Source organism: Neorhizobium fuzhouense (assembly GCF_042611105.1).
GTDB lineage: Bacteria > Pseudomonadota > Alphaproteobacteria > Rhizobiales > Rhizobiaceae > Neorhizobium > Neorhizobium galegae_A.
In genome coordinates, this window is record NZ_JBHFFP010000016.1 from 1 (window position 1) to 56,416 (window position 56,416).

53 protein-coding genes, 1 pseudogene and 1 other annotated feature (1 of these 55 cut by a window edge) are annotated in these 56,416 nt (G+C 60.2%); of the genes and pseudogenes, 10 read left to right on the forward strand and 44 right to left on the reverse strand.

Annotation, left to right across the window (positions count from 1 at the left end; genetic code table 11):
• Positions 1–29: 29 nt before the first annotated feature.
• From ACEXP3_RS22365 to ACEXP3_RS22385, 5 genes are all read right to left on the reverse strand, one after another.
• Complete coding sequence (locus ACEXP3_RS22365; RefSeq protein ID WP_377299420.1) at positions 30–233, reverse strand: hypothetical protein; 204 nt, start codon at positions 231–233, stop codon at positions 30–32.
• Between the two features lie 146 nt (positions 234–379).
• Complete coding sequence (locus ACEXP3_RS22370) at positions 380–742, reverse strand: sensor histidine kinase (protein WP_377299421.1); 363 nt, start codon at positions 740–742, stop codon at positions 380–382.
• 42 nt (positions 743–784) lie between these two features.
• Positions 785–1,201, reverse strand: coding sequence for a hypothetical protein (locus ACEXP3_RS22375; protein WP_377299422.1), 417 nt, complete (start codon positions 1,199–1,201; stop codon positions 785–787).
• Between the two features lie 220 nt (positions 1,202–1,421).
• Positions 1,422–2,482 (reverse strand): IS630 family transposase gene (locus ACEXP3_RS22380; RefSeq protein ID WP_377299423.1). Its coding sequence is split into 2 segments (ribosomal slippage): positions 1,422–1,990 and positions 1,990–2,482, totalling 1,062 coding nucleotides; the frame shifts between segments, so codons are not numbered across the junction.
• Between the two features lie 66 nt (positions 2,483–2,548).
• Positions 2,549–3,490: an IS481 family transposase gene (locus tag ACEXP3_RS22385; protein ID WP_377299424.1), complete on the reverse strand. Its 942-nt coding sequence runs from the start codon at positions 3,488–3,490 to the stop codon at positions 2,549–2,551.
• A gap of 284 nt (positions 3,491–3,774) precedes the next feature.
• Positions 3,775–3,830, forward strand: a sequence feature (sul1 is cis-regulatory element that is thought to sense ions involved in sulfur or methionine metabolism; They are found in Alphaproteobacteria).
• Positions 3,831–3,903: 73 nt separating this feature from the next.
• On the opposite strand from ACEXP3_RS22385, the gene ACEXP3_RS22390 reads away from it, so the two are divergent.
• Complete coding sequence (locus tag ACEXP3_RS22390; RefSeq protein ID WP_377299425.1) at positions 3,904–5,391, forward strand: SulP family inorganic anion transporter; 1,488 nt, start codon at positions 3,904–3,906, stop codon at positions 5,389–5,391.
• Positions 5,392–5,885: 494 nt separating this feature from the next.
• On the opposite strand, the gene ACEXP3_RS22395 is transcribed toward ACEXP3_RS22390, so the two are convergent.
• Entirely contained in the window at positions 5,886–6,092 is a 207-nt protein-coding gene (locus tag ACEXP3_RS22395; RefSeq protein ID WP_377299426.1) for a hypothetical protein, read from the reverse strand.
• Between the two features lie 122 nt (positions 6,093–6,214).
• Between ACEXP3_RS22395 and ACEXP3_RS22400 the strand changes: the two genes are divergently transcribed.
• Positions 6,215–6,844: a hypothetical protein gene (locus ACEXP3_RS22400; protein WP_377299427.1), complete on the forward strand. Its 630-nt coding sequence runs from the start codon at positions 6,215–6,217 to the stop codon at positions 6,842–6,844.
• 315 nt (positions 6,845–7,159) lie between these two features.
• Here the strand turns inward: ACEXP3_RS22400 and ACEXP3_RS22405 are convergent.
• Together ACEXP3_RS22405 and ACEXP3_RS22410 are read right to left on the reverse strand one after the other, a co-directional pair.
• Positions 7,160–7,414: pseudogene (locus ACEXP3_RS22405) on the reverse strand (hypothetical protein); the annotation flags it as partial.
• Between the two features lie 45 nt (positions 7,415–7,459).
• On the reverse strand, positions 7,460–7,960 hold the full coding sequence (locus ACEXP3_RS22410; RefSeq protein ID WP_377299428.1) for an amino acid ABC transporter permease: 501 nt from the start codon (positions 7,958–7,960) through the stop codon (positions 7,460–7,462).
• Positions 7,961–7,980: 20 nt separating this feature from the next.
• Here ACEXP3_RS22410 and ACEXP3_RS22415 point away from each other — a divergent pair, with 20 nt between their 5' ends.
• Positions 7,981–8,133 (forward strand): hypothetical protein, encoded by a 153-nt coding sequence (locus tag ACEXP3_RS22415; protein WP_377299429.1) that lies wholly within the window; start codon positions 7,981–7,983, stop codon positions 8,131–8,133.
• 369 nt (positions 8,134–8,502) lie between these two features.
• Here ACEXP3_RS22415 and ACEXP3_RS22420 read toward each other — a convergent pair whose 3' ends face one another.
• The 7 genes from ACEXP3_RS22420 to ACEXP3_RS22450 are packed head-to-tail and all read right to left on the reverse strand — an operon-like array spanning position 8,503 to position 16,161.
• Positions 8,503–10,005, reverse strand: a complete 1,503-nt coding sequence (locus ACEXP3_RS22420; protein ID WP_377299430.1) for a tripartite tricarboxylate transporter permease — start codon at positions 10,003–10,005, stop codon at positions 8,503–8,505.
• Positions 10,006–10,019: 14 nt separating this feature from the next.
• Positions 10,020–10,658 carry a tripartite tricarboxylate transporter TctB family protein gene (locus tag ACEXP3_RS22425; protein ID WP_377299431.1) on the reverse strand — a complete coding sequence of 213 codons (639 nt, stop codon included), beginning with the start codon at positions 10,656–10,658 and terminating at the stop codon, positions 10,020–10,022.
• 57 nt (positions 10,659–10,715) lie between these two features.
• Positions 10,716–11,666, reverse strand: a complete 951-nt coding sequence (locus ACEXP3_RS22430; protein WP_377299432.1) for a Bug family tripartite tricarboxylate transporter substrate binding protein — start codon at positions 11,664–11,666, stop codon at positions 10,716–10,718.
• Positions 11,667–11,708: 42 nt separating this feature from the next.
• Entirely contained in the window at positions 11,709–12,557 is an 849-nt protein-coding gene (locus tag ACEXP3_RS22435) for a fumarylacetoacetate hydrolase family protein (protein WP_377299433.1), read from the reverse strand.
• A 41-nt stretch (positions 12,558–12,598) separates the two neighbouring features.
• Positions 12,599–14,176: a bifunctional 3-(3-hydroxy-phenyl)propionate/3-hydroxycinnamic acid hydroxylase gene (locus tag ACEXP3_RS22440; protein ID WP_377299434.1), complete on the reverse strand. Its 1,578-nt coding sequence runs from the start codon at positions 14,174–14,176 to the stop codon at positions 12,599–12,601.
• Between the two features lie 33 nt (positions 14,177–14,209).
• Positions 14,210–15,103 (reverse strand): VOC family protein, encoded by an 894-nt coding sequence (locus tag ACEXP3_RS22445; protein ID WP_377299435.1) that lies wholly within the window; start codon positions 15,101–15,103, stop codon positions 14,210–14,212.
• Positions 15,100–16,161, reverse strand: a complete 1,062-nt coding sequence (locus ACEXP3_RS22450; RefSeq protein ID WP_377299436.1) for an amidohydrolase family protein — start codon at positions 16,159–16,161, stop codon at positions 15,100–15,102. The genes ACEXP3_RS22445 and ACEXP3_RS22450 overlap by 4 nt, the downstream gene beginning before the upstream one ends.
• A gap of 121 nt (positions 16,162–16,282) precedes the next feature.
• On the opposite strand from ACEXP3_RS22450, the gene ACEXP3_RS22455 reads away from it, so the two are divergent.
• Positions 16,283–17,008 carry a GntR family transcriptional regulator gene (locus tag ACEXP3_RS22455; RefSeq protein ID WP_377299476.1) on the forward strand — a complete coding sequence of 242 codons (726 nt, stop codon included), beginning with the start codon at positions 16,283–16,285 and terminating at the stop codon, positions 17,006–17,008.
• 10 nt (positions 17,009–17,018) lie between these two features.
• Here the strand turns inward: ACEXP3_RS22455 and ACEXP3_RS22460 are convergent, their stop codons facing one another.
• The 7 genes from ACEXP3_RS22460 to ACEXP3_RS22490 all read right to left on the reverse strand — a co-directional run bounded on the left by ACEXP3_RS22460 (position 17,019) and on the right by ACEXP3_RS22490 (position 23,630).
• Positions 17,019–17,963 carry an alpha/beta hydrolase gene (locus ACEXP3_RS22460; protein WP_377299437.1) on the reverse strand — a complete coding sequence of 315 codons (945 nt, stop codon included), beginning with the start codon at positions 17,961–17,963 and terminating at the stop codon, positions 17,019–17,021.
• Positions 17,964–18,053: 90 nt separating this feature from the next.
• A complete protein-coding gene (locus tag ACEXP3_RS22465) occupies positions 18,054–18,488 on the reverse strand; it encodes a GlcG/HbpS family heme-binding protein (RefSeq protein ID WP_377299438.1) in 435 nt (144 codons plus the stop codon).
• A gap of 31 nt (positions 18,489–18,519) precedes the next feature.
• The gene (locus tag ACEXP3_RS22470; protein WP_210107346.1) at positions 18,520–19,287 is read right to left on the reverse strand and encodes an ABC transporter permease; all 768 of its coding nucleotides are present in this window, start codon (positions 19,285–19,287) and stop codon (positions 18,520–18,522) included.
• Positions 19,284–20,054, reverse strand: a complete 771-nt coding sequence (locus ACEXP3_RS22475; RefSeq protein ID WP_377299439.1) for an ABC transporter permease — start codon at positions 20,052–20,054, stop codon at positions 19,284–19,286. Before ACEXP3_RS22475 ends, ACEXP3_RS22470 begins: the two co-directional genes overlap by 4 nt.
• On the reverse strand, positions 20,051–20,836 hold the full coding sequence (locus ACEXP3_RS22480; protein WP_377299477.1) for an ABC transporter ATP-binding protein: 786 nt from the start codon (positions 20,834–20,836) through the stop codon (positions 20,051–20,053). The genes ACEXP3_RS22475 and ACEXP3_RS22480 overlap by 4 nt, the downstream gene beginning before the upstream one ends.
• Before the next feature lie 43 nt (positions 20,837–20,879).
• A complete protein-coding gene (locus ACEXP3_RS22485; RefSeq protein WP_377299440.1) occupies positions 20,880–22,625 on the reverse strand; it encodes a thiamine pyrophosphate-binding protein in 1,746 nt (581 codons plus the stop codon).
• 78 nt (positions 22,626–22,703) lie between these two features.
• The gene (locus ACEXP3_RS22490) at positions 22,704–23,630 is read right to left on the reverse strand and encodes an ABC transporter substrate-binding protein (RefSeq protein ID WP_377299441.1); all 927 of its coding nucleotides are present in this window, start codon (positions 23,628–23,630) and stop codon (positions 22,704–22,706) included.
• A 132-nt stretch (positions 23,631–23,762) separates the two neighbouring features.
• On the opposite strand from ACEXP3_RS22490, the gene ACEXP3_RS22495 reads away from it, so the two are divergent.
• The gene (locus tag ACEXP3_RS22495) at positions 23,763–24,698 is read left to right on the forward strand and encodes a LysR family transcriptional regulator (RefSeq protein WP_377299442.1); all 936 of its coding nucleotides are present in this window, start codon (positions 23,763–23,765) and stop codon (positions 24,696–24,698) included.
• A 207-nt stretch (positions 24,699–24,905) separates the two neighbouring features.
• Here ACEXP3_RS22495 and ACEXP3_RS22500 read toward each other — a convergent pair whose 3' ends face one another.
• The 9 genes from ACEXP3_RS22500 to ACEXP3_RS22540 form a co-directional block, all read right to left on the reverse strand.
• Positions 24,906–25,982, reverse strand: a complete 1,077-nt coding sequence (locus ACEXP3_RS22500) for an ABC transporter ATP-binding protein (RefSeq protein WP_377299443.1) — start codon at positions 25,980–25,982, stop codon at positions 24,906–24,908.
• Between the two features lie 12 nt (positions 25,983–25,994).
• Positions 25,995–26,828 carry a carbohydrate ABC transporter permease gene (locus ACEXP3_RS22505; protein WP_377299444.1) on the reverse strand — a complete coding sequence of 278 codons (834 nt, stop codon included), beginning with the start codon at positions 26,826–26,828 and terminating at the stop codon, positions 25,995–25,997.
• Positions 26,829–26,832: 4 nt separating this feature from the next.
• Positions 26,833–27,771 carry a carbohydrate ABC transporter permease gene (locus ACEXP3_RS22510; protein ID WP_377299445.1) on the reverse strand — a complete coding sequence of 313 codons (939 nt, stop codon included), beginning with the start codon at positions 27,769–27,771 and terminating at the stop codon, positions 26,833–26,835.
• 107 nt (positions 27,772–27,878) lie between these two features.
• The gene (locus ACEXP3_RS22515; protein WP_377299446.1) at positions 27,879–29,138 is read right to left on the reverse strand and encodes an ABC transporter substrate-binding protein; all 1,260 of its coding nucleotides are present in this window, start codon (positions 29,136–29,138) and stop codon (positions 27,879–27,881) included.
• Between the two features lie 45 nt (positions 29,139–29,183).
• The gene (locus tag ACEXP3_RS22520) at positions 29,184–30,353 is read right to left on the reverse strand and encodes a PLP-dependent transferase (protein WP_377299447.1); all 1,170 of its coding nucleotides are present in this window, start codon (positions 30,351–30,353) and stop codon (positions 29,184–29,186) included.
• Positions 30,350–31,069 (reverse strand): FadR/GntR family transcriptional regulator, encoded by a 720-nt coding sequence (locus ACEXP3_RS22525; RefSeq protein ID WP_377299448.1) that lies wholly within the window; start codon positions 31,067–31,069, stop codon positions 30,350–30,352. The genes ACEXP3_RS22520 and ACEXP3_RS22525 overlap by 4 nt, the downstream gene beginning before the upstream one ends.
• Before the next feature lie 705 nt (positions 31,070–31,774).
• A complete protein-coding gene (locus ACEXP3_RS22530; RefSeq protein ID WP_377299449.1) occupies positions 31,775–33,271 on the reverse strand; it encodes a dihydroorotase in 1,497 nt (498 codons plus the stop codon).
• Positions 33,225–33,902, reverse strand: coding sequence for an isochorismatase family protein (locus ACEXP3_RS22535; RefSeq protein WP_377299450.1), 678 nt, complete (start codon positions 33,900–33,902; stop codon positions 33,225–33,227). Before ACEXP3_RS22535 ends, ACEXP3_RS22530 begins: the two co-directional genes overlap by 47 nt.
• Positions 33,899–34,891 (reverse strand): isocitrate lyase/PEP mutase family protein, encoded by a 993-nt coding sequence (locus ACEXP3_RS22540; RefSeq protein WP_377299451.1) that lies wholly within the window; start codon positions 34,889–34,891, stop codon positions 33,899–33,901. Before ACEXP3_RS22540 ends, ACEXP3_RS22535 begins: the two co-directional genes overlap by 4 nt.
• 145 nt (positions 34,892–35,036) lie before the next feature.
• On the opposite strand from ACEXP3_RS22540, the gene ACEXP3_RS22545 reads away from it, so the two are divergent.
• Positions 35,037–35,939: an amidohydrolase family protein gene (locus ACEXP3_RS22545; protein WP_377299452.1), complete on the forward strand. Its 903-nt coding sequence runs from the start codon at positions 35,037–35,039 to the stop codon at positions 35,937–35,939.
• 67 nt (positions 35,940–36,006) lie between these two features.
• Here the strand turns inward: ACEXP3_RS22545 and ACEXP3_RS22550 are convergent, their stop codons facing one another.
• The 4 genes from ACEXP3_RS22550 to ACEXP3_RS22565 all read right to left on the reverse strand — a co-directional run bounded on the left by ACEXP3_RS22550 (position 36,007) and on the right by ACEXP3_RS22565 (position 40,583).
• The gene (locus ACEXP3_RS22550) at positions 36,007–36,702 is read right to left on the reverse strand and encodes a GntR family transcriptional regulator (protein WP_377299453.1); all 696 of its coding nucleotides are present in this window, start codon (positions 36,700–36,702) and stop codon (positions 36,007–36,009) included.
• 189 nt (positions 36,703–36,891) lie between these two features.
• Positions 36,892–37,614, reverse strand: coding sequence for an enoyl-CoA hydratase/isomerase family protein (locus tag ACEXP3_RS22555; protein ID WP_377299454.1), 723 nt, complete (start codon positions 37,612–37,614; stop codon positions 36,892–36,894).
• Positions 37,614–38,996 (reverse strand): phenylacetate--CoA ligase family protein, encoded by a 1,383-nt coding sequence (locus tag ACEXP3_RS22560; protein WP_377299455.1) that lies wholly within the window; start codon positions 38,994–38,996, stop codon positions 37,614–37,616. Before ACEXP3_RS22560 ends, ACEXP3_RS22555 begins: the two co-directional genes overlap by 1 nt.
• 84 nt (positions 38,997–39,080) lie before the next feature.
• Complete coding sequence (locus ACEXP3_RS22565) at positions 39,081–40,583, reverse strand: ABC transporter substrate-binding protein (protein WP_377299456.1); 1,503 nt, start codon at positions 40,581–40,583, stop codon at positions 39,081–39,083.
• Positions 40,584–40,886: 303 nt separating this feature from the next.
• On the opposite strand from ACEXP3_RS22565, the gene ACEXP3_RS22570 reads away from it, so the two are divergent.
• Entirely contained in the window at positions 40,887–41,714 is an 828-nt protein-coding gene (locus ACEXP3_RS22570) for a cupin domain-containing protein (protein ID WP_377299457.1), read from the forward strand.
• 6 nt (positions 41,715–41,720) lie between these two features.
• Here the strand turns inward: ACEXP3_RS22570 and ACEXP3_RS22575 are convergent, their stop codons facing one another.
• Entirely contained in the window at positions 41,721–43,319 is a 1,599-nt protein-coding gene (locus ACEXP3_RS22575) for an alpha/beta fold hydrolase (protein WP_377299458.1), read from the reverse strand.
• 101 nt (positions 43,320–43,420) lie between these two features.
• On the opposite strand from ACEXP3_RS22575, the gene ACEXP3_RS22580 reads away from it, so the two are divergent.
• Positions 43,421–45,061 carry an FAD-binding oxidoreductase gene (locus ACEXP3_RS22580; protein WP_377299459.1) on the forward strand — a complete coding sequence of 547 codons (1,641 nt, stop codon included), beginning with the start codon at positions 43,421–43,423 and terminating at the stop codon, positions 45,059–45,061.
• 82 nt (positions 45,062–45,143) lie between these two features.
• Here ACEXP3_RS22580 and ACEXP3_RS22585 read toward each other — a convergent pair whose 3' ends face one another.
• Genes ACEXP3_RS22585 through ACEXP3_RS22595 form a run of 3 tightly spaced genes read right to left on the reverse strand, consistent with a single transcriptional unit; the run spans position 45,144 to position 49,008 of the window.
• Positions 45,144–47,252 carry an ABC transporter ATP-binding protein gene (locus tag ACEXP3_RS22585; protein ID WP_377299460.1) on the reverse strand — a complete coding sequence of 703 codons (2,109 nt, stop codon included), beginning with the start codon at positions 47,250–47,252 and terminating at the stop codon, positions 45,144–45,146.
• Complete coding sequence (locus tag ACEXP3_RS22590) at positions 47,252–48,091, reverse strand: ABC transporter permease (RefSeq protein ID WP_377299461.1); 840 nt, start codon at positions 48,089–48,091, stop codon at positions 47,252–47,254. The genes ACEXP3_RS22585 and ACEXP3_RS22590 overlap by 1 nt, the downstream gene beginning before the upstream one ends.
• Positions 48,091–49,008, reverse strand: a complete 918-nt coding sequence (locus ACEXP3_RS22595; protein WP_377299462.1) for an ABC transporter permease — start codon at positions 49,006–49,008, stop codon at positions 48,091–48,093. Before ACEXP3_RS22595 ends, ACEXP3_RS22590 begins: the two co-directional genes overlap by 1 nt.
• A gap of 335 nt (positions 49,009–49,343) precedes the next feature.
• Between ACEXP3_RS22595 and ACEXP3_RS22600 the strand changes: the two genes are divergently transcribed.
• Together ACEXP3_RS22600 and ACEXP3_RS22605 are read left to right on the forward strand one after the other, a co-directional pair.
• On the forward strand, positions 49,344–50,429 hold the full coding sequence (locus ACEXP3_RS22600) for a Zn-dependent alcohol dehydrogenase (protein WP_377299463.1): 1,086 nt from the start codon (positions 49,344–49,346) through the stop codon (positions 50,427–50,429).
• Between the two features lie 78 nt (positions 50,430–50,507).
• Positions 50,508–51,938: an aldehyde dehydrogenase family protein gene (locus tag ACEXP3_RS22605; protein ID WP_377299464.1), complete on the forward strand. Its 1,431-nt coding sequence runs from the start codon at positions 50,508–50,510 to the stop codon at positions 51,936–51,938.
• A 95-nt stretch (positions 51,939–52,033) separates the two neighbouring features.
• Here ACEXP3_RS22605 and ACEXP3_RS22610 read toward each other — a convergent pair whose 3' ends face one another.
• The 5 genes from ACEXP3_RS22610 to ACEXP3_RS22630 form a co-directional block, all read right to left on the reverse strand.
• Positions 52,034–52,852 (reverse strand): sugar phosphate isomerase/epimerase family protein, encoded by an 819-nt coding sequence (locus ACEXP3_RS22610; protein WP_377299465.1) that lies wholly within the window; start codon positions 52,850–52,852, stop codon positions 52,034–52,036.
• A 48-nt stretch (positions 52,853–52,900) separates the two neighbouring features.
• Positions 52,901–53,716 carry an ABC transporter permease gene (locus ACEXP3_RS22615; protein WP_377299478.1) on the reverse strand — a complete coding sequence of 272 codons (816 nt, stop codon included), beginning with the start codon at positions 53,714–53,716 and terminating at the stop codon, positions 52,901–52,903.
• A 131-nt stretch (positions 53,717–53,847) separates the two neighbouring features.
• Positions 53,848–54,783 carry an ABC transporter permease gene (locus tag ACEXP3_RS22620; protein ID WP_377299466.1) on the reverse strand — a complete coding sequence of 312 codons (936 nt, stop codon included), beginning with the start codon at positions 54,781–54,783 and terminating at the stop codon, positions 53,848–53,850.
• Position 54,784: 1 nt separating this feature from the next.
• On the reverse strand, positions 54,785–55,801 hold the full coding sequence (locus tag ACEXP3_RS22625; RefSeq protein WP_377299467.1) for an ABC transporter ATP-binding protein: 1,017 nt from the start codon (positions 55,799–55,801) through the stop codon (positions 54,785–54,787).
• Positions 55,798–56,416: the 3' portion of an ABC transporter ATP-binding protein gene (locus tag ACEXP3_RS22630; protein ID WP_377299468.1), read on the reverse strand. The gene runs 392 nt beyond the window's last position; the window shows 619 of its 1,011 coding nt (coding positions 393–1,011); its start codon lies off the right edge, out of view; its stop codon occupies positions 55,798–55,800. The genes ACEXP3_RS22625 and ACEXP3_RS22630 overlap by 4 nt, the downstream gene beginning before the upstream one ends.

Sequence of the window (56,416 nt, forward strand, 5' to 3'; positions counted from 1 at the left end):
CTCCTTCCATGGGCACAGTCAAGCACAGATCAAGCAAAACCGGAATCCTGAATCCCGTTTGCCGCGACACGCTTTAGCAGGACAGGTGCGGTCGCTGCAGACCAAATCCATCCAGCCTCCACTGGCTGGGCAAACCAGGAGAGCAAACCACCGACCAACAACCCCGTTGCGGCAATTCCGATCAATATCCGGGACTGCTGGCGATGGAAGATTTCTCCCATATGCAGCGCCATTGCTTCTCCTTGCCCGCCACGGGCGGCGTGACTCGCTCTGGACCTGCCAAGGCACCCTACCGCTCTTTACCACTGGTAGATTTGATCTTGATCCGAACGAGGTCTTCGCGAGCAAAACTTGCCCCACTGTCGCAAGGGCTGGGCGTTCAAGAAAGCGGCAGCTTTACTTGGACCTCGACCCCTTCATGCCTGATTGGCCTGGGGGAAATCACCTTCAAGGTCATGCCGGTGCGCTCGGCGATGACCTTGATGATGGAAAGTCCGAGACCGCAGGCACCGATCTTGGCATCACCGCGCTCGAAACGCTGCATCAGTCGCTCCATGGTTTCAACCGGCAGGACCGGGCCATCATTGTCGACGCACAGGGACCCATCCTCCTTCAGAACCGCGCCGACCAAACCGTCCTGTGCGCCGTGCTTGAGCGCATTCTCGATCAGATTGCGAAACAGGATGCCAACAGCATCGGGGTCCAGCTTGGACAGTACTGGACCTCCCGGAAGGGTCAGCACGATCGCTGGATCTGATGGCATCGCAAGGCAAATGGATCGTTACTAAGGGTGTTGTGAAGGCTGAGGCACCAACGTCTGCCGGCATGCGCCCGTATCTGGTAGACGGTCCGCTGAAGAAAGTTGACCCTGCACGCGTAGAACTGCCTTGAACCGACGATCTTCGCTGAAAACTCGGCTCATGCTACCGCCGACCAACTCGCCAGTCGGAGCAAGAAAATCAGAATGGACGTGCTCTGTGAGCGATACAGCAGTCCGGCGCTCTGCAATTAATTGCCGGGCGCCATGATGGCTGACCAGAGACCGGGCCATGGAGCAGAATGCCTGCGGGTTCTGTCCATAGGCGATCGTGCTGGCAGCGACGCGCGCCTTTGCCTGCTGGTGGCTGCGCGTGGCCGACCATTTCATTGCGCCACCTAGATTGAGCAGTTCCACCTGCAGATTGTCGACGTTGAAATTCAAGCCAAGGCAATTGCCGCTTACGACGAGAAAAACCGATTATGTTTCAAATACTTCTAGCGGCTCTCTGGTAGGCTGATCTGCGGCGGCCGCGGTCGAGAAAGCCAGGGAGGCACCCCTGACCTGGTCTGGTCGGCGACATTCCGCCACTGGGCGTTTGCAGCCTAGTTGTTTAGTCCCGGCATTTGATGGTGCGGGTTGAGTTTATATGCGTCCTCACTGATCAGAACCCATTTGCCCATTCTCTTCGCCCGATGGACATGATGCGCCATGGCTGGCTTTCGAGCTTTCGCCAGGCGTCACAGCAGTGGGCGACGATATCGTCATAGGACTTGAAGATGCGGTTCGACAGCCAGTTCTCGCGCATGAAGAGCCAGAGGTTTTCCACCGGGTTCAGTTCCGGCGACTTCGGCGGCAGGGACAGGATCGAGATGTTGCTTGGGATGACGAGATTATTGGACATGTGCCATCCCGCCTGATCCATAATGAGGATGGCATGCGCATCATTGGCCACGTGTCGGGAGATTTCAGCCAGGTGCTGCGTCATCGCGTAGGTGTCGCACCAAGGGATGACCAGTGCCGCCGCCTGTCCGAGCTTGGGGCAGATGGCACCCAAGATATAGGCCGAGCGGGTTCGCTGGCCATGCGGGGCTGACGGCCGCGTTCCTCGCTTTGCCCAGCGGCGGGTGATCTTGTTCTTCTGACCGATCCGGGCCTCGTCCTGGTACCAGATTTCTATTCGTTTCCCTTGAGCGAGCCCGCCTGCGATCTCTGCCACTGCGGCGGGGAAGTTTTTTTAAACTCCTCAATGGCTTGAGGGTCCTGCGCATGATGCTTCGGGCGGGCAGCCAGCTTGCGATAACCCATGGCGCGCACCTCCCGGCTGAGCGTCTGCTCGCTCACCGAGACGCGAAACTCCTCCCATAGCCACTGGGCCAGATCGCACAGACGCCAGCGCACGACACCGTCGAGATAGGGTGTCGGTCCCCGTTCGATGGCCTTTGCCAGGGCCGCCCGCTGAACATCGTTCAGCAGTGACTTGGGGCCAGGAGCCTTCCCGTCGATCAGCCCATCAGGCCCAGTCGTATTGAAGCGCATGACCCAGTCCCGCACGATCTGACGAGTGACACTGCCCAGCCGCGCAGCATCCGAGCGCGAGCCGCCGTCATAGATCAGGGCAAGCGCCAGCAATCGACGCGACTGGGCCGCATGCTTGCTTTGTCGAGCAAGACGCCGAAGACCTTCGGCGTCAAAATCTGTCCGCAGTGAAATTCCTGTTCGCATCCCAAACCTCCGGTTTGCACCAGAGATTCAGATTCACCGCCTTTTGAAAAGAAAAAAGAGTCACGGTCAGTGGGGAGACGTATTAAACCGTTCTGGCTCTGTTGCCCGGATTTTGCAGATGTATTCATAGAGCGTCAGGCCGCGCAGTGTCTTTAACCGCCGGCCGTAATTGTAGGCGTCAACGAAATCATGAAGGTGGGCTTTTAGCTGTGCATGGCTGTCGTAGTGGTAACGTTTGACGGTAGCTTCCTTGATCGTGCGGTTCATTCGCTCGACCTGGCCGTTGGTCCAGGGATGCTCGATTTTGGTGAGCCTGTGCTCGATCCCGTTCTCACGGCAACGCATGTCGAACATGTGCGTGATGTACGTGGCCGTAGGCCCATCGGCGTAGCGCGGTGGGAACGTGAACTGGATGCCATTATCGGTTAGGACGGTGTGGATTTTGTAGGGTACGGCCGCGATCAGCGCGACGAGAAAGGCGGACGCCGATGTCCTGCCTGTTCTCGTGACCAACTGCACGAAGGCGAACTTGCTGGTTCGGTCTATCGCCACGTAAAGATAGAGCTTTCCTTCGGCTGTACGCACTTCGGCGATGTCAATGTGGAAGTACCCAATAGGGTAGGTCTTGAACTTCTTCTTCGGCTCCTTGCCCCCTGTCACTTCTGGCAATCGGCTGATCTCATGCCGTTGTAAGCAGCGATGCAGGGACGAGCGGGTCAAATGCGGGATCGTAGCCTGCAGGGCGTAGAGGCAGTCATCCAACGGCAGCAGCGTGTGTCGGCGGAAGGCAACGATGATCGCCTCTTCTTCGATTGAAAGTGTCGTCGAGTGCGCGTCTTTCGGACCAGTTGGCAGGTCCTTCACCGCTGTGCGCCGCTTCCACTTCGCTACGGTCTTCTGGTTGATCCCATAGCGTTTCGCCAGAACCCTCAGGCTCTCTTGACTATGTTGTATCGCTCGACGGACTGCCTCCGTCGTGCGGGCGCTCCCGTGTAGAATCTGACCCATAGTGCATCCCTCCATTCCTGGTTGAATAATGCACCATCAAAGGCACGGACCAAACACCTAGGGTGTATACTAGAGATCCAACGGCCGTTGTGAGAGGGCGGACACGACGTGCCGCCCGCTCTTTCCGGCATGAGCCAGCGCATTGCGCATGAAGTGAATACGGCAACATACATCGTAACCGGTGTGACATTCGCACCTTGACCGCCGTGCCCTATGTTAGGTGTCTGGTTCAGACCGAGACATTATTGCAAAAGTGGGCCGCGTGAGCTATTTAGCGTCATCCACAAGGACCCGGTGAAACTCCGGGTGGCTCTTCTGGCCGCCGATCCGCCAGACAACACAGCAACGCAACCTATTTTCTTGTCAAGGACCGAGTTCGCTCGGCCCGTTGCATCAACTGTGAAAAATCTCCCATGCGAACGCTTTCAAACTACCGTCAGGAGTGGTTCTCCAACATCCGTGGTGACGTACTTTCAGGTATCGTCGTCGCTCTCGCACTTATCCCGGAAGCGATAGGTTTCTCGGTGATTGCGGGTGTCGATCCCAAGGTCGGCCTGTACGCCTCCTTCGCAATCGCCTGCGTGGCTGCCTTTGTGGGCGGTCGGCCGGGTATGATCTCTGCTGCGACGGCCGCGACCGCTGTCGTCATGATCTCATTGGTCAAGGAGCACGGTCTTCAGTATCTGTTCGCCGCCACCATCTTGATGGGCGTCATCCAGATCGTCGCGGGATGGCTGAGGCTCGGCCGCGTGATGCGCTTCGTATCGCGGTCGGTCATCACGGGTTTCGTCAATGCACTTGCGATCCTGATCTTCATGGCCCAGTTGCCTGAACTTATTGGGGTTCCGACGCTCACCTACGTGATGATCGCAGGCGGCCTCGCCATCATCTACCTCTTTCCATACGTGACCAAGGCTATCCCATCGCCACTCGTGGCCATCGCGGTCCTCACGGCCATGGCGTGGTGGTTTGGCATGGACCTACGCACCGTCGGCGACCTCGGCGAACTTCCGTCTTCTATCCCATTCCTGATGCTTCCGCAGGTTCCGCTGACCTGGGAGACGCTGCAGATCATCTTCCCATACTCGGTGACGCTCGCTGCTGTCGGTTTGCTGGAATCGCTGCTTACCGCGCAAATCGTCGACGACATGACGGACACACCCAGCAACAAGAGCCAAGAATGCGTTGGACAGGGCGCGGGCAATATCGCCTCGGCACTGATCGGCGGCATGGGCGGATGCGCCATGATCGGACAGTCGGTCATCAACGTAACATCTGGTGGTCGAGGACGGCTTTCAACCTTCGTGGCGGGTGCTTTCCTGCTATTCCTGATCGTCGTCCTCAACGACGTCGTTCAGATCATCCCCATGGCCGCGCTTGTTTCGGTCATGATCATGGTTTCCATTGGCACTTTCTCCTGGCGGTCGATCCTCGATCTGAGACGCCATCCGCTTCCGTCCTCCGTCGTTATGATGGCGACGGTCATCACCGTTGTCGCAACGCATGATTTGGCGAAAGGCGTGATCTTTGGAGTTCTGCTGTCCGGCATCTTTTTTGCTGGCAAGGTAGCCCGCCTGTTCGGGGTCACGCGTGTTGAGGATGCCAAACAGAAGAGCGTCACCTATGCAGTAGTGGGACAGGTCTTCTTTGCGTCGGCAGAAGCCTTTATCCACGCGTTCGACTTCACTGATAAGGGTAAGCGGATCATCATCGATCTTACAAAAGCCCATCTCTGGGATATCACCGCAATTGGTGCATTGGACAAGATCGTCTTGAAGTTCCGTCAGGCAGGCGACGAAGTCGAGGTTCTCGGCTTAAATGAGGCAAGTGCAGACATGATCGACCGCTTCGCGCTGTACGACAAGGATGATCGGCTTGCGGCAAGCGCCTCACTACACTGAACAGCGTGGCTGCGTACATTCGTGCGCAGCCATCTGCCCCGCTACTGTTGCCTGTCGGTCCGCCACAAGTGCGAATTTTTCAAAGGCAAAAGATCATGAAACTGGCCCTGCTTACCGATAATCTGTTGGACCGTGAAACGGTTGCGCTTGATTCTCTGGTTCTCTCAACGGCCAGAGCTTACTTCAAAATCGATTAGGTCTGCGGGGCAAGGTCACGACGGGAGGCGGGGCTGCCTCTCCCTTTGCTGTAGCTCACGACGATTTTTCGCGACAATCATGACGGGCGTCTGCCACAAACTTGGTTTCCTTCTCCGAGACGTTCAGTCCGACATACTGCCTCATTGCGAAGTCCCCAGTTGCAATCGGGCCAGCGCGCGCCCCACCCAAATAACAGGAATACCTCCAGCATTCCCACTCATCCCCGCTCTTCAGAGTTCCCGAGCCAGCTCCACGATGCTGATAGCGCACATAGTGCCGATCGCCGCAGCTTCTTCCTATTCCTGTACCAGGAAGGACCACAGCCATTCAAAAAGTTGGACGAAATCCTCGCCTGTTTTGCCAAGGTTTTGGATCAGCTCTAAAGTCTGATCATACGCATAGATCACGATTAGCGTCAGCACGAGAAGCACCAGCCATGGCCACATTGGCGGCTTGCGTTTAGGCTTTTGCTTGTCGTCGATTATCGGTGCACTGGCGTCCAAAAATCATTCTCCTACTGCGTCATTGTCCATTTCGCGTGGATTCCAGATAGGTGCTTTGCGAGGAACGGCAACGGTCAATTCCCCTTGTTGAACCAGGATTGGATCGGCACCATCTAGAGGACATGGCGAAGAGCGACAAAAGCGATATCGAACTGATCAGGACATGGACGTTGTCGCTGGCGATGACGATGGGATCTTCCGTCCGCGCGAAAGGTATTCTGCAAGAGATGCAGGCCAGGCTTCCGAAGGTCTCGAAGAAGTCGATAGTTTTGGAAGGAAACGAGGTTATCCTCGCGATGCCCGCAACCGAGAAGTCCGCGTTCAATATCACAGCTGGGATCGTCTCGGCAGTGATGGCGGAAGCCGAGAACCTTCCGGTGATCCCGCGCGAGATCCAGGACATCCTGGTCATCAAGACAAGCGAGCGCCATCGCTGGCTCGCGGACGGGCGTCTTCCGAGTGCGGGGACGAGAACAGTGCGACTGAATGGTCGTGCTCGCCAGATCACATTCCACGTCTTCGATCCGAAGGTAGTAGAGGACCTTCTCGACCGCGGGACGGTGGACGAGTGGCGGGTGGAAGACGCGGAGGCGAAAGCCGAGAAGCGACAGAAAGCAGCGTATCAGAGGAAGCTTGCTCGATCGCTCAAGAAAGTGCCGAAGTCAGGAGGGGCGTCGAACCATAAACTCGAGGAAGGCGCAGACGAACTGCGTGGTTGGAAGGAGTTCGACCGGGATGGTTTTCTTCGCTAGGCGTATGCGCGGCGGCATCGATCGATCACTATGCCTTTACCGACATGATCTTGGGCTGGGGCGTGCCTGACTCTCCTGGGATCGTGGTCTTGAGAGGAATCGCGCCGCTATCCTCCATTTTCTGGACTCGACTTAAATGGCTTAGAATGTTTCACTCCGCTCGGAGGACTGGACATGGCATATGAGTGGGACGAAGACCGCGCACGAAAAACGCGCCTGATTAAGCTGGCATCCTTGTGTGCATTGACCGCAACAGCACTCAGTGTTCCTGTCGCCTTGCTTTTGACCACATCTCCTCTATAGTTGCCCCCTACCTCACTGAAAATTCCGGCTTTTCACTTTCAGCGTATCGATGTGGAGGTCAGGTACATAAATTTCACGTGTCTTGACGCCCGTCGGCCGCCGCTCGCGGCTGTATGGGCTGCCTGGCGATTCGTGCGCGAACTCGTCGCCCCGCCCTGTTGGCACCCGGAATGTATCCCGCTCATCAAGGCTTGCCAGATCGCTGGTCAGATCGAACATCCGTTGCGCCAACAGATGCACGACGCCGCCTTCGCGCTGGATCTTGCCGTGGAAGGAGAAGCGCAATCGACAAGTCGCATCCGGTCGAGTCGCTCAATGCAGGGCCTTGCGCTCAATCCGTTCTGCGAGCCTTACGCAGGGGAGTAGGATGACGAGATACATCATCGCGCTCACCATCAGCGGCGTCGTGTTATAGGTAACGGATCGGGCATTGCCTGCAACGTAAAGAAGTTCGCCCACGCCGATGATGGCGGCAAGCGACGTACTTTTCATCACCTCAATGGTATTTGAGGCGAGTTCCGGCAAAACGTTACGAACTGCCGGGGGCAAGACGACATAACGCATGGCTGCGAAGGTTGCCAGACCCGTCGAACGGGCGGCCTCCATTTGGCCGGGCGACACCGAGCCCAGGCCTGCCCTGAAAATCTCGCAGAAATAAGCGGAGTTGTTGAGGAGCAGTGCGATGATGACGCACACAATGGCTGGCAAGCGGATGCCGAGAAACGGAAGACCGGAAAACGTGAGGATGATCAACACCAGCGGTGGCATGGCGCGGAATACATTGACCCAGCCACGGACGAAAAACCGCAGCACCGGACTGCGCTGCGATCCATATGCTCGCCAATCTCGATCCGCTCTCACGACGCTTCGAGATGCTGGCGCTCGCGGATGACGCAAAACTTGCGCCCGCGCCGGAATACACGCTCGACGAACGTCAGGTTGCGCGGGTCATCGACATTGTTCCGAGTGGATTCGGAAGAAACTGAGAGGCAATGTCAGGTCACTCAAGAGTTTATTAGGAGGATACGCTTCGCTCTCGAAAGGGATACGACCCGACGGCGTCTTAGTCGAAATTCTGGCCATTCTACGGATTAATGACTTTCAACCCAGCGGCCTTGAACGGGCTTGTGTCTCTCGTTGCCACAATCAGACCCCTCTCTGCAGCTGTGGCCGCAATGAACCCATCGGATTTACCGATCGCTTTACCGTATACGCGCGCGCCTGCCATCAGGTCAGAGTAGAACAGCGAAATGCTTAGGGTGACGGGCAAAATACGCCTAACAAAATGCGGTAGTGCATCATCCTCAAGCCGGGTGTGAATAATCAAAGCCGTCCTTCTATGTCTCAGTCCAGTCCTATTCCGCGAACGCCTCCTCACGCCCCCTGCGGATGTTCGGGATGATGGCGGCGACGAGCAGGATGAAGGAGACGGCAAGCAGGCCCGCGCTGATCGGTTCCGTCACGAAGGTCGTGAGAGAGCCGCGCGACAGGATGAGGGCCCGGCGCAGGTTTTCCTCCATCAGCTTGCCCAGCACGAAACCGAGCAGCATCGGCGCGGGCTCGAAGCCGCAGCGGATGAGAATGAAACCGGCAAGGCCGAACAGGCCGATGAAGAGAACATCGGTGACCTGTCCATTGATTGAATAGATGCCGATGCGGCAGAACACCAGGATGACCGGAAACAACAGGCGATAGGGAACCTGCAGCAGCTTCACCCACACCCCCACCAGCGGCAGGTTGATGACGAGAAGCATCAGGTTGCCGATCCACATCGATGCGATCATGCCCCAGAACAGGGAGGGGTTTCCGGTCATGACCTGAGGCCCCGGAATGATGCCCTGGATCGTCATCGCGCCGACCATCAGCGCCATTACGGCATTGGCGGGAATGCCGAGGGTCAGGAGCGGGATGAAGGAGGTCTGTGCGCCGGCATTGTTGGCCGATTCCGGCCCGGCTACTGCCTCGATCGCGCCCTTGCCGAAGCGGCTCGGATCAGCGGCGAGCTTCTTCTCCACCGCATAGGAGGCAAACGGGGCAAGCACTGCGCCATTGCCCGGCAGGATGCCGAAGGCGGAGCCGAGCAGTGTGCCGCGTAGGATGGGCGCGATAGACTGCCGCATTTCCGCCCGGCTCGGCAGCAGGCGCCCGATGGTGCCACGCACGAGATCGCGGTCTTCCGGCTGGTCCAGATTGCGCAGGATCTCGGCAACGCCGAACACGCCCATGGCCAGCACGGCAAAGTCGATGCCATCCCACAGGAAGGGCTGGCCGAAGGTCATGCGCTGGTCACCGGTCTCAAGGTCGGTGCCGACCGTGGAGAGCAGCAGGCCGAGCATGATCATGGCGAGCGCCTTCAGGATCGATCCGCCGGCAAGCACGACGGCGAAGATCAGGCCCATCACCATCAGCGAGAAATATTCCGTCGGCCCGAACAGAAGGGCGGCCTTTGTCAGGGGCGCGCCGAGCGCCGCAATCAGCATCGTCGCGACGGTCCCGGCAAAGAAGGAGCCGATGGCGGCAATGCCGAGCGCTGCGCCGGCCCGCCCGCGCCGGGCCATGGCATGACCGTCCAGCGCCGTGACGACGGAGGTTGCCTCGCCTGGGATATTGACGAGGATTGCCGTTGTCGAGCCGCCATACTGCGCGCCGTAATAGATGCCGGCCAGCATGATCAGCGCACCGACCGGATCAAGGCTGAAGGTGACGGGAAGCAGCATGGCGATGGTGGCCACCGGCCCGACGCCCGGAAGCACTCCGATCAGCGTGCCGACCATGCAGCCGACGAAGGCAAGCCCGAGGTTCTGCAGGCCAAGCGCCACCGAAAAGCCCAGCGACAGATTTGAGATGAGCGTATCCATCAGTCTTTCGCCTTTCAGTCGTCTGTGGCAGATCGCGCGCCGCTGAAGAACAAGAGCGCCGCAACGGCCAGCATGGTGGCTGCCGATACCCGCAGCATCGCCTTCTGCGACCAGCCATCCGGGAAGAGATCCATCAGCGCGTCGGGCAGCATCGGAATGGTCAGGTTCAGGAGATCGCCGAACAGGACCATGCAGGCCGGGGTCAGCGCCAGAGCCAGGACGACCAGTTCGCGCAGGCGCGCCTCGCGGGTGGCAAAGCCGCAGATGATGATCGACAGAGGTGCTGCGACGATCAGGCCGAAGCCGGGAAGCGAGACGGATCCCAGCGAAAGCGGTCGGATGGTTGCGGCAAAGATGACAATCGCCAGCATGACGAGGGACGGTCCGCGCAGCGGCAGATGCTCCAGAACCGGCCCTTGGTGGAAGAAGGAGGAGGCCGCGACAAGCGCGCCCAGAAGGCCAAGCCCGACGGCCAGAACCCGCGGCATCAGGGCCGAGCCCATGGCGCCAAGCGTTCCGGCATCCAGATCGCTCAGCAGCCATAGCGCAAGCGCTGCTAGGGCCACAAGGATCAGGCCTCCTGCAAGGTTTTGCGACACGCGCGCCGGACTATCCGGTGCCGCGCCGCCGGGCTGTGTGTCGTGCTCGCGCATGGCGCCTCCCCCCTTTTCCGATTGCAGGTCAGTTCGGCTCGATGCCGAGCGACTTGATCACCGTGCCCGTATAGGCGTACTGGGCATCCAGAAACGCCTTTGCACCGGACGGGCTGATCGGCTCGCCCTTGGCGAGTTCGAAGCCCAGACCCGGTGCGCGCTCCTTGACGTCAGGCTCGGCGAGCGCCGTGGCAATCGCCTTGCTGACCGTATCCAGGATGCCGGAGGGCGTGCGGCCGGCGCCATGACCATGAACCAGCCCTGCAGTTCGACGCTTTTCAACGTCTCGGCAATGGCCGGCACATCGGGATGCGTGGAAATCCGTTCGTTGCCGGCAACGGCAATGGCACGCAGCGAGCCATCCTTGATGAAGGGTTCAACAACGGAGGCGGACTGGATGGTGACCGGCGTGCGGCCGCTGATGCTGTCCTGCACGGCGTTGGAAATGGTATTGTAGGGCACCAGCACCATCTTCGTACCTGCCTGCTTGTTGATTGCCTGCGCAATGAGCCCCGAAATATTGCGGGGGCCATCGACGGCAACGCTGAGCGAACCGGGCTTTTCCTTTTCGAGTGCAATCAGCTCGGCAAGGCTGTTGGCCTTCACGTTCGGGTTGACGAGGAGGAGATGGTGGCTCTTGGCAACCATGGCGACGGGCACAAAATCCTTCAGCGGATCATAGGACAGGTTCTTGATCGTGTAAGGATTGGTGACGAGCGCCGCCGAGGTGGCAAAGACGAAGGTATAGCCGTCATTGGCCGCGCGGGCCGCCGACTGCATGCCCACGACATTGGCAGCATCTGGGCGGTTGTCCACGACGAATTGCTGGCCAAGCGCCCGCGACAGCTTGTCGGTGATGATGCGGCACAGCACGTCCGGGCTGTTGCCGGCAGCCTGTGGCACGATGACCGTGACCGGCTTCTGCGGCCAGTCGGCGGCCGCAGCCGGTCCACAGGCTACCAGGGCTCCCAGTCCCGCCAGGGCCATTCGTCTCGATAGTTTCAGCATGTCTTCCTCCCGTTGAAGTCAAGTGTCGTCGACGCGCAGGCCTCACCCCTGCTCGTCGACGATCGGATTGCGCAAGATGCCGAGCCGGTCGATTTCGACCTCGACGATGTCGCCGGGCTTCATCCAGAGCGGCGGATTGCGCTTGGCGCCGACCCCGCCCGGCGTGCCGGAGGCAATGACGTCGCCGGCCTCCAGCCGCGTGAAGCTCGAGCAGTATTCGATCTGACGGGCGATATCGAAGATCATCTGGGCAAAGGTTGCGTCCTGCACCACCGCGCCGTTAAGCCGCGTCTGGATGCGCAGGTCGTCAAGCGGGCCGAGTTCGTCCGGCGTCATCATCCAGGGACCGAAGGCGCCGGTATCGGGGAAATTCTTGCCGGGCGTGAACTGGTGCGTATGGCGCTGGTAGTCGCGCACGCTGCCATCATTGTAGCAGGCAAAACCGGCGACATGGCCAAGGGCATCCGCGCGGGAAATGTAGCGGCCCGGCTTGCCGATGATGACGGCGAGTTCCCCTTCATAGTCCAGCTCGGTCGAGACCTTCGGCCGGATGATCGGCTTCAAATGCCCCGTCTGGCTGTTGGAATAGCGCGCAAAGATGGTCGGGTTTTCGACTTCGGCGCGGCCGGTCTCCTTGCGGTGCATCTCGTAGTTCAGGCCGACGCAAAGGATCTTGTCGGGGTTCGGGATGACCGGCAGCCATTCGATCTCGGAGAGCGGAAATGCTGCGGCCTTTTCGGCTGCCTCGGCAACACCGTCGAAGCCTGCGGTCACGGCTGCCTTGAGGTCTGCGTACCGGCCGGCCATCGCGGCGCCCGTATCGCGAAGGGTCTCGCCTTCGATCACGCCCCAGGTCGTGCGTCCGGCTATTCTGACGGTGGAAAGTCTCATGAGGGTACTCCTTTGAATGGGCTGGCCGGATCGTTGGCGTCTCAGGCAAGATGTGCGCGCAGATCCTGTATCTGTTGGCGAAGAGCATCGAGATCGGCAGCGGCCCCGAACACGTAATGATCCGGCCGCACAAGCGCGGCGACCGCGCCATGCCGGTCGAACCAGCCGGTCAGGACGCCATCCTTTTCGCGCAGCGCCGTCTCGTCGGGCATATCCGCATCTTCCGCTGCGACGGCAACAACCGTCATGCCCTGGACTTCGGCTGCAAGCGCCCTGGCTTCCGTCTGCGTGGCATGGCGCGCATCCAGCACCAGCCGCCACGTGGCACCGGTGAGGTGATCGAGAAGCCGGCTTTCGCCATTGTCGAGAATTGCCGGCTGGGGGAAGAGCAGGCCGCGGGCCGGCGTGCCTTCCGCGGCAATCAGGCCCTGTTCGATCGGCGGAACGATGTCCTGCCGGGTGATCACCAGCGGCTGCCCGCCCCCCTCGGCCAGAATGCGGGCATCGCGGGCCGCGGCCGCTTCGGGATCGCGTTCGCAGATCGCCTGGCCGATGGCCTTGATGCGGCCCGTCAGCGTCTCGACATGGCGCTTGCGCTCATCCGTATAGCTTGCCAGCAGGCTTTCGTCCGACTGGCCCTTCAGGATACGGTCGAGCCGCCAGACCAGGTTGGAGACGTCGCGCAGGCCCTGGCACATGCCCTGGCCGATGAAGGGCGGCTGCTGGTGGGCGGCATCGCCGGCAATCACCACCCGGCCCTTTGCCCAGTCGTCTGCCACCAGCGCATGGAAGCGGTAGGCGGCGGCGCGCCACAATTCGCCATCCTCAGGCGTCAGCCACGGCGATAGGAGCCGCCAGACATTGTCCGGCTTTTCCATCTGCCGCGGGTCTTCGCCCGGCAGAAGCATGATTTCCCATCGCCGATGGTTCTTCGGTCCCATGATGAAGCTTGCGGGCCGGGCCGGATCGCAGAACTGCGCAGAGGTCTTAGGAAGCTTGGCAAGACCGGCATCGTTCACCAGCACGTCGATCACGAGCCACGGCTCGTCGAACACCAGATCCTCCAGGGTGATGCCGGCAAGCTCGCGCACGCGGCTTGAGGCGCCGTCGCAGCCGATCAGGTAGCGGGTGGCGACCTTGCGGATCTCGCCCGAGGTATCCTTCAGCGTCGCGACGACCTCGTCCTTACGGCTGTCGAGATCGATCATCTCGACGCCGAGCGAAACCGTGACGCAGTCAAAGCCCTCGGCATGGGCGCGCAGCGCCGCCTCGACCGGCGGCTGGGTAAACACCATGCTCGGCGTGTAGCCGAGCGGATAGGGTTCCGGCACCATATCGATGCGACGGATCAACTGGCCCTTGGCGCCAAAATGCTGCGAGGCGGTGAAAGGGGCAACATGGGGCAGAACCGCCTCGGCGATACCCATATTGTCGAAATGGCGCAGGATCTCGTGATCGATGGCGATGGCACGCGGTTTGTCATAGATCGTGGTCAGGCGGTCGATGACCAGCGTGGAATGGCCGCGTGCCCCCAGCATGCCGGCGGCGACGGCGCCGGCCGGGCCGAAACCCACCACCAGCACATCATAACGGTCTGCGATTGAAGTCTCGTTCGTCACGGATAAGCCTCTGAAATTAATGGGACGGCGGCGTCAGGTGCCGGAAAATCCGATGGAAATCTGGGCTTTCTTGCAGGCTTCGCTCTTCGGCGGCGCAATGCCCCAATGGTCCGTGCGGCCGGGTGGCCAGACCCATTCGGCCGGTCCCTTCACGCGATAGGTCTCGTCCACCTGCAGGACTTCCGCGGTGTATTCGATGACCACGCCCATCGGATCGACGAAGTAGGCGAATACATTGTCGCCAGGGCCGTGGCGTCCCACGCCCCAGCCGATCGGCGTGCCGTGATCGACGACGAGGCCGGAGCCCCGCATCACCGATTCCAGATCCGGCATCAGGAAGGCGATATGGTTGAGACCGTGGTTCGCCGCTTCGGCCAGCACCACGGCGTGGTGGTCGCTGTTGCAGCCGAGGAAGGCCATCAGCTTCGACCGGTCGGTGAGGCGGAAGCCAAGCACCTTGCGATAGAAGTCGGACAGGGCCTCGATGTCGGCGCTGTTGATGTTGACATGCGCCAGCCGCAGCACCTTGTTCGGCACGATGCGGGCCTCCTTGCGGCGGTCGCCATGCACGAATTCCAGAACCGATCCCTGTGGCTCGCGCACGACGAAGCGACGTCCCTCCGTCAGCGCATCGGCCGGACCGGGTTCGCGCAGCACCGTGCAGCCGAAGGCCACCGCCTTTTCATAAAGCGCGGCGAGATCGTCGGCGGAGCGGACACGAAAGGTGATCTTGCGCAGTTCCGAACGGTCGCTCTGCTTCAGTTCCAGCACGTGGCAGTCATCGCCGGTTGCGGCCAGAAACACCTTGTCGTCAGCCTCTGCAACCTTCTCCAGCCCCCAGACCCGGGTGTAGAAGTCCACCGATGCGACAAGATCCGGCGTGCCGAGTTCCACGCTGCGCAGGGCCGATACGGGAAAGTCCGTCATCTCGATACCGTCTCCTCATCCAATCCAAGAAAGGCCAGCGCATTGGCGAAGGTCAGCCGCTCGCGCAGCGTGGGATCCGCAAAGGCCTGTTCAATCCGTGCCACCGGTTCCATCTCGCGAAAATTGAACGGGTAGTCCGTGCCGAGCATCACCCGGTCCTCGCCAAAGACCGAGACGATGCGCTTCAGCATGTCCTCGTCGAAAACGAGGGCATCCACGTAGAGCTTGCGCGCCTGCTCCAGCGGCGCCTCGGGCAGGCTGTCGCGCACGGCCGGAAAGGCGTGGTAACCCTGCTGCAGACGTGGCAGAAGGGCCGCGAAGGTGCCGCCGCCGTGGCTGAAGGCGATGCGCAGGTTCGGGAATCTTTGCAGCAATCCGCCGGTGATGACCGAAGCGGCGGCAAGCCCGACATCGGTCGGATAGGCCAGCACCTGCTGCAGCGCCGCCGGGCCGACCAGCCGGTCCATGCCGGTCGGGCGCACGGCATGCACGAAGACTGCGGCACCCAGCCGTTCCGCCTCGGCGAAGAGGGCATGAAAACGCTGATCGCCAATGGCGGTGCCGTTGATATTGCTACCGATCTCGACGCCGCAAAATCCGGGAAGAGCCATCACGCGCTGCAATTCAGCAATGGCAAGATCGATATCCTGCATCGGCAGGCCGCCGAGGCCGACAAAACGCCCCTGCCCTTCCTGCACCAGTGCCGCAATCACATCATTGACGTGACGCACGAGATGCAAGGCCGCTTCCGCCTCGATCCAGTAGCCGAATAATTCCGGCATGGGCGAAAGCGCCTGAACGGCGATGCCGGCGCGGTCCATCTCCGCGATCCGACGTTCAGCCACCCAGCAGGCATCGCTGACTGTGCGATACGGCCTGTCATCGATGACGACCGTTGCGTGGCAATCCTGGACAGCGGTCATGGATGGCCAGCCGGAGAGCGGCGTTGCGCCGGGCACCGGCGGAAAGCTTGAGGGGACGACATGGCAGTGAACGTCGATGCCGACGCAACCACAACCGCTCCTGAAGCGCCCTGAACTGTTCAGTCCGTGCCGCATTCTTTCCTCCTCCGATGCCGTTTTCGTAATCTACAAAATTTCTTTCGTAAAGCAAAAATTTATAAATTTTGCTTCTGACATCAAAGGGTGTATAGAAAATGGACGAAAGCGGTGGAAACTGATGAACATTGACGTGCCGAATAAAGGGGTCGATACCCCGGCCACGCAGGCAACCAGCATCTACGAGCGCCTGAAGGGGGATATCCTGTCAGCGGTGCTGGAGCCGGGCCGCAAGCTGCAACTGCGCTTCCTGATGGAACATTACGAGGCGGGCCAAACACCGCTGCGCGAAGCGTTGAACCGGCTGACGACGGAAGATCTGGTGATCGGCAAGGAGCAGCGCGGCTTTTTTGTCAAACCGATCAGTCTGGAAGAACTGGGTGAGTTGACCAAGACCCGCTGCTGGGTGGAGGGGCTGGCGCTGCGGGAATCGATGGCCAATGCCAATGCCGCCTGGGAGGAGGCCCTGCTGGTCGCGCATCACCGGCTGGAACGTGCGCCTCGCTCCCTCAACCCCGACCGTTTCGAGAGCAATCCGGAATGGGAGCGCCTGCACCGGGCCTTCCACGCGTCCCTGATCAACGGCTGCGGGTCACGCCCGCTGATCGGCTTTTGCGAGCAGTTGGCAGACCGGTTGAACCGGTATCGCGCGCTCTCCAGCCGAAAGGCGTTCAGGGTGCGAAAGGTCAGCCAGGAACATGGCGACATCCTGAAGGCGGTTCTTGACCGCAAAAGCAGCGAGGCTCTCGACCTGCTCCAGTGGCATTACCAGCAGACCGCCGAGTTTATCCGGGAGGATCTGGAAAAGACGGACGGGGGCGCGTTGGAGCCACCAACGTCCGCCTGACACCGTTCAGCTACTTCGCCAGGTTTTCCCGGATGAATTCCAGGATATCCGGACCGAGGCTTTCGTCGGCCGTGCCGAAATGCTCGATGATCGAAATATGGTTGTGCCCCAGGGCTGTCTTGAAGATCGGCAGCTTGCCGTCGCGCTGGAAGAGAGCGTCAAGGAGCCGCTTGTTCTGCCTCTGAATGGACGGCATGTCGTTTTCCGCCACCGCCATGAACACCGGTAGCCTGCGGTCACCGACATGGCGGATGATCGACATCTGCGGGTACTGGCTGGCATCCTCTCCGTAATAGATCTTGTCCTGCGGGCCGAGATCTTCGGAATCCGCAGTCGGGATCGATATCAGGATCAGGCCGCGCACGCCGTCGTCGGACGTTGGCGCCGAACGAAGGAAGCCGTAGGTGGCGGCGTGCGTCGCCCCGGCGGAATTGCCGGACACGAAGATGGTGTGGATATCGCCGGAATGGGCCGCCGCATTGGCTTTCAGCCAGGCGACCGCCTTGCCGACATCCTCTCCCCCGGAAGGAAAGCGCGCCTGCGGCGCAAAGCCGTAATTGATTAAGGCAGTCGCGATTCCGTGCTGGGCAAAGTAATAACCGAAATGTGCAACATCCTGCTTGTCGCCACGAACGAAGCCACCACCATGGGCAAACAGCAGGATCGGCACCTTTGCGCCGGCCGGTATTTTTGTGGGCACATAGAGATCAAGCTTCTGCCTCTCGCCCTCGCCATAGGCGATGTCCCTGGTCACGATGACACCATCCTTTGAGGCTGCCTCGTGAAGCGGACGATAAAGCGCGGTCACGCCCTTGACGACATCGGGACCAAGGCGGTCGTCAAAGGCGCGAACGCCCTCCCCCACCTCCGGCGGGTTTGACGACATCTGCGCCTGGGCAGCCGTGCCCATGCCCACGCCGGCCAGGATGGCGAGCACTTTATGAACCGATCGCATGTTTTCCTCCCTCATGCGTTAAAGCTTCTCTGTCTGGCGCAGGTGTCGGTAGAGGTGCCGCCTCCTTTCGGCGACATCCCCGGCAACCGTTTATGCAACAGCCTTCGGAGCCGCGCGGAATCCAGCCTTTTCGATCCCGAGGATGGCGCAGATTTCGTCATTGTCGCCAATGTCGCCGGAAATGCCGACGGCACCGATCACCGCGCCCTGCGCATCGACGATCAGAACGCCGCCCGGCGAAGGCACCATGCGCCCGCCGCTGACAGTCGCCAAAATAGTGATGAAGGCAGGGTTCTTTGCCGCGCGCTCCGTCAGTTCGCGGGTGCCGAACCCCATGCCGAGCGAGCCCCAGGCCTTGCCATAGGCGATATCGAAACGGACGATACCGGCCCCATCCTCCCGCTTGTAGGCGACGAGATGACCTCCGGCATCAAGGACGGCGACGGCGAGCGGCGCAAAGCTGCGGGACCGCGCCTCGGCAAGGGCGGCGTCGATGATGATCGTGGCGTCAGAGAGCTTCAACATGGGACAATCCAGTTTTCGGTGATTTTTGAAATTAACGGGTAACGGCCTGCCAACGCAGCAACCGTTGCTCCGCAAGCGATAGCAGGCCGCTGCCAACCAGGCCGATGGCGCCGAGGATGACAATGCCCGCGAACAGATCCGCCGAACGGAAGCTGCGGCTTGCGAGCAGAATGCTCTGGCCCAGCCCCTCGCGACTTGCCAGCATCTCGCCAACGACGGCAAGGATTAGGGAAATGGTGAGGCCGAGACGCAGGCTGGCAAGGATCATCGGCATGGCGCTTGGCAGGGCGAGTTTCCGGATGACCTGCAGACGGCTGAGACCAAGGACGGCGCTCACCTCATAAAGCCGGGGCTCCATGGCCGAGAAGCCGTGGATCGTTGCAAGCAGCATCGGCCAGAGCGCACCAAAGGCGATCACCACCAGCACCATCTGGTCGGAGAAACCCAGAAAGGCGATTGCGATGGGGATCATCGCGGAGGCCGGAAGCGGACGCAACAGTTCCAATGTTGGCGCGATGAAGGCACGCGCCCGGCGTGACACGCCGATGAGGGCGCCAAGCATGATCCCGGCGAGCGAGGCAAGAAGCCAGCCGAGCAGCATGCGCTGTACCGTCTCCAGGGTCTGCGCCAGAAGCGGACCCCCGGCAAGACCTTTCAAGAGCGCGGTCCAGGTGCGCGCGGGGCTTGGGAAGAAGATCGGCGAGACGAGCTTAAAATCGGTGATGACCTTCCAGACGAGGATGAACGTCGCAAGGCCGAGCAGCCCCAGCAGAAGTTTTTGCATGGAAAGTTGCTTCATCGTGTCTCTCCCTTGGCGAAGGCCGGGAAGAACCGGCGTTGCGCTGCCATCAGCACAAGGCTGACCAGCCAGCCGATCACGCCGATCCAGATGAGGTAGGCAAACATTTCCGCCGGCCGCAGCGCCTGCTGCGCCATCATGATGCCGTAGCCGAGGCCGAAGGGATTGGCGGTGATTTCCACCGTCACCGCAACGACGAGGGCATAGCCGGCGGCAAGTTTGAGCGACATGAAGAGTTGCGGCAGGATGGCCGGTAAGACGATCTTCGAAAGTCTGGCCGGAAAGCCCAGTTGCAGAACGGCCGAAACCTCCATCAGCCGTGGCTCGACCTCCCTCACTGCCGTGCGCGCCAGAACGACCGAAGGCCAAAGCAGCCCGAGCGCGATGATGACGATCTCCATGCGCGCGCCAAAGCCCAGCAGCATCATCACCACCGGAATGAGCGCCACCGCGGGAACGGGCCGCAGCAGTTCGATGGTGAGATCGAGTGCGTCATCGGCCAGGCGAAAGAGCCCGAGGAGGATGCCGAGCAAGGAGCCGGCGCCGACACCGATGACACAGCCGCAGAAGGCGGCCATCAGTGTATCAAGGGACGCCCGCATGAGTGAACCATCCTTGAGGACGGAGAAGAAGGCCGCAACGATGGCAAGAGGGCTTGCGAGGCTGTCGCTTTCCAGCTGCGTGACGGTCGCGGCGACCTGCGCTGCCACAATGACGGCAACCGGAAGCAGGGCAGCCCGCCAGCTGGTTCTGAACGCCGCCCTCATTGGTGATCATCCTTGATGAGATCGTAGAGTTCTCTGCGGAGGCGCAGGAATTCCGGGTCCTCGCGGGTGGCAAGCTGATCACGCGGACGCGCCAGCCGGACATCCACCATGCGGCCGACACGGCCGGGATTGGGCTGGAGGCAGACGATGCGATCGCCCAGATAGATCGCCTCCTCCAGATCGTGGGTAACGAAGACCATGGTTGCACCGGTCGTTGCAACAAGCGAGAGAACTTCGTCCTGCAGGGCCTGCCGTGTCATGGCGTCCAGTGCACCGAAGGGCTCGTCCATCAGAAGCACCTTCGGCTCCTGGGCAAGGCACCGGGCAATCTGAAGGCGCTGCTGCATGCCGCCCGACATTTCCGAAGGATATTTGTCCGCATGGCGGCCGAGCCCGATCTTTTCCAGAAGCTCGCGGATGATCGGCGGGCGCTCCCGGGCGGGGCAGCCGCGGGCTTCCAGTGCCAGTGACACGTTTCCGGCCGCCGTACGCCACGGCAGGAGCGCCTTGCCATAATCCTGGAAGACGATCGCTATCGAGCGATCTGGCCCGCCGAGAACCGATCCATCAAGCTCCACGGAACCGGATGTGGGCCGCGCCAGCCCCGCAAGCATGCGCAGCAGGGTGGTCTTGCCGCAACCGGAGGGGCCGATCACGCAGAGGCTTTCCCCCGGCGCAATGTCGATGCTGATGCCGCCGATGATCTGGAGGGCGCCATAGGAGAGTGTGACATCGCGAATGCGGATGCGTGGCTCTGCCGCATGCGAAACGGGGCTCGCCATCTCGACCTGTCCGGCCTCTACGTTCATTCGGGTCATGGACATGTCAGGCTCCCTTCACGAGTGCTGCATGCGGCCCGGCGCCGGCGCCCTTCGGGTATCCATAGGCGTTCATCCGCGCGAAATACGGCATGCTGGGATGCGCCTCGAAACGGACGCGGCAATCGATCACCGCGGGAAGACCGGACACCATCGCCCGCTCGAGAGCCGGCTCCAGCTCTTCCACTGTCGTCACCACTTCCCCATGGCAGCCGAAGCCGCGGGCGATCTGCGCATAGTCGGTGCCTTCCAGGTCGGCGCCGAAGGAGAAATCGAAGCTCTTGCGCTGGCCCATCTTGATGACGCCCCAGGAGGCGTTGTTGTGGATGATGTTGATGATCGGCAGCCCGTAACGCCGCGCCGTATCGAGTTCGGAAAGGGTGAAGCCGAAGGCGCCGTCGCCGCAGATGTTGAAGACGGGCCGCTGCGGATAGAGCAGCTTCAGGGCCGCCGCATAGGGGGTACCAAAGCCGAGCTGGCACATGCCTGGCTCGTGAAAGCGCGTCCGCTCGATGGGGACCGGCGTCAGGTCATTGCTCCAGAAGGAGGTGTGTCCGCCGTCATAGGCGATCAAGGCATCGTCCGGCAGCAACCTGCCGAGTTCCAGGCCGAGGCGCGCCGGATGCATGGCCGCGCCATCGTCCTCAGCCATTGTCTTCAGCTTTGCCTGGTATGCGTCGTGGACGCCCCGCAGTTGGGCAAGCCAGGCGGAGCAATTGGTCATCGCCCGGGATGCGAGTGCAGACAGGAGATCCTCGAGTGCATCGGCTGCATCGGCCCAGATCCCGAGCGCATGCGGGGTGTTTGCGCCAAGGCTCATCGGGTCGATGTTGATGTTGATGAGTTGGGCGTCACCCTTGGTCAGCGCGCCGCCGTCATCCCACAGCCAGGAGGAAAAACGGCAGCCGACGGCCAGGATGACGTCCGCCTCCCGAAAGGCCGCCTGAATGGCGTCCCCGCCGATGATGCCGCCCTGGCCGATGAAGTAGGGCGAATCGGACGGTACGGTGCCGATGCCCATCTGCGTCGTCAGCGCCGGTGCCTGGACGAGATCCATGAGCTTGCGGAACAGGTGTCCACCTTCAGCCGATACGACGCCACCACCTGCCACCAGAAGCGGGCGCCTAGCCCCCGCCAGCATCTCGGCGGCGCGTGCGATCTGCCCGGCCGGCGCCCGTGGGCCAGCCACCGATCGATATTGGTGCGGCGCAAGGGAAAAGGTGGCTTCATCGAACTGGAAGCGACCGCTGAGAACCTCCTGCGGCACGTCGAGATGAACCGGTCCCCTCCGTCCGGTCAGGGCCTGGCGAAAGGCATCCCGCACGAGATCGGGTAGCCGGCGCCCATCGTGAACCACGGCGCTCCATTTGGTGAGCGGCTTCAGAAGCGCGTGGGTATCGAGATCCATGAACATGCCGCGGTTCGGATAGGAGGCGGCGAGATGATTGTTGGAGGTGATCAACAGGAGCGGCAGATTGTTGTTGAAGGCGGTGCCCAGCCCGCCGACCAGATTGGAGGAGCCCGGCCCCATTTCGCCGAGCGCCACACAGATCCGCCCGCTTGCGGCGGCAACCGCAGCGCCCATCAACGGGCCCGCGGCCTCGTGGCGAACGCCGAGGTAGCGGATCGACGGCTCGCGGGAAATTGCATGCAGCAGCGCGTTCAACTTGCCGCCCGCAATGCCGAAAACGAAGGGAACGGCTTCCGGAACGAGCAACCGGGTCAGCGCCTCTGCGCCTGTCATCTCAATCATCATATCACCTGTCTGGGAAGAATGGCGGGCAATGACGTGTCCCACCCGCCAAAGATGGTTGGTCGGTCGGGCTAAGGGTCAGGGCGCGATCAGGCCGGCGGTATCGATCTTGCTGCTCAACATGCCGCCCTCTTGCATGGCCTTCTGCAGATAGTCGAGCGCCGAGACCTTCGGGGTCGGCTTGCACTCCGGAAGCTCGATCTTGCTCAGGACCTCCACCGGCAGGCGCGTATATTTCGAGACGATCGCGCGGGTCTTGTCCTCGTTCTTGCCGATGAAATCCGCCGCCTGAGCGAAGGCCGTACGGAAGGAGGCAATGGTCGCGGTATTGGCCTTCGCCCACTCCCGTGTCGCCACGAAGGTCGTGTAAGGAAGGTCCGCCGGGATTTCCGACATGAAGTTGAAGGCCACCTTGCCATTCGACTGGGCGACAGCACGACCGAGCGACGGCTGTCCGGCGATAATGGCATCGATCGTGCCACCCTTCAGCACATCAGCGGTGTTGGGGATCGGGACCTCGATGAAGGTAATGCTTTTCTCGGACACGTTTTTCTGCTTCAGCCACTGCCGGAACAGGATGTCGAGCGTGCCGCCGATACTCGGCGTTCCGACCTTCTTCCCAACGAGATCCTCAGGCTTTTCGATCGCCACGCCTTCTCGGACGGCAAGCCCAACATTCTTGGCGGTGCGTGGCGCTGTCACGCCGCAGTTGGCAACGACGACGAGATCGATGCCGCTCTCCACCGCCTGCAGCAGAACGGTCGGCGACACAGCAACGATCTGATGAGAGCCGGCGACCAGGGACGCCACCAGCGTCTGGTTCGAGCCGGTGGGCAGGAACTCGACCTGCAGACCGTTCTTGTCGAACAGGCCCTCATCCTTGGCGACAAAGGCCGCCTCGACTTCCGCGATCGGCGGTGTGCCGATGGCGATTTTCGTGTCCGCCAGAGCCGGAATGGTGGCGACGGCGAACGTGCCCGCGATGATGAATGCGCGTTTGAACATGGTTTCCTCCTCGAAGACGGGCTCCTCAACCCTTGGATCCTACTATTCCAACGGACTTGACTATTCATCAATAGACAGAGCGGCAGTTCAGTTATAACTTCAGATGCATATCACCGGTCTGGGATGCTTCTCGTGAACCTGCGCAAATGGGAATATTTCCTGAAAGTCGCCGAGTTCGGCAGCCTTTCGCGCGTCGCCGAAAAGCTGGATATGTCGCAACCGGCGCTCAGCCGACAGATTGCCGCTTTGGAACAGGAGATTGGAGCCTCTCTGTTTCATCGCACGGGTCGCGGCCTGACACTCACGCCGGCCGGCGAAGTGTTTCGGGTCCGGGCAGAGGCGATTCTCGAGGAGATCGCGCGGGTTCCGGGAGAGGTGACCTATGCGGCCAATACGCCGTCCGGCCGGCTTGCCTTTGGCGCCCCACCCTTCATGGGCCGCGTGCTGACAGGCGAACTGGTGGCGAGCTATGTCGAGACCTATCCGCATGTGCGGCTGCGCGTGCGCGGCGCCCATTCGTTCCAGCTGCGCGAGGCGATCTTCTTCCGCGATATCGATATCGGGATTCTGGCCGCACCGCTCACGGAACCGGACCTGCACACGGAGCCGCTGCTGATGGAGCAGCTCTACCTAGTCGGCCCGCGCGATAGCGGGCTTTCGGTGGACCAATCGATTTCCGTCGATCGGGTGGCCGACTGCCCGCTGATCCTCACGCCCCGGCCGGATGGGCTTCGCACCCTGATCGAAGGTGAATTCGCCCGCATCGGCCGCCGCGCCAAGATTGCCGTCGAGACGGAATATGCACCGATGGACGACCTCATCCGCCGCAAGGTCGGATACGCCATCATGCCCTATTGCGGCATGGTGAACTCGCCCTTGACGCAATTTGCCTGGGCACCGATCGAGGGACTGTGGGTTACCTGGCTGATCGCGACCCTGGACAATGCCGAACGGACACTGGCCTCCCGACGGTTCATCGACATGCTGCGAGACGCTGCGCGCCACAGTATCGAGCAGGGCCGATGGTCTGCGCGTTATCTCAATCACGCCGAAAAGCGAGATCGTTGAAGGGATGTTGGCGACATTGCGGGAGCCGCATGCTGGACGATCTGGAAAGCCGGATTTGGATTGGCGGCGGGGCAGCATGTCGGGCTGATCAGTGCGGACGAGAATGACGTCGGTCCTCTTGCCCGGCGTAAGAGAGCCGATCTCTTTGGAAAGCCCCAACACATGAGCGCCGCTCAAGGTACCAACACGAATGGCATCTCGATCGCCTCAGCGCCTAACCTTCTGGCCTGCAGCGTCGAAGAAATGCAGATGGGCCTGCGGAAAGTTGACATCGATTTCTCCCTGCATCCCCAGAAACTTCCGATCAAGGGTGAACGCCTTGAAAGCGACAGCGCCAAGCTTGAGGTGAACGATGATGCCAAAACCGGTGGGCTCGACAAGATCGACGGATGCTTTCAAACGGTCAGGTCCCTCCGCGCCAAGGACGACATGCTCCGGCCTGATCCCAAGCGTTCCCGTTTGCCCTTCGCCAAGGCCGATAGCCCTGCCGAGTGGCAGGACTGCGCCTCCATGAAGGGCAAAGCGGGCAGCGCCGTCGATTGCCTCGCAGCGACCTTCAAAAAAGTTCATCCCGGGCGAGCCGATGAAACCTGCCACGAACAGGTTGGCAGGATTGTCGTAAAGCTCGAGCGGACTGCCCACCTGCTGGATCACGCCGCCATGCATGGCAACGATACGATCGGCGAGCGTCATTGCCTCAATCTGGTCGTGGGTGACATAGATGGAGGTTGCGCCCAGATCCTTGTGCAGTTTCTTAATCTCGGCGCGCATCTGTTCGCGCAGGCGCGCGTCGAGGTTTGAGAGCGGCTCGTCAAACAGGAAGGCCTTCGGCTGGCGCACGATGGCGCGGCCCATGGCAACGCGCTGACGCTGGCCGCCGGATAGCGCCTTTGGCCGCCGTTCCATCAGGGGGCCGAGACCGAGCTTGGCGGCAGCGCCGGAGACCAGAGCCTCGATCTTTTCCGAGGCAAACCGGCGGATCTTCAGACTATAGCGCATGTTGCCGGCCACGCTCATATGCGGGTAGAGCGCATAGGACTGGAACACCATGGCAATGTCGCGGTCCTTCGGCGCCCGTTCGTTCACCCGCTCTCCGTCGATGCGGATCTCCCCATCCGTGACGTGCTCGAGACCGGCAATCATGCGTAGCAATGTCGACTTGCCGCAGCCCGAGGGGCCCACCAGCACCACGAATTCGCCGTCTTCGATCTTGAGGTCGACATCATTGAGTACCGGTAGGATGCCGTAGGATTTTTGGATGTTGGCGATATCAATCGATGCCATGGGAATGCTCCATCAGCCTTTTACGGCGCCGGCCGTCAGGCCCTGAACGAGGTAACGTTGGATCAGCAGGAAGAACAGGCAGGCCGGCACGAGCGCCATGACGCCAGCCGCCATCATCTGCCCGAAATCGACCGAGAACTTTGACACGAAAGACAGTAGCCCGACCGGGAAGGTTGCCGATGCATTGCCCGAGATCAGCATGAGCGAGAACAGAAGTTCGCTCCACGCTGCGGTGAACACGAAACCAAGGGTGGCGGCGATGCCCGGAAGCGTCAGCGGCAGGATGATCTGCCGGAAGGCACCGAACTGGGTTGCGCCATCAATCATCGCCGCCTCCTCCAGATCTTTCGGAATGCCGTCGAAGAAGGACTGCATCAAGAAAGTGGCAAAGGGCACGTTGAAGGCGGAATAGACGATGACCAACCCGGTCAGGCTGTTGGTGAGGCCAAGCGGGGAGAGGATTTTGAAAATTGGCGCCACCAGCATGACAAGCGGGAACATTTGAGTGAGCAACATCAAACCGATCAGGGCGTATTTGCCACGGAATTGAAATCGCGACAGGGCATAGCCAGCTGTTGAGGCAAACAGCGTCACGATGATGGCGGTCGAGCCGGACACGATCAGGCTGTTCTTGAAGAAGATAGGGAAATCGCTGTGCTTCAGCACGAAGTCGAAATGTTCAAAGCTGGTGCGTGAAGGCCACATGCGGATGCCTTCCGAATAGAGCAGCTTGTTGGGCGTGACCGAAACCTTCAGCAGCCAGTAGAGCGGAAACAGGGCGAAGACGAGATAGACCAGGATTGCGACGCGATGGGCTGCAATGGCGAGGACACGTTTGCCGGTCATGGGTTCAATCCTTGCTCAATAGCCATTGGCGCAACAGGACAATCAGCATCGAATAGGTGATCAAAAGCACCAGAAGCACGAGCGCGATGGCCGAGGCATAGCCGAAATCCAGCCGCTTGAAGGCTTGGGTGAAAATGTAGCTGGCCACGATCTGAGTGCGGTCGGCGGGCCCGCCATTGGTCATGACGATAATCAGGTCGGCAAAATTCGACACCCAGACGGTGCGCAACAGAACCGTGATGGCAATGGTCGGCGCCAGAAACGGCAGAGTGATCGACAGGAACCGACGCACGGGCCCTGCCCCATCGATACTGGCAGCCTCGTAGAGATCGCGCGGAATGGCCTGAAGTGCTGCCAGGAGCGTAATGGAGAAAAACGGGATGCCCCACCAGACATTGGCGACAATCGGACCCCACATGGCAAGCTGCGGATCCGACAGGATGTTTGAGGGTGCCGGCAGGATGCCGAACGAAAACAGCCAGTGGGGAATGGGCCCGACCACCGGGTTGAACAGCCAGGCCCAGTTAAGGCCCGCCAGGAAACTCGGCACCGCCCAGGGCAGGAAAATCAGCGCCTGCACGACGGCCCGGCCGAAAAACGGCTTGTCCAACAAAAGCGCCAGGATCAGGCCGAAGACGAATTGCAGGACAACCGATGCCCCCGTCCACCACAGCGTGTTGCGCAGCGCCCGATAAAAGGCCTGATCCTTCGACAGGGTGACGAAATGATCGAGGCCGATGAAGCCGCCCGAAAACGGCTTCAGCAGTTGCACCTCGCGAAAGGCATAGGAGATGCCGAGCACCAGGGGCACCAGCATCACGGTGACGATCAGGATCAGCACCGGCGCGCTATAAAGATAGGGCGCGGCTGCATCGGCGAACCGCTTTTTCAGCGTCCGGCGATCGCCCAGGTGACCGGGGCGGATGGCAGCGGTTGAGGACATGGGTCGGGTATCCGGTTCGCGGCCGCCGGGAGCAGGCCGGGTTCACTGTCGGTCGGCGTGCCGGGGCCAGCAGGCGGTAAGTCCTGCAGGCCCCGGTTCCGATGCTGCTACTTGGTGGCGAGGAACTTCTTCTGCGCCGCCGTCAGGTACTCAGCCCACTGCTTGGCCAAGTCTTCGGGCGTGATATCGCCCAGCATGGCTTCCTGCGTGGTCTTGATCGCCAGGCTGTCCTTGAAATAGGCGAACTCTTCCAGATAGGTCGGCATGACTGTCGGGATGGCGTTCTTGTCGGCAAGTTCATCGAACCAGCCCTTGAACTGCTCTCCTGCATAGAAGGGATCTTTTTCCGCAGCCTTCAGCGCCGGCAGCGCGCCGATGCGCTTGTTCCACTCGATATTGCCTTCCGGGCCTTCGAGTGTTGCGATCAGTTTCCAGGACAGGTCCTTGTGGGTGCTGGCCGACATCATCGACCAGCCGGCATAACCGATCGTCGGGAAGGTCTTGCCCGACGGGCCCTTGGGCATCGGCACGACGGCGTAATCGGCCGCATTCATGCGCTCGCTGATGGCGATCAGCGCATCCGGATCCTGGTCAAGCATGGCGCAGGTGCCCGTGTAGAAGCCGGCCACGATCTCGTTGAAGCCCCAGTTGACGCTGTCCTTCGGTGCATAGCCCTTCTTGTAGAGATCGACCATCCAGGTGATGCCCTTGACCCAGTCCGGCTCACTGAACTTGGAGGTGCCATCGGCATTGAAGAAATTGTTGTCGCCGGCCATGTTGGCCGCAAACATCATCCAGCCGTTGAGGCCGCCCGGGCCGCCACGCATGCAGTAGCCGTATTTGCCGGGCAGTTTCGAGATCTTTTCCGATGCCGCAACGAATTCGTCCATGGTCTTGGGCGGTCCGGCAACGCCTGCCTCGGCGAAGATCTTCTTGTTGTAGAACATCGCCCGGAGGTAAAATCCGTAGGGCAGCATGTAGGCCGTGTTCTTCACGTCGCGGCCAAGTTCAAGAGCCCGATCGGTCAGGCCTGCCGTGTGCTCCCAGGTCTTAAGGTAAGGTTCAAGGCTCTCCACCATGCCGTTATTGGCATAAAGCGACAGCCAGGTATCGGGCATTTCCATGACGTCGGGGATCTCGCCGGCCGACACCATGGTTGCGAATTTCTGGAATGCTTCGCCCCAGGGCAAGGAAATGATTTCGACGGTGGTGCCGGGGTTGGCCGCTTCGAACTTTGCGACGATCGATTTCAGCGTCTCGGTGCGCTCCGGGCTGGTGATGACTTCCACCAGTTTCAGCTTGGTATCGGCCAAGGCCGTGCCGGCCATCAGCGCTGTAAGAGCGGTTGCAAGGATCAGTTTCTTCATGTTCTTCCCTCCTGGTTGGTTTTCTGGCTTCAGTTGTCTTGAATGTCAGTCTGTCGCGGCGGCAAGTGCTGCCTCGAGATCACTCCAGAGAACCTCCGTTCCCTCCAGCCCGACGTGGAGCCGGACCGAGCGCGCGCTGATGCCAAAGGCTTCTGCGGAATTGGGCTGCGCCTTCTGCGCAAGCACGACTTCACCGGGCACGATGAGGCTCTCATGCCCGCCCCAGCTGACACCCAGCTTGAAAAGCTGCAGCGTGTCGGCAAAGGTGCGGACATTGACGCCTTCGCGCACAATGAACGAAAACAGGCCGGATGTACCGGTGAGGCCCGGCGGCAGTCGGTTGGCAAGACCCGGGTAACAGACGGTCTCGACAGCAGCATGGGCCTGCAGCCGCCGTGCGATCTCCACCGCCGAACGCTCATGCGCCTTCATGCGGATCGGCAGGGTGCGCAGACCACGGATCAGCAGCCAGGCATCGAACGGCGAAAGCTTGCCGCCGAGATAGGGATAGGCCTCGGCGCGGATGCGGCCGATCAGGTCTTTCGATCCGGCAACAACGCCTGCTACCACATCGCTATGGCCCCCAAGATATTTGGAGGCGGAGTGGATCACGAGATTGACACCGAGCCCAATCGGTTGCTGGAAAATCGGGCTTGCCCAACTGTTGTCGATGACGCTGAGCACGCCGTGGCTGCGGGCCAATGTGGCAAGTGCTGCGACGTCATGCGTTTCCATCACCCAGCTGGTGGGGCTTTCCATGTAGAAAAGCTTGGCGCCGGGCAGCGCGCGTGCGACCTCCGCCTCATCACGCCCATCGACATAGGTGACCTCGACATTCATGCGCTTGAGCAGCGTGCCAAACAGCCGATAAGCGTCGGGATAGACATGGCGCACGGCAACGATCCGGTCTCCCGGCTGGACAAAGGACAGGACCGTCGAGGAAATCGCCGACATGCCGCTCGCAAAACCAAGCGCATCCTCTGCCCCTTCGAGCTTTGCCAGCATCTCCTCGAACATCCGGACGGTGGGGTTGAGACCGCGCGTATAGATCGGACGGACCTTCTCGCCGCGATAGGAGGCGATCATGTCGTCGTAATCGGTGAAGGTGAACAGCGAGGTCTGCACGATCGGCGGCACCACGGCGTCATAGGCGTTGCTCGCGTCATGGGCGACGATGAGGGAAGCTTCCTCCGAGGGGTCAAAGCCGTGGGTCATTGGGACATGTCCTTGATGTCTTCCTCGACGATTGCGAGGATCTTCAGTGTTTCTGCGCGTGCCGCCTCGGGATCGCGGGCGGCGATGGCGTTAAACAGCGTGCGGTGGAAGGGAAACGAGCGACGGGCGAAATCCGGTCGGTCGAACGGCCTGTCCCAGAAGCGCTCGAAGGCGCCGCGCATCTGCTCCAGCAACTGCTTGAACAGCGGGTTGTGAGTGGCGTCATAGATCGCCAGATGGAACTGCAAGTCCTCGGGGCCGGATGTGCCCTTGGACAGATGCACCCGCTCCATCTCGTTGAGCTTTCGTTCGATGTCCTCAAGGTCGGCATCGGTGCGCCTGAGAGCGGCCACCATGCCCGCCTCCGCCTCGATGCCGCGGCGCACCTCCAGCGTCTGCAGAAGAGCGTCCCGAAGATGGGCGGTTTCCATCGATAGCGGCATGTGAATGGTGGTGCCGGAAATCGCCCGCAGCAGATAGGTTCCACTGCCCTTGCGAGCCTCAACGACACCAAGCGCCTGAAAATGCCGGATGACTTCGCGGATGGTGGACCGCCCGACTGCCAGCGCCTGCATCAACTCGCGCTCGGCAGGCAATCGATCGCCGGGCTCAAGCCGGGCGTGCGCGATGTAATCTGCCAGAGCAGCCATGACCTGCTGCGCCCGGTCCGCCGTGGGAAGGGGCACAAGGACCGCTTTGTGATCCAAATTTGTCATCCGGCATCAGCTCCGATATCAGAATTGGTCTGACATCTGAGCAATAATGCAAATCACGGCCAAGCCGTCAAGGCATCAAACACGCCAAAATAGACGGCACCCTCGGGCGAGGAACGGCGGATTGGTGCTTCGAGATTTGCGGGCCGCGCGCGTCGCGCTCATGTCAGTTGCGTCAACGCTGCCTCTTCTGGACAGTAAGCCGATCAACAAAGCAGTGGAGACGGCGTTCGGGGGACACCTACAGTTGCTATCGTGGGTTCTGCCGAGCTGAGGATACCACTCGGGAAAATCGTTCCTTACCCAGTGCCGTTTTACAAACGACAGCCCCCGGCTTTGGCATCCGGCCGTTGCATCATCCATCTACATTTGCCGTGAGTGCTTTCTCGCATGGGCAGGAATTGATTTATATTCTAACCGGTTACTGGGCGTCAGCGTATGGATCTCACAACTCCTCGCACTGCTCTTGATGGGGTGCGACCGGCGGCCGCTGTACGCCCCAGAGTGTGTCGGCTACGTTTTTCCTCCAATCCGGTCAGAGAGGACGGTCGGTGTCGGGGACTGTCTGGCGGTTAGGAGGTGTCTAGAGTTCAGAGCATTCATCCAGGCAGCAAGCGATGTGGCCTGGGTTCAACCTACGCAGCAGAAAATCGCTCGGGTAAGGAGGACCGAATAAAGGTGGCTTGCGTCGGCGTTCTGTCCATTAAATTACGAGCCCTTGAGGGTCCGGTGGATATAGCGTCCCCGGCCTGTGCCACCTTCAACAAGCTGGCGATTGCGCATCGCAAACTGTCCCCGCACCATTGTATGCTCGATCGCGCCGCGAAAACGTTTGCCTTCGTAAATCGAGTAACCCGCGGAGCTGACGACATCCTTGCGCTCGAGCGTCCATTCGGCATCGAGATCGATCATCGCCAGATCGGCATCCATTCCAGGTGCAATGGCCCCTTTGACATGATCGAGACCCATCAGGCGTGCAGGATTGGTCGATGTCAGTTGAGCGATCCGCTCCAGAGACAGACCGCGGGCATGGTAGCCATCGGTCAGGAGCACAGGCAGCATCGTTTCGAGACCCGGGCAGCCCGGCGATGCCGACCAGATATCGGCAGATTTGGACGCAATATCTCGATGGACATGGTCGGTTCCAATCGTGTCGATCTCGCCATTCAGCAACCCCTGCCAGAGCCGCTCCCTGTCTGCCGGCTCGCGCAGCGGCGGATTGATCTTGCCGGTCTTTCCGCCCTCCCAGGTAACATCATGCGTCAGGTAGTGCGGGCAGGTTTCGAAATAGACTTGCGCACCCCGCGCACGGTGCAGGAGACCAAGTTCAAGCGCCTCTTTGGACGAGGTATGCACAACATAAAGCGGCGCACCGGCCTGCTGTGCGAGGTAAGCGGAACGCTGGACCGCGTCCGCTTCAACGAAGGGAGGACGCGAGGCGTTCCACAGGGCCAAGTCATCAAGAGCGCCGCGATCTGCCTTCAATCTGTCGCGCAGGACCCAGGCAACCTCGATATTCTCGGGGTGCGGACAGACCATCCCCCCATTGGCCGCGGCCAGTTCGCAAAGCCTGAACAGAAAAGCGTCGTCGATGTCCGGGAGGCCGAGCCGCTTGCCCTCCCCACCCCGATTGTTCATGAAGATCTTGAACGTCGGCGCCCCCATTTCATGGGCATAGCGGGGCACGCCTGCGAGCTGTTCCGGCGTCGATATAATGAAATGGTAGCCGAAATCGATGCGTGCTCCCGCTTCGGTCACCTTGACCACATCGTCAAAGACCGACTCGAAGGGGTCGGTCGCCATCAGAAAGGGAATGAAGCAGGTGATGCCGCCGGCGACCGCGGCTGCGGTTTCGCGATCAGCGTCTTCCGGCACGCGCGGTCGCGAGATGTCAGTTGCATGCCCGAGATGCAGATGGGGATCGATTGCACCCGGCAGGATTACAAGACCGGCAGCAGAGAAATTTTCCGACGCCTCGAGCGGGCTGCCGGGTTCGAGGATCGCCAGGATGCGCCCGTTGGAAATGGCGAGATCGCAACGCGTCCTGCCCTTTCCGGGCAAGATCACATCACCATCACGAATGGCAAGATCGCAGGAAAACATCGGCTGGCACTCGCTTGTCTCAATTGACAGTATGATCGTGGGCGGCTGACGACGGTCAGATCGCTTTGAGCTTCTCGAGGATGTCCTCTGTTGACGCCACATCCGCGTATTTCGAGGCCATATCAAACAGGTTGACCGCATGCGAGGTGGGGGAGCGATCGTAAACCGCATCCTGCGGTACGATCGTCTTGAAGTTATAGGCGAACGAGTCGACAACCGAGCCACGCACGCATCCGCTTGTGGAGCAACCTGTGATCACAACCGTGTCGGCCTGAGCGTTGATCAGATAGCTTGCCAGAGGCGTTCCAAAAAACGCGCTCGGATGCTTTTTCGGCAGCAGCGTATCGCCCTCAACGGGCGCAATCTCTTTGACGAAGTTGTATCCTTCCGTCGGAATGTCCATGATCGCGGGGATCTTTTCGGACAGGCGACCCGCGTCAAACGAGAGTTTTGGCGCTACATGGGGATACATGACCGGCCAACCTTTGGCGCGGAACAAGTCCAAAAGAGCACGAATTTTATGAACGGCAGCCCAAGCCGTCTCGCCGCAGGAGGTAGCGTATTCCTTGATCGCCTCCTCCATGGGCATCGGCCTTGATCCGACGGTGCGATACTGCACGTCAATGATCAAAAGCGCAGGGCGCTTCCCCAGGCCGGACGAGCGACCAAAGCCAACCGCCTTGTAGGCAGCCTGTTCTGCCTCACTGATGATGCCGTCCCACGGATAGCTCATTCCGCCGCTCCCATCTTCAAATCTTTCAGCGTGTAGCGCTGTTCAAGTGCGTCCCAAGCATCCTTGGAGACCACACGCTGGCGCTCTTCAAATGTCGCGAGCTGCCCGGCCACCGCATCGAGTGATCCGGTCTGCTTCAATGCGCCGAGAACTTCATATTGAGCCCGGACCGAAGCCTGCAAGGCGGCATTGGCATAGAGCACGAGCGAAAAGCCCATTTTCGTCATTTCGCTGCGGCCGGGATCGGGCGTCTTGCCGCCAAATACGATATTGGCCACTTGTGGCACTGCAATCTTGCCCGGAATTTGAGCGAGTTCGTCCAGGGAACGTGGCGCTTCGACGAAAGTCAGATCAGCGCCGATCTCTGCAAAGGCCTGGGCCCGCTCTATTGCCCTATCAAGACCCTCGACGGCGGCAGCATCGGTCCGCGCGATGATCTGAAGATCCGGATCGATCCGTGTATCGAGTGCAGCCTTCAACTTGTCGAGCATCTCACTTAGCGGAATGACATCCTTGCCGGAAAAGTGTCCGCATTTCTTCGGGAAGACCTGGTCTTCGATCTGGATGCCAGCGGCGCCAGCTCTTTCCAGCGAACGGATGGTGCGAACCATGTTCAGAGGATTTCCAAACCCGGTATCGGCATCGACAATGATCGGCAGGTCGATGGCATCCGAAATGGCCGAAGCGGCCGAGACCACCTCCGTCAGCGTGGTCAGCCCGATGTCCGGAACGCCGAATGTCGTATTGGCGAGGCCTGCACCGGTCAGATAGACGACTTCGAAGCCTAGATCCTCGATGACCCGGGCACTTAGGGCATTTGCAGCCCCTGGCACGGGAAGAGCCTGACGACGGGCGACAATTGCTTTGAGCTGCTTCGCCTTGGACATATGACGACGTTTTCCTTCATGCTTGAGTAGTTGCTCCAAGCATAGCCGCGGATAGCCATCTGTCAACAGTCTACAAATTATGACGACATTGAACTTTTCCACGCAATCAGGCTCCTCTCTGATCGAGGAACTGAGAAATTAACGCCATTTTTGGGACCGAGCCATCAGTCGGGAACTTTTCACGGCAAACTGTTGACAGATTGCGATCCGTGAGAAAGTGTTAGCGCGCGAACCGGGGTAATGAGACATGACCGATACAAAATACGAATTCGACAGCACAAGAACCCGCGACGGATATGGAGCGATCGATATCGTCACCAATTTCTACACGCCGCAGGTCATTGCAGAAGGCCGCGTCCCGACAGACGAGAACTTTCGCGACCAGGTCCGCATGGAAGAAGGCCCCCGAAAAGGCTTAACTCCAGAAGAATACATCGAAAAGATGGACCGGGCGGGCATTGAGCGCTCGCTGCTGATTGCAACGCGCTGCGGTGATCGGCGCATGAGCACGTCGACGGAAATCCCCTACGAATACATCTACGAAGCCTGTCAGAAATATCCCCACAGGTACTCCGGTCTCGCCGGGATCAACCCGTTGCTCGGCATTTCAGGCCTGAAGGAGCTGGACAAGGCTGTGCATGAATACGGTTTTGTCGGCGCACACCTCTATCCGCACTGGTTTGGGCAGTCACCGGAGGCTGCGATCTACTACCCCTACTACGCGCGGTGCGCCGAACTGGGCATTCCCATCATGATGCAGGTCGGCCACTGCCTTGTGTATCGATCGGATAACCGGCTGGCGACCGTCGCTCACCCGATGGCTCTCGACCGCATTGCGATTGATTTTCCGGAACTGACCATCATTGGCATTCATCTGGGATACCCGTGGACGGAAGAGATGATCAGTGTCGCCACCAAACACCGGAACGTCTTCATGTGCGGTGATGCCTACGCCCCCAAACACTGGGGTGCGTCAGCCGTCCACTTTGCCAACACATACGGGCAGGACAAATTCCTGTTCGGAACAGACTGGTGGGTGATCGACCCGGAACGGGCCATGCGTGAAATCCATGAGTTTGACATGCGCCCCGCTTCCAAGCGCAAGTTGCTGCGCGACAACGCCTTGAAGGTTTTCAACCTTCCGGGCTGAGCCTAACGGGGAAGGACGCTGCGCGCGCCTTCCCCTCACCCTACGATGACAGACCCCGATCGGGATATCAGATCGCGCGTTCGGGTCGACGCGGCTGTTCAACCGTCAGCGCGGCAAGTGAGCTGTAGCGAGCATTGCGCAGGTGCATGCGCATGGCGGCCTCGGCGCGATCCGGATCACGGCTCTCCAGCGCCTCAACAATCTGCCGATGCTCCTTCAACGCCGCCTGGGCACGGCCTGGCTGGGTGCTGGATTTGCGGCGATGGATTCGCAGCTGATAATAGATTTCATTCATCAGCATGCGCTCGATTCGGTCGCATTTGGCTCCATGGATGATGGCAAAGTGAAAATCGTCGTCCCGCGGACGCTGTACGTAAGCTTCCCCGGAGGCGAGTTCCGGCTTGTGGGAATGACTTTCCAGCAAGTCGCGAAGATCATCCAATTGCTTGACCGTCATGCGTTCCGCAGCAAGCCGGGCTGACATGCCTTCAAGCGCTTCGCGCGTCAGGAATAGCGATTCAAGGTCGTCTCTCGTAAATGATATGACATGAACGCCAATCCGCGGCGTTCGCTTGACCAGTCGTCCTTCAAGGCGCCCAAGGGCCTCGCGCAATGGCCCACGGCTAATGCCAAGATTGCGCGCAAGCTCTGCCTCTGAAAGCCGTTGCCCCGGGTCAAACTCACCGGATGTGATCGCCTCGACGACCTTGTCGAAGGCTTCGGCGCTTAGGGAAGATTTAATAATCGGCTGAATGTTCGACATGCCAAGCTCCTTGAGCGCATAGGGCAGTAAAGCTGGTCGTGCTTATAAAGACAATGCCGTAGATTGCTTCACGCATACCAGCAGACGTTCGATGTTGGAATTGAAATCCTGGGTTTCATATGCACATTGAGAGCTGGCCCCATGAGGCGCAACAATCCCGATATCCCTTTTGAAAATCCAAGCTCCGATTCAGTTTCCTTCCCTGGATGACGCAAGTTCTCGGCTGAGCGCTTCCGCCTTTGTTATTCTTGAAAGATATCCCGCGGTATCGGCACGCCGTGCATGCAGCAAACCAAATGCCGTTGCAGACGCCGAATGCATCGCCAATCCTGCAACAATCGTCTCGACTGCGGCGTCCAGTTCGGAACGAGGCACCTTGTGCGAAACCAAACCGATTTCGAACGCACGGTCGGCCGAAATCGCTGCGCCGCTTAGCGCAAGCTGCATTGCATGTCCATGTGCTATGCGATCTTCCAGTGCAGCAAGTACCACGAATGGGAATATTCCCAGATTGATTTCCGGCAAGGCGAAACGGGCATCGTCGCACGTGACAACCAGATCGCAGCTCGCAAGCAATCCCATACCGCCAGCATAGCAATGCCCGTTGATGCGCGCGACGCGTGGTTTCGGCAGCAGGCAGGTCTGCCGCAAATAATCGCCAAGACCGGTTGTCCTGTCTGACGCGAGATCCTCAAGAAATGTTTCATCCGCGGAAAGGTCAGCGCCGGCGCAAAATGCGAGAGAACCCTCCCCCGTCAGGACGACAACGCGAATAGAACCATCCTCATCCGCCCTGCGCATCAGGGCGGCGAGACGGGCAAAATGTTTCCGCGCCAGCGCATTGCGCTTGTGCTGGCGGCATATTGTAAGTGTGGCGACAGCCCCCGAAACCTCATAGGTTATGTCATCCATCAGCGCGCCTGGCGCAAGTCCACGATCCGTTTCGGCTTCGCCGGAAGAGTGGGATCGTAGATCGTGTCACGCGCCACCAGTTCCACGATCGGACGCAGGTTCGTCAGGCGCTTGACCTCTGCAATCATCCGTTCAGAGATCGTATCGGCCTGTCCCTGAGCGGGCGCGAGCCGGACAACGAGTTCATCCATGGAAAACGGATCGCTGGGATCCTGAGAGGTCACGACAATCTGGTATTCGTCGATGCCGGGCATACGATCGAATTCTTCCTTGAGATTGCCAAGATTGACGAGAGCTCCCCTCACCTTGATGATGTCGCCCACACGGGCGGGCTTGGAGGAAAGACGGACGGATGTCCGGCCGCAATGCGGACATTTCTCGTGCGTGAGCGATCCCACATCGCCCATCTTGTAGCGAAGGAAAACGGTGCCGCGCCGATTAAGATGGGTGACGGCCAGCATACCGCTCTCACCGTCAGCCACGTGCTTGCCCGTTTCATCGTCAACGACCTCATGAAACAGCTGATCGGGCAGAACGCTATGAAAGCCGCTCCCTTCGCAGCATTCGATCATCGTACCACCCTGCTCCGTCGATCCGTAACGGTTGACGATGACCGTATCGGCGCAGCCAAGGGCACGCATGCGTTGACGGAAATCCTCGCGCATGGCCGGTGAAGACGCTTCACCCGTCGTCATCACCATGCGGACGCTGCTGAAATCCGCGCCGCTTTCCTGGGCCCGGATGAGGATACGGCGCACGAAGCCGGCGACGCCCCAAAGGACGGTGGCACGATGGCGCGCAATGGAGGCAACGGCCTGATCAAGGGAGCGGTTCACCGGGAACATGGAATCGGTGCGGCCTGTGTTGCCGAACAGGATCGCCGCGCCGACAGCGCCCGCTTCGTCCGCGGCGCGCGAATATGCGCCCATGGGAAAGCCCGTCATCGGAAAAAGATTGGCGATGAGATCGGTCTCACGCAGACCAATCATCTCTCGGCGATCCTGGAACGCGTACATATACGCAAAATGATCATGGGCGGTGACATAGATCGGCGCAGGTTTGCCGGTCGTCGTCCCGGTCGTGTAGATTATCTTCCACAGGATCCCCTCGTTTCCGGGCAGTCCTTCCGGCCGCATTCGGAACGCATCGGGGTCTGCAAGGAATTCCTTCTTCGAGCATGGCGGGAGACGATCAAGCTCCGCCCTGTTTCGGATATGCTCCGGACGAAGACCCTCCGAGCGCATCAGCTTTGAATAGTAAGGATGGTGCTCGTAGCACAATTCCACCATCTGTTGGATGAGCTTATCCTGCAAGGCTTGCACCGCCTCAACCGGCTGGCGCAACATGTCAGGAAGAGTGAAGCTTCTTTCGCTGGATGTCATTGTTTGATGTTCCGTCACAAGATCGAAGGTATGCGGTCGTCCGGCCGGGCGAAGCGAGGCTGAACCTCGCCCCGCCCAGGCGTTTCACTTGAAATCGTAGAGACGAACGAAGCCATCCGGCCAGGGATTGTAGTCAATCGTCTTCTTGACGCCGTAGGCCTGCATTTCGTCATAGAGCGGAAGGTGATAGCGATTCTCGTTGCTGCGACGGAAGGCCTGGCCGATCAGCTGCTTTTGCTTGGCCACATCCGTTGTCATCCGCTGCTCTTTCAGCAGGCGATCGATTTCCTTGTCGACCCGGTAGGCGTGCGAGCCGTCTTCGTACATGGTCGTCAACACCGTTTCGGCATGATACTGCGACGATCCGAAGGCGAAAAAGTACATGCTATCCAGCTTCGACTGCAGCCAAAGCGGGAAAAAGGCTGTGAACTCCATCGGCTTGATTTCGACCTTGAGCCCGATCGCCGTCATATAGCCGGCGATTGCCTGTACGACTTCATTCGCCATGACGATGTTGTTGTTAGGGTACTGGATGGAGATCACTTCACCCTTATATCCCGACTTGGCAACAAGCTCTTTTGCTGCGGCCGGATCGAATTTGGTCGGCGTGAGTGACGGATCGTAACCGATGTTCATCGGGGGCACCATGATGCCAGTCGGCTTTCCAAGCCCCCGAAGCAGCTTGTCAGCAATCGCAGTTCGATCGATCCCGCGATCAATCGCTTCGCGGATCATCGGGTTGTCCAACGGCGGCTTGTTGACGTTGAAGGCGACGAAGATGACCCGAAATCCGGGTGCGATGTCCACCTTCAAATCGGAGGAACTCTTCAACTGCGCCATGAGTGCCGGCGGAAGCGCCGGAACGAGATCGACTTCGCCGGAGAGAAGTGCTGACGCGCGGCTTGCTTCAGAGGGGATCGGGCGGAATGTGGCCGTCTTGATTGCCGGCGCGCCGCGCCAGTAATTCTCGTTGGCCTCAAGCACCATGCGATCGTCCTTGACCCATTGCACGAACTTGTAAGGCCCCGTCCCCACCGGCTTGGTCGCGTATCCCTGGTCGCCAACCTTGTCAAAATACGTCTTCGACATGATGTTCAGGTAGCTGATCTGGCGGTAAAAAATGCCGTAAGGCTGGATCAGCGTGAACTTCACCGTGTAGTCGTCAACCTTTTCCACCGTCTTCACCAGCTTGATGAAGGTGCGCACGGGGGTGGTGTTGTCACTGAGGACTCGGTTGACCGTGAAAATCACGTCGTCGGCGGTAAACGGACTGCCGTCATGGAACTTGACATTCTTGCGCAGCTTGAATGTCCAAGTCAGAAGATCGGCCGACGGCTCCCAGGATTCCGCCAGGCGCGGGTTCATCTGGCCATCGCGCTGCAATTCCGTCAACGCGTCGAAGACGTTCAGACGATAGTTGAAGCCGAGCGGCGAGGTATCCTTGCTGGGATCAAGGCCGGGGAAATCCCCGGGTAGCGCGACGGTAAGGGTCTTCGGCGCAGCGAGAGACAAGGTCGGCGCTGCTAGCAGCCCGGCTGCCAGCGTCGCAGCACCCATCGTCGTCATCAGCCTACGAAAGAAATTCATCAGCTTCTCCTGAATGCACGGGGTTCAATCACGGGTCCGGACCCCATTCGGAATTCGAAAGCTTCGACAAGGAGAAACAGGAGCCAGCACAAGAACGAAGAAACCGCTCCCGTGCATCGCATTCCACCCGATCGCCAGGGGTGTTCGTTGATGTTCCCCTATGCCCTGACGATCCTGCGTCTCGCTTTGATCAACAGGCTAAGGCGCCAACTGATAACTGTCAACAGTTGTCTTTTGATCAAGAGACGGATCTGTTAGCGTCGCTGAGGACATGAAACCCAAACTGGACAGCAGAGGCTCGACATGCGTGACCACATAGACTTCATCCAGGCGCAATACCTTGACTGGCAAGCCGCTGAGCGCATCGGCTATCCCGATGCCCGCTTGAAGCTGCTCAGTGAAGATTACGAGACGGGGGCGGTCAGCACCATCCTGACGCTGCCCGAACACTGGGAGCGGCCGGCGGGAGCGCAGCCTTTCGACGAGGAGATCTATATCCTCGATGGCACACTGACGATCGAGGCCATGGTTTATACCGCCCATTGCTATGCCTTCCTGCCGGCCGGATATGATGCGAATGCGATTGCCACGCGCCACGGTGTGACGCTTCTCTATTTCCGTTCGGAGCCGATCGAAGAAGGCTTGCGGACCGATCAGGCGAAGATCGAAGCACGCCTCGTCCGGCAGTTCGATGTGTCCGCCGGTCAGTGGGATGGAGATTTCGACAAGTTCGGGCTTGGCAGCATGAAGGCGGGGGCGCGCATGCGCGTGCTTCGGCAAGACCCATTCTCCGGCGAGACAACCTATATCACGGCCACCATAGCCTTCCGACGCGGCGAGCAGGCAGAGCGACATCCGATCGCCCAGGAGTTCTTCATGCTGTCCGGCGAACTGGCCGGCCCACTCGGCACCATGCAGGCAGGAGCCTATTGCATTCGCCCTCCCATGGCCAAGCATGCCCCTTACGGTTCTCCAACGGGTGCGCTGATCCTGTTCCGCGGCTTCGGCGGCAGCCAGGAGACCTTCTGGGAGGATACGGATCCGTTCACCTTCTATCCCGAGCACCGCCCGATCCTGCCCGACCACCTCAAGCCTCTTGGCAAACGCTATCCGCCGCAATCGCGCTACTAGGGATCATCAACTGGCGCGCGCCAAGGCCTTGGCGCGCTCTGCCGCAAACGCAAATACGTCGCCTGGATCGCTGGTGATTGCGCAGGATGCCTTCACCGATGCCAGCCGCTCAGCCACCGGATAGCGCAGCACCAGCTGCCATATGGTTCGGTAATGCGTCGGTTGCCTCAAAAGAACAACAGCGCGACGGTGCAGCCAGGCGGGATCGATACGGGGTTCGGTCGTCTTGGCATTCGCAAGGGTGCGTCTGTTCCACGGCCACCATAGCTCCTGGTCACGCAGATGATGCCAGAGCTTCAGGAAATTCCCCCCTGCCCATTCAGGGGAAATGTCGGGCGCATAATCGTCAGCAAAATCAGCCGGATCGTCCATTTCGAGCGCTGGAGGTGAGCGAAGCGTCATGCCTGCAATCAACTCGGGCATGCGCCGGTCAAGCTCCAGCGCAATCGCCGCCGACGTTCCATGGGCGTGAATGTAAAGCCGATCGACAGCCAACCGCGTGATGACGTCGATGATCTGGTTAATCCAGATATCGATTGAAACGGGCTCAGGGGGACGAAGAATGGACTGACCGTTGCCCCATGGGTCGATGGCGAGCACCGGCCCCTGCAACGACAGCGCCCTGATCTCTTCAACATGCAGATCGATGCTGCCAGGAAGATCCGGCAAATACAGTGTCAGGACGCCCTCGCGATCCATGGCTTCAGCGCGGCAGTAGGTGGCGCCGTTCTTCGTCGTGATATAATCGCGCCACGAGGATCGGGTGACAAAATCAGGACCGACGTAGGCTGGCGCCGGCTGGTCCGGTGCATGCTCAATGAGCAGGTCAAGCTCTTCAAGCGCGGCCTTCTCATGATCGCGTGCAAAGACATGCACTTTGGCGCTTTCAGGATAAAGCGGCACAGTCTTGTACTGGCTGTCACCCGGCCGATTACCGTAGATGACGGGGACCTCCACTTTATCGATCATGGCAAGCCCGGGATGCCGGAAGGCGGAGGCATAAACTTTGGCGTAGGTTTCTCTGGCCGTCAACAATTCCGTGGCTCCGCGATAGAGAAAGTCGATATCCGGTAAGTCGGTATCGGCGCGCTGTGACAAAAGCGGCCGGTCCCAAGGCCAGAACATATGCTGTTCCCGGTAACGGAACCAAGCCCAGGTCAAATGTCCGCCGTCCCAGGTCGGTGTGATCGGCGTCAGATATTCCGCAAGCCGCTCCTCTGTGTAGGGCTTGGCAAAAACAGGAAAGCCGTCGGTCAGCACGAAGCTGCAGAGATCCGGATGTCGGCGTGCCAGCTCCACCGCAACCCCTGCCCCGGTGTGGCGACCATACAGCATGACCTTGGGCAGCGAGAGCAGACGGATCCCTTCCGCTATTGCGTCTGCGAGGTCGGCTGTCGAGATCTCCTCCCGATCCGGCAGGCCCGAAAGGCCGAAGCCCGGCAAATCGAACGCGATCGTGGTGAAATGGTCCGACCATGCGTTCTGGAGCGGCTCCATGACGCGCAGCGAACAGGGCGCCGCATGCAACATGACCAGAGGGGGACCTTCCCCCTGCCTGGCATAATGGAGCAACGTCCCATTAATCTCTAGAAAACCCTTGAACATCGGCTTGCGCGCTCTTGTAGGCGACTGCGTCCCTGTCGACATTGACTGCTCCCACTGCAAAACTGTTGACAGTTTACATGTCAAATCGATATGCATGTCCAGTGTCTTTACGACCTTTTTTGATAGCAGCGGAGACAATCACGATGACCCGAGCGGACGATGCTGTTGGCCGCAGCCACCTGCTGGCGCAATTGGGCGCCGCACTCCCCGGCATCAGGCTGAGTGTGTCTGATCTGTCCCTGTATCAGACTGATATTTATTACGTTTCTGAGCACCTGCCGATTGCGGCTGTCTCCCCGTGCTCCACCGAACAGGTCGCAGCGCTGGTCATGGCCGCAAACCGGCTAGGGATCACTCTCGCAAGCCGCGGGGCAGGCCTCTCCTACAGCGCAGGCTACATCGCCGAAAACGACAGGACCGTCCTCGTCGACATGACGCACATGGACCAAATCTGCGATGTGCAACCTCAGGATCGCTACATCACCGTCGAAGCGGGGGTCACATGGTCCAGGCTTCGCGACGTTTTGAAGCCCTATGGACTGACGACCCCGTTTTGGGGAACATTTTCCGGCCTTCATGCCACCGTCGGCGCCACTGTGTCGCAGGGCGGCAAGTTTTACGGCTCGGCATCGCGCGGGACATCTGCAGAAAGCGTGCTTGGCCTGCAAGTGGTGACAGGAATGGGTGAGGTTCTCACGACGGGTTCCGCCGCTTCGATCAGCGAGGCGTCCCCATTCTTCCGCAATTACGGGCCGGATCTCACGGGGCTCTTCCTCGGCGATTGTGGCGCATTCGGCATCAAGACCCGCATCACGCTGCAACTGATCCCGATAGCAGCAGAGACCGGCTTCAGCTCCTTCTCGTTTGACGACCCCGGGGCGCAGCTCGGCGCCATGGGCCAGATCGGTGCGGAACTCCTGGCGAGCGAGTGTCTTGGCATGGATCCATTCACAGCGCGCAGCCGCATGGCAAGCGAAGGCATTACCAGCGACCTAGCCACGCTCGTCGGGATCGTCAAGGGAAGCGGCTCACTCCTTTCCGGCCTGAAGGATGCGGCTCTGATTGCCGCCAGCGGCAGACGCTTTGCCGACAAGGTCGGCTATCTGATGAACTGCGTCTGTGAGGGGCGCGACGCAGCAGACTTGCGATCAAAGTTGAAGCGCGTCCGGCAGATCGCCACCGCCGCAGGGGGGCGCCCTATTCCAGCCTCGATCCCGCGGGTCATGCGGGCCATGCCATTTCCGCGCATGAACGGACTGCTCACACCCTCCGCGAAGCGCATGAACTGGCTGCACACCGTGGTCCCGAATTCGCGGGGCGGTGAATGCTTCACAAGAACCGAGGAGATCTTTTCGCGGCATGCCGACCTGATGAAAGAATGCGGTATAGACAGAGGTTACCTGCTCTCGACGCACGGCCCATCCGGCGTCGGGGTCGAGACATTGATCCGCTGGTCCGACGCGCCCTATGCGCTTCACACGCATTTCATGACCGATGCGGAAAGATCAAAAATCAAGCAGCGTCCGGCAAATCCCTGCTCTGCCCAGGCCGTTCGCGAAATCTCCAAAGATATTGTCGAGGCCTGGCGCGGTTTGAGCGGCGTCCACATGCAGATTGGTCGCAAATATCCTTATTTCGCGACCCGTCAGCCTGGTACGGCCAAGCTGCTGGAAGATCTGAAAACGAACCTCGATCCCAACAACATCATCAATCCGGGCAATCTCTTCGCCATTCACCAATAGGCAGCACAACAGCTCAAAGAAAGGACGCCGCAGTCTGGATATACTGCGGCGTCCTTTTCATGTGCCGATCTTTGACGACCAATCAGCCGTGACCGCTTGCCTGCTTGGCAGGTGCCGCCAAGCTCGCCTGGCTTGTCTGCGATTGCAGGGGCTGGCCGGGGAACAGGCATGCGCTCAGATGTCCAGCTCCCGTCCGCGGCTTCAGCTCCGGCTCGGTCTGCGCGCAATCGTCCAATGCACGGAAGCAACGGGTCCGAAATGCGCAGCCGCTCGGTGGCGACAGCGGATTGGGGAGATCGCCCTTCAACACGATGCGGCCTTCGCCGTGGGTCGCGTCGGGGCGCGGAATGGAAGAAAGCAAGGCCTGGGTGTAGGGATGTGCCGGTGCGTCGAAAACCTGCCGAACCGATCCATGCTCAACAATCCGACCGAGATACATCACGGCAACCTCATCGGAGATATGACGGACAACCGAGAGATCGTGTGAGATGAACACGTAAGTGAGGCCCATCTCATCCTGCAGCTTCTTCAACAGATTGATGATTTGCGCCTGGATCGACACATCGAGTGCCGAAACGGCTTCGTCAAGGATGAGAACATCCGGATGAAGCGCGAGCGCCCGCGCAATTGCAATGCGTTGCCGCTGTCCACCTGAAAATTCCGGCGGACGCCGGCGTCCGGCATCCGGTGTAAGGCCGACATGGGCAAGCAGTTCATTGATCCGCTCCGGCGAATATTTGCCGTGAATGCGCAGGGGTTCGGCAATCACCTCATGGATTGTCATGCGCGGGTCCAGCGACGAGTAAGGATCCTGAAACACGACCTGGAGGTCGCGGCGCTTGTTTCGCAAGCGCGTCCCACGCAACTGCGTGAAGGGCTCTCCGTTCAGATAAACATCGCCTCCGGAAGCGCCGAGCAGGCGAAGCAACACGCGCGCCAGTGTGGATTTTCCACATCCCGACTCACCCACCAGCCCAAGCGTACGACCGCGAGGAAGCTCAAACGAAATATCGCGCAGAGCATTGAGCCTTTGGCCTTTTCCAAAGAGGCTCACGCCGATCTGGAATTCCTTTCGAAGCTTTTCCACTTTCAGGATCGGCTCAAGGGAAGTTTTACCATCGGGCAAGCTGCGATCCACGATCTGGACAGCCTTTTCCTGCGCATCCCGCCAATCGGCGGTTTCGTTGCTGAAGTGGCAGGCAACGGCACTATCGGCACCCGTTGCTTGAAGCGCTGGCTTCTGTTCGCGACACTGAGAGCGCCCGTTCGACATGGCACAACGGGGATGAAAAACGCAGCCGCTCGGTCGGTTCGCAAGATCGGGCACGAAGCCGGAAATTGAGTAGAGTTCCTTCACCTCGCGATCCACGCGCGGCAGGCTGGCGATCAGGCCGGCCGTATAGGGATGATCGGGCCGGCTGAAAAGCTTGGTGGCCGGCGACGTCTCCATCATCCGCCCGCCATACATGACTGCCATGCGATCGGCGGTTTCCGCCACGAGGCCGAGGTCGTGCGTGATCAGCACCATGGCAGCTTTTGTGCGCGCCCGCACCTCGGCGAGCACGGACATCACCTGCGCTTGGATCGTGACATCGAGCGCGGTTGTCGGCTCATCGGCAATCAGGAGATCCGGCTCGTTGGCCATGGCAATGGCAATCACGACACGCTGGCGCATGCCGCCCGAAAACTCGTTGGGAAATTGGTGGTAACGCTTTTCCGGGTTTGGAATACCAACCAGCGTCAGAAGTTCGACCACGCGGCCCTTCACATCCTGCTTTGCCATATCGGGATTGTGCAGACGAACCGCCTCCCCGATCTGTTTTCCGACACTCAGGACGGGATTGAGAGTGGTCATCGGGTCCTGGAAGACAATCGCCATGCTCTTGCCGCGGACAGCCCGCATGTCTGCAAACGACATCTTCGACAACTCTTTGCCACGCAGCTTGATGCTGCCGGAAACCACCTTCAGCGGTTCAGCGAGAAGTCCCAATACGGCGAGCATGGTGATGCTTTTGCCCGAACCGGATTCACCGACGATGCCGAAGACCTCGTTCTGCCGAACATCGAACGAAACATCATCGACCAGGCGTACGGGCCCGTTTGCACCGGGAACCTCGATAGTGAGATTGCGGACACTGAGGACGATATCAGTCAGCACCGGCTTTTCCGCGTTGATATGACTGTTCGTCATTATTTTGACCTTTCGGGAGCACCGGCAACCTCACCTTCGGCGGTGAAAGCCTGGGAGAGGAATTGCAGACCGGCAACCAGAATGAAGAGAGCAATGCTCGGCAGGATGGCAAGTGACGGCGCCAGCGCCAGATAGCTTTGGCCTTCTGCAACCATCATTCCCCAGCTTGGCAACGGCGGCTGCACACCCAGACCGAGATAGCTGAGCGAGGCCTCCATGACGATGATCTGTCCGAACTCGTAGGACCCTACGATCAGCATCTGCGGCATGACGTTGGGAAGAAGATGCTTGCGAATATTCCATGCCGCCGTAGCACCTTGCGTGCGGGCTGAAAGAACAAACTCGCGCTCCCTCAGGCTGAGCGCCATGCCACGCGCGACGCGGCCGTAGGAGACCCAGCTTGTGAGGCCGAGCAGGATGGCAAGATTGGTGACGCTCGGCCCGACGATGGCGCTGACGGCAATGAGCAGCAGCACACGCGGTATGGAGAGCTGCAAATCCGCAAGACCCATGATTGCCGCCTCGACCGGACCACGGAAAAAGCCAGCAACGAGGCCCAGAAACACGCCGACGACCAGGCTGACTGCAACAGCTCCAAGGCCGATCAGCGTCGATACCTGGCCCGCCAGTGCCAAACGGCTCAAAATGTCGCGGCCAAGGGTGTCCGATCCCAGCAGATAGAGCTTGCCATCGAACGAGGTTTCTCCGATCGGCACCAGGCTCCCTGCCAGGTTTTGTGTGTAAGGGTCATAAATCGGCAGGAAGGGAGTAACCACCATGAACAATACGATAGCAGCCAACAGACCGACCGCCAGAGTTCGGGACAGATCAAAACGCATCAGACCATCCTCACACGCGGATCGAGAAAGCCGTAGAGCACATCGACGATCAAGTTGATGACGACGAACATCAGAGAAATGAGAAACACGCCGGCGATAATCACTGGAAAATCACGCTGGCTGACGGACTGGACGATCAACCTGCCAACCCCCGGCCAGCTGAACACAGTTTCCGTCACGACTGTCCCACCGAGCAGAAGGCCCAGATTGATGCCTGCGACGGTGACAAGCGGCAGCAGCGCATTGGGAAGCATATGCTGGAGCAAAACCTGGATCTTGCCCTGTCCCTTGGCGTAGGCCGTTCGAACGTAGTCCTGCCGCTGCTCGGTCGCGAGCGAGGCGTTGAACAATCTGAGGTACAGGGCAAGCTCGTAAGTGCCCAGCGTCAGCGCCGGGAGCACAAGATGTGCCAAGGTTCCGCGACCGAGCGAAGGAAGCCACTTCAGCCAGACCGAAAAGACGAGGATCATCAGCAAGCCGAAGGAAAAGATCGGGATGGCCTGCCGCCCAAGGGCGACCCACATGATCACCTGGCGCAGGAGGCGTGACGGCGTCATACGCATTGTGATGCCGAAGACGAAAGCGAGGCTTATGCCGACCACGAAGGAGGTCAGCGCAAGCTCCAGTGTCGCCGGCACTCTTTCTAGCACGAGGTCCATGGCAGACACATTTTGGCGCAGCGAAACGCCAAAATCGCCATGCAGCACGTTCCAGATAAAGTCAAGATACTGGACGATGAGCGGACGATCGAGGCCCAGCGACTGTCTCACGCGGGCAATGTCATCGGCCGTTGCCTCGGCGGAAAGCTGCAGCACCGCTGGATCCCCCGCTAACCGAACAAGGAAAAATGCTGCGGTGATCACGCCCAACACCGTCAGCGCGGATTGCAGGAGGCGCTTGATAAGGAATAGTGTCATTAGACCTCCTTCGGCTCAGGCCGCATCACGCAACCGATCCTGAGGTGAGAGTTCCCGTTTCTTATTCTGCCACGAAAGGTAGCGCGCAACGCACGGAACTGTCAACAGTCTGCAATACGGTGTACGAGGCAATCGTCGACGGGCACGTTAGGTTCGGGACGCGCCCGCTGCCCCGCGATTATGGCGCCAATGGTCTGTGACGATTAAGATACGACGCCTCGATAGCGCGCTTTTGCGACATCGACCGATGTGAATAAACTCGTAAGCATCCCCTTGACGTCAACTGTCAACAGATTGCAAGATGCTACCCATTCCACACAGCAAAGGTGCACGAGATGAAAGCTGCAGTACTCTGGGAAGCGGGCCAGCCGATGACGATCGAAAGCGTCGAAATCAGCAAACCCGGCAGGCGAGAGGTTCTGGTTCGTACCTCTTACGCAGGAGTTTGCCATTCGGACCTGCATTTCGCTGACGGCACCTACTCCTACCCGATGCCGATGATCCCGGGCCATGAATCGTCCGGCATTGTCGAAGCGGTTGGTGAAGATGTCACCTATGTGAAGAAGGGCGATCACGTCGTCACCTGCTTGTCCGTATTTTGCGGCACATGCCCGAACTGCGTGACAGGACGACCGAACATTTGCGAAAGCGTTGACGTGAAGCTGCCGCCGGGAAAGGCGGAGCGTTTGTGGCTGAACGGCAAGCTCGTCCACCAGTTCTCTAATCTCTCCTCTTTTGCCGAGCAGATGCTCGTGCATGAAAACGCCATCGTCAAGATCAACCGGGACGTCCCGCTGGACCGGGCAGCTCTTGTCGGCTGTGGCGTTCTGACTGGCGTTGGAGCTGTCATTCATGCCGCTCAGGTCAAGCCAGGTTCGACAGTTGCGGTGATCGGCTGCGGCGGGGTCGGCCTTTCGGTTGTCAGCGGGGCGATGCTGGCGGGCGCAGGCCGGATTATCGCTATCGACATGCTGGACAGCAAACTGGAATTGGCAAAGAAGCTCGGGGCAACCGATGTCATCAACGCATCCCAGGTTGATGCCGTAGCTGCCGTCATGGAGATGACCTCTGGGGGTGTGCCCTATGCGTTCGAAGCGTTGGGCTTGAAGAAGACCGCAGAACAGGCCTTTGCAATGCTTCGCATGGGCGGCACAGCCACCATTCTGGGAATGTTCAAGCCCGGCATGAAATTGGAATTCGAAGGCTCCATGTTTATCAAGGACCGCCGCATCCAGGGATCCTCAATGGGATCGAACCAGTTTCGCGTCGATATCCCCCACCTGCTTGAATATTACATGCAGGGCAGATTGAAGCTCGACCATCTCATCTCGGACAAGATCGAGCTTTCCCAGATCAACGAAGCCTTCGAAAACCTCCATACGGGCGCGCCCGTGCGCCAGATCATCGATATGACTGCTTGAGGTAAGGATAACCCGATGAACGTGCAATTACGCGCTCCAAGCCTAGCGACCACGCAATTCGTGGCGCGCAAGCATGCCATGATGATCGATGGGGAATGGAAACAAGCCATTTCGGGCCAGATATCGGATGTTTATGACCCTGGTACTGGCCGCATTATCGCGCAAGCGCCGAGTGGCTCTGCCGACGATGTCGATCTTGCTGTAAAAGCTGCCCGTCGCGCCTTTGAAAACCCGGCTTGGCGGGGGATGAAGCCGAACGAGCGCTCCAAGCTCTTATGGCGTTTGGCTGATCTGGTCGAGGCCAACGCGGACATACTCGCGGAAATAGAGACCCTGAATGTCGGACTGCCGCTGGCTGTCGCCAAGGCCGGCCATATCGGGTCGTCCGTCGATCTCTTGCGTTACACCGCAGGATGGCCGACAAAGCTGACCGGCGAAACAATTCCCGTTTCGGCCGCCGGTGAGTGGCACGCCTATACGCTTCGCGAGCCTGTCGGAGTCGTCGGTCAGATCGTCCCCTGGAATGGCCCGGTCATGATGGCGATATGGAAGATTGCACCGGCGCTCGCCGCCGGCTGCACCGTCATCCTGAAGCCTGCAGAGCAGACACCTCTCAGCGCCCTCCTCCTCGCCGAGCTTGCTTTGGAAGCGGGTTTTCCCAAAGGCGTCTTCAATGTCGTGACGGGCGGGGCCGCTGTCGGCTCGGCCATGGCGTCACATCTGGACATTGACAAGATCGCCTTCACGGGCTCGACAAACGTCGGCAGAGCCATCGTGACGGCGGCGGCCGCCAGCAATCTGAAGCGCGTTTCGCTCGAACTCGGCGGCAAGAGCCCGCAGATTATCTTTCCGGATGCCGATCTCGACGCAGCCATTCCGGGCGTTGCGACCGGCATCTTTTCCGGCGCAGGCCAGATCTGCACCGCCGGCTCTCGTGTCTATGCCCACAAAGATGTGTTCGACAGGATCGTCGAAGGCGTGGCTTCGGCCGCAGATGCATTGAAGGTTGGTTACGGCTTTAACGAGGGGACTCAGATGGGTCCGCTGATATCCTCGGCGCATCTTCAGCGCGTTTCTTCCATGACGGACCGCGGCGTTCGAGAAGGAGCCAATGTCATCACCGGTGGCACCCGGATCGGATCCGAAGGCTATTTCTATAAGCCGACGGTGCTTGCGAGCCTGAAGCCGGATATGAGCGTGGTAAAGGAAGAGATCTTCGGACCGGTTCTCAGTGTCCTGCGCTATGAAGACGATGATCTCGACAGGATCGCCGCAGAAGCCAATGGCAGCGTCTATGGCCTCGCCGCCAGCATCTGGACGCGCGATTTCAAGACCGCGCATAAGATGGCAGCGCGCGTCCGCGCGGGCACGATTGGCATTAACCGTCATTTCGTGGGCGATAGCGCCCTCCCCTTCGGCGGCTTCCGCCAATCCGGATGGGGGCGTGAACGCGGCAGAGAGGTATTTGACGCCTACCTGGAAACAAAGACCGTTGCGAGCCCGCTTTAGCATGACCCTCTCTGGATGATCCGAATGAAAAGCCGGGCGGAGACAATCCGCCCGGCTGAGTTGCCTTAGTGAGTTTCATTCTCCATGGTTTCAAGTTACTGCGCAAGGCCCAGCATCTCGAGATGAGCGGCAGAGGCCTGGATCTGGCTCTTGTCGCGGATCTCGATGATCAGGCGCGGGTTCGACGTGATGACCGAGAGGCGGGCAAAGAGCGCACGCCAGTTGACGGTGCCATGACCGAGCGGCCAGTGACGGTCAGCAAAACCGTCGGCATCCTGCAGATGGACATGCTGCAGCAGGTTGCTGGCATCATGGGCGAAGTAATCGACCGGGGCCGCACCGGTGGAACCATGCGCGTAATGTGCATGGCCGGTATCGATCGAAAGCGCAAAGGCCGGCGAGTTGAAGTCTTCAACGAGACGGCGACGATCGGCGGGGTCCTTGTCCTCGATATTTTCCAGCACGAAGACGCAGCCCTGGTTCTCGGCGCGCTTGACGGCGGCATCGAGCGTCTGGTGCGTCGCTTCCATCACGCGTTCGCGCTGCTCCGGCCAGTTGTCGAGATTGTTGTGCATCCAGGTCGTGTAAGGGCTGTGGATGACGATCTGGGTGATGTCGAGCGCGGCGGCTACGTCGAGCGCCTGCTCCATGCGGCGTGCCACGACGGCGCGGATATCCGGGTCGGCAGAGGCGACGTTGAGGCCCATGAAGGGGCCGTGCATGCCAAGCCGGCCCTGATGACCGTCGAGAAGATTTTTGGCGCGCTCCACCAGCGGCTGCCAGTCGCCGGAGAGAACCTCGGCCGGAACGAAATCCTGCAGTTCGAGATCGCGCGGCTTTTCCAGAAGCCAGTCGCGGTTCAGTTCAACGTCCTTCAACGTCATGGCGGCGCCTAGGATGGGCAGTTCAGACATGGGTCAGTCCTTGTGTTGTCGAGCAAACATGCTGCTTGGGGTGGGAAATCAGGAAAGGGTCGGGTCCAGCCGATCGCGCAGCCAGTCGCCGAGGAGGGAGACGCAAAGCGCCGTGACGGTGATGACGAAGGCCGGCGCAAGCATGATCCACGGCGCGGACGAGAGATATTCGCGTCCGAAACCGACCATGTTGCCGAGCGAGGTGTCCGGGGGCTGGATGCCGAGCCCGAGGAAGGAGAGCCCGCTTTCCAGCAGGATGATCTCCGGGAAGGCGAGCGTCATCGAGACGATCAGCGTGGAGGCGATATTGGGCAGGATATGCCGGCCATAGAGGCGCCAGGGCGAAGCGCCGAGTTGATGCACGGCCGCTGCGTAACCATGCATCTTGCCGCTGATCGCAAGACCGCGGGCGATGCGCGCATAGCGTTCCCAGGCATGGAAGCCCAGCAGGCAGACGAACAGCACCAGCGAATTGCCGAAGAAGGCGAGCACGGCGAGCGCCAGCACCAGGAAGGGAATGGCGGCGGAAAAATCTACCAGCGCCAGAACGGCTTGTTCGACGAGCCCGCGGAAATGCGCAGCAATGAAGCCGAGCGTCACCCCGATCACCGCGCCGATGATGGTGGCGCCGAAAGCAATCAGCAGGCTCATGCGGATCGAGGTGATGAGGCGCGACAGCACATCGCGGCCGAGTTCATCAGTGCCCAACACATGAGCCCAGCTGCCCCCCATGAAGACCGGCAGGCTCAGCCGGTTGCGCAGGTCCATCTGCGTGAAGCGGTAGGGCGAGATCAGGTCGGCGAATAGGGCAATCGCGAGCATCAGAACGAGCCACAGGATCGCGATCACGATCAGGATCGGCATGCGGTTCGTGCTTCCAAAGCGCGACAGAAACCGAGCCATCAGCGAGCCGCCGGTTGTGGCGGAAGAAGAGGTGGTATCGACCATCAGAGGGCTCCTTCAAGAATGATGCGGCAGACGAGCGAACGACATCATCATCGGCGTGCTCCCCTCGCCTGGCCCTGCATGCGCGGATCGACGAGACCGTAGAGCACGTCGACCACCATGTTCGCGGCCACCATGGTCATCGCGATCATCAGCACCACCGCCTGCACCACGGCGAGATCGCGATTGGCGACGGAGACCACCAGCAGGCGCCCGACACCCGGCCAGGAGAAAACGCTTTCCACCACGACGGCGCCCGCCACGAGGCCGCCCAGCATGAAGCCGATGATGGTGATGGTGGGGATCGCCGCATTCTGTAGCGCATGACGCCAGACCACTGCCGGCCAGGGCAGCCCCTTGGCGCTCGCCGTGCGGATATAGGACTGGCCGAGCACTTCCAGCATGGCGCTGCGGGTAAAGCGGGCCAGAAGTGCCGCGCCGCCGAAGCCCATGGTGGCAATCGGCAGGATGGCATTCAGCCAGCTGTCCTGACCGGCAGACGGCAGCCAGCCGAGATTGACGGAAAAGATCAGCACCAGCAGCATGGCGAGGATGAAGGAGGGCACGGCAAAGCCCGTCACCGCCATCACCATCACGCAGCGGTCGATCAGCGAATTGCGATGCAGCGCCGCATAGACGCCGGCCGGAATGCCGACCGCGATATTGAGGAGAAAGGCCGGCACCGTCAGCGCAAGCGTCGAGGGCACCCGCTCCAGCACCACGGCGACGACGTCGCGCCCGTCGCGCATCGAGCGCCCCAGTTCACCGCTGAACACAGCCTCGAAGAAGGCGAAATACTGGACCCACAACGGCTGATCGAGCCCCCAGGCCTTGCGAAAGGCATCGATAGCTTCCGGCGGTGCGTCCGCTCCCATGATCACCGTTGCCGGGTCGCCGGACATGCGCAGCACGACGAAGACGAAGGTGACGACCATCACGATGCTGACGGCAGCACGCAGCAGCCGGGAAAGAACGTAATGCAGCATCTCAGCAGGTCTCCAGCGAAGCGGGCGCGCGGGCGGGCGAGGCTTCCCCATGTGCCACATGGCAGGCGACGCGGCGTCCATCGCTGGTGCGCGGCTTCAGGTCCGGCGTTTCGATGCGGCAGGTGGCCGTGGCGACCGGACAGCGGGGATGGAAAGCGCAACCCGTCGGACGATTGGCCGGATTGGGCGGATCGCCCTGCAGGATCACGCGGCTTGCGGTCTTGCCGGGGTGCGGAATGGCCGAGACCAGCGCCTGTGTATAGGGGTGAGCTGGCTCATGCAGAACTGCATCCGGCTCCCCCTCCTCCACGATCCGGCCGAGATACATCACCGCGACCCGGTGGCTGATCTGGCGCACGGCGCGCAGATCGTGGCTGACGAACAGCATGCCCATGCCGGAGCGTTCCTGCAGGTCCATCAAAAGGTTGAGCACCAGCGCCTGGATCGACACGTCGAGCGCACTGATCGGCTCGTCGCAGACGAGAAGATCCGGATTGGTCACCAGCGCCCGGGCAATCACGGCGCGCTGGCGCTGGCCGCCGGACAGGGATTGCGGATGGCGTCCGGCATGATGCGGCTGCAGACCGACCTCGGCCATCACGGCGGCGACCCGCTGCTCGCGTTCGGCTGGCGTTCCGATGCGGTGAATATCAAGCGGCTCGGCGATCTGCGTGCCGATGGTCAAGCGCTTGTCCAGCGCTTGGAGCGGATCCTGATAGACCATCTGCATGCGGCGGCGTAAGGTGGCCCAGGCGGAAGTGCCGCTTCTGGGCATGGCAGCACCGTCAAAGCGCACGACACCTTCATCCGGCGGTTCGACGCCGAGCACCAGCCGCGCAGTCGTGGATTTGCCGCAGCCGGATTCGCCGACGAGACCCAGCGTCTCGCCGCGTGCGAGCTTGAGAGACACGCCGTCCACGGCGCGCACAGCCGTCGAGCGCCCCAAGAGCCCGCGGCGTATCATGTAGCTGCGGGCGAGATCGCGCGCGTCCAACAGGTCGGCCGTACCGCCCGTCATTGCATCGCCCTCTCGCGGATAAAGGCAGACCGATCGCGCACCAGGTGAATATCAGCCTGGTAGGGCTTGGCAAATATGCAGGCTGCGTTGTGTTCGTCGGCCATGGGCAGCGCCGTCGGATCAACGTCGGTGCACAATTCGGTAGACTGTCCGCAGCGCGGGGCAAAGGCGCATCCCTTCGGCATGCGTGCCGCCTCCGGCACGCTGCCGGGAATGGCGACCAGCCTCTGCCGCGGGCCGGTCAGCGGCGGCAGCGAGCCAAGAAGGCCCCGGGTGTAGGGATGGCTCGGATGGCTGAACATCCGCTCGCTCGGCGCCTCTTCCACGATGCGGCCGGCATACATGACGGCAATGCGCGAGCAGGTTTCCGAGACGACCCCGAGATCATGCGAGATCAGCACCATCGCCATGCCGGTGTCGCGGCGAAGCGTGGTCAACAGATCGAGGATCTGCGCCTGAATGGTGACATCGAGCGCCGTGGTCGGCTCGTCGGCCACCAGAAGCTCTGGCTTGCCGGCGAGCGCCATGGCAATCATCACCCGCTGGTTCTGACCTCCGGAAAGTTCATGCGGGTAGGCATTGAACCGGTTCTTCGCATCGGGAATACCGACCTGA

What these genes read in the sequence shown, in the direction of transcription:
- ACEXP3_RS22365 (WP_377299420.1), bottom strand. Translation starts at nt 233, where the DNA reads ATGGCGCTGCATATGGGAGAAATCTTCCATCGCCAGCAGTCCCGGATA.
- ACEXP3_RS22385 (WP_377299424.1), bottom strand. Translation starts at nt 3,490, where the DNA reads ATGGGTCAGATTCTACACGGGAGCGCCCGCACGACGGAGGCAGTCCGT.
- ACEXP3_RS22390 (WP_377299425.1), top strand. Translation starts at nt 3,904, where the DNA reads ATGCGAACGCTTTCAAACTACCGTCAGGAGTGGTTCTCCAACATCCGT.
- ACEXP3_RS22400 (WP_377299427.1), top strand. Translation starts at nt 6,215, where the DNA reads ATGGCGAAGAGCGACAAAAGCGATATCGAACTGATCAGGACATGGACG.
- ACEXP3_RS22415 (WP_377299429.1), top strand. Translation starts at nt 7,981, where the DNA reads ATGCTCGCCAATCTCGATCCGCTCTCACGACGCTTCGAGATGCTGGCG.
- ACEXP3_RS22420 (WP_377299430.1), bottom strand. Translation starts at nt 10,005, where the DNA reads ATGGATACGCTCATCTCAAATCTGTCGCTGGGCTTTTCGGTGGCGCTT.
- ACEXP3_RS22425 (WP_377299431.1), bottom strand. Translation starts at nt 10,658, where the DNA reads ATGCGCGAGCACGACACACAGCCCGGCGGCGCGGCACCGGATAGTCCG.
- ACEXP3_RS22430 (WP_377299432.1), bottom strand. Translation starts at nt 11,666, where the DNA reads ATGCTGAAACTATCGAGACGAATGGCCCTGGCGGGACTGGGAGCCCTG.
- ACEXP3_RS22435 (WP_377299433.1), bottom strand. Translation starts at nt 12,557, where the DNA reads ATGAGACTTTCCACCGTCAGAATAGCCGGACGCACGACCTGGGGCGTG.
- ACEXP3_RS22445 (WP_377299435.1), bottom strand. Translation starts at nt 15,103, where the DNA reads ATGACGGACTTTCCCGTATCGGCCCTGCGCAGCGTGGAACTCGGCACG.
- ACEXP3_RS22450 (WP_377299436.1), bottom strand. Translation starts at nt 16,161, where the DNA reads ATGCGGCACGGACTGAACAGTTCAGGGCGCTTCAGGAGCGGTTGTGGT.
- ACEXP3_RS22455 (WP_377299476.1), top strand. Translation starts at nt 16,283, where the DNA reads ATGAACATTGACGTGCCGAATAAAGGGGTCGATACCCCGGCCACGCAG.
- ACEXP3_RS22460 (WP_377299437.1), bottom strand. Translation starts at nt 17,963, where the DNA reads ATGCGATCGGTTCATAAAGTGCTCGCCATCCTGGCCGGCGTGGGCATG.
- ACEXP3_RS22465 (WP_377299438.1), bottom strand. Translation starts at nt 18,488, where the DNA reads ATGTTGAAGCTCTCTGACGCCACGATCATCATCGACGCCGCCCTTGCC.
- ACEXP3_RS22470 (WP_210107346.1), bottom strand. Translation starts at nt 19,287, where the DNA reads ATGAAGCAACTTTCCATGCAAAAACTTCTGCTGGGGCTGCTCGGCCTT.
- ACEXP3_RS22475 (WP_377299439.1), bottom strand. Translation starts at nt 20,054, where the DNA reads ATGAGGGCGGCGTTCAGAACCAGCTGGCGGGCTGCCCTGCTTCCGGTT.
- ACEXP3_RS22480 (WP_377299477.1), bottom strand. Translation starts at nt 20,836, where the DNA reads ATGGCGAGCCCCGTTTCGCATGCGGCAGAGCCACGCATCCGCATTCGC.
- ACEXP3_RS22485 (WP_377299440.1), bottom strand. Translation starts at nt 22,625, where the DNA reads ATGATTGAGATGACAGGCGCAGAGGCGCTGACCCGGTTGCTCGTTCCG.
- ACEXP3_RS22490 (WP_377299441.1), bottom strand. Translation starts at nt 23,630, where the DNA reads ATGTTCAAACGCGCATTCATCATCGCGGGCACGTTCGCCGTCGCCACC.
- ACEXP3_RS22500 (WP_377299443.1), bottom strand. Translation starts at nt 25,982, where the DNA reads ATGGCATCGATTGATATCGCCAACATCCAAAAATCCTACGGCATCCTA.
- ACEXP3_RS22505 (WP_377299444.1), bottom strand. Translation starts at nt 26,828, where the DNA reads ATGACCGGCAAACGTGTCCTCGCCATTGCAGCCCATCGCGTCGCAATC.
- ACEXP3_RS22510 (WP_377299445.1), bottom strand. Translation starts at nt 27,771, where the DNA reads ATGTCCTCAACCGCTGCCATCCGCCCCGGTCACCTGGGCGATCGCCGG.
- ACEXP3_RS22515 (WP_377299446.1), bottom strand. Translation starts at nt 29,138, where the DNA reads ATGAAGAAACTGATCCTTGCAACCGCTCTTACAGCGCTGATGGCCGGC.
- ACEXP3_RS22520 (WP_377299447.1), bottom strand. Translation starts at nt 30,353, where the DNA reads ATGACCCACGGCTTTGACCCCTCGGAGGAAGCTTCCCTCATCGTCGCC.
- ACEXP3_RS22525 (WP_377299448.1), bottom strand. Translation starts at nt 31,069, where the DNA reads ATGACAAATTTGGATCACAAAGCGGTCCTTGTGCCCCTTCCCACGGCG.
- ACEXP3_RS22530 (WP_377299449.1), bottom strand. Translation starts at nt 33,271, where the DNA reads ATGTGGCGTCAACAGAGGACATCCTCGAGAAGCTCAAAGCGATCTGAC.
- ACEXP3_RS22535 (WP_377299450.1), bottom strand. Translation starts at nt 33,902, where the DNA reads ATGAGCTATCCGTGGGACGGCATCATCAGTGAGGCAGAACAGGCTGCC.
- ACEXP3_RS22545 (WP_377299452.1), top strand. Translation starts at nt 35,037, where the DNA reads ATGACCGATACAAAATACGAATTCGACAGCACAAGAACCCGCGACGGA.
- ACEXP3_RS22550 (WP_377299453.1), bottom strand. Translation starts at nt 36,702, where the DNA reads ATGTCGAACATTCAGCCGATTATTAAATCTTCCCTAAGCGCCGAAGCC.
- ACEXP3_RS22555 (WP_377299454.1), bottom strand. Translation starts at nt 37,614, where the DNA reads ATGGATGACATAACCTATGAGGTTTCGGGGGCTGTCGCCACACTTACA.
- ACEXP3_RS22560 (WP_377299455.1), bottom strand. Translation starts at nt 38,996, where the DNA reads ATGACATCCAGCGAAAGAAGCTTCACTCTTCCTGACATGTTGCGCCAG.
- ACEXP3_RS22565 (WP_377299456.1), bottom strand. Translation starts at nt 40,583, where the DNA reads ATGAATTTCTTTCGTAGGCTGATGACGACGATGGGTGCTGCGACGCTG.
- ACEXP3_RS22570 (WP_377299457.1), top strand. Translation starts at nt 40,887, where the DNA reads ATGCGTGACCACATAGACTTCATCCAGGCGCAATACCTTGACTGGCAA.
- ACEXP3_RS22575 (WP_377299458.1), bottom strand. Translation starts at nt 43,319, where the DNA reads ATGTTCAAGGGTTTTCTAGAGATTAATGGGACGTTGCTCCATTATGCC.
- ACEXP3_RS22585 (WP_377299460.1), bottom strand. Translation starts at nt 47,252, where the DNA reads ATGACGAACAGTCATATCAACGCGGAAAAGCCGGTGCTGACTGATATC.
- ACEXP3_RS22590 (WP_377299461.1), bottom strand. Translation starts at nt 48,091, where the DNA reads ATGCGTTTTGATCTGTCCCGAACTCTGGCGGTCGGTCTGTTGGCTGCT.
- ACEXP3_RS22595 (WP_377299462.1), bottom strand. Translation starts at nt 49,008, where the DNA reads ATGACACTATTCCTTATCAAGCGCCTCCTGCAATCCGCGCTGACGGTG.
- ACEXP3_RS22600 (WP_377299463.1), top strand. Translation starts at nt 49,344, where the DNA reads ATGAAAGCTGCAGTACTCTGGGAAGCGGGCCAGCCGATGACGATCGAA.
- ACEXP3_RS22605 (WP_377299464.1), top strand. Translation starts at nt 50,508, where the DNA reads ATGATGATCGATGGGGAATGGAAACAAGCCATTTCGGGCCAGATATCG.
- ACEXP3_RS22610 (WP_377299465.1), bottom strand. Translation starts at nt 52,852, where the DNA reads ATGTCTGAACTGCCCATCCTAGGCGCCGCCATGACGTTGAAGGACGTT.
- ACEXP3_RS22615 (WP_377299478.1), bottom strand. Translation starts at nt 53,716, where the DNA reads ATGCCGATCCTGATCGTGATCGCGATCCTGTGGCTCGTTCTGATGCTC.
- ACEXP3_RS22620 (WP_377299466.1), bottom strand. Translation starts at nt 54,783, where the DNA reads ATGCTGCATTACGTTCTTTCCCGGCTGCTGCGTGCTGCCGTCAGCATC.
- ACEXP3_RS22625 (WP_377299467.1), bottom strand. Translation starts at nt 55,801, where the DNA reads ATGACGGGCGGTACGGCCGACCTGTTGGACGCGCGCGATCTCGCCCGC.